Source organism: Streptococcus sp. E29BA, from assembly GCF_041807805.1.
Classification (GTDB): domain Bacteria; phylum Bacillota; class Bacilli; order Lactobacillales; family Streptococcaceae; genus Streptococcus; species Streptococcus entericus.
The window spans coordinates 1-55315 of record NZ_JBGTZA010000013.1; the positions used below are offsets into that span (position 1 = coordinate 1).

The window sequence follows — 55315 nt, forward strand, 5'->3', positions numbered from 1 at the left end:
TTTGGCTTACAGAACAGCTTTTGAAGCACTATTGAAGGAATTGTGATAAGTGTTGCACTTATTCTTGCAATTTATCTAGTTAAATATACTGACAAACTTCCCCATCTTTATAGGCGTTGTCAATCATGCCGCCGCCAAGGCATTCATCACCATCGTAAAAAACAACAGCTTGACCTGGGGTAATGGCTCGTTGTGGCTCATCAAAGATGACCTCAGCATTGTCGCCTGAAACCTTCACAGTCACTTTACTGTCAGGCTGACGGTAACGGAACTTAGCTGTGCACTCCAAGGTGAATTCTTCTGGCATTTTTTTTGTAAAGTGAACTTGACTGGCTTGTAAACTTGTTGACATTAAGCTATCATGGTAGAAGCCTTGACCAACATAGAGGATATTCTGTGACAAGTCTTTTCCAACAACAAACCAAGGTTGGTTGTCACCACCATGTTGACCCCCAATACCAAGGCCTCCACGTTGACCGATGGTATAATACATGAGACCTGCATGTTCGCCCATATCTCGCCCATCAACGGTCATCATGCGACCTGGCGTCGCTGGTAGATAGTTGCTGAGAAATTCCTTGAAATTTTTCTCCCCGATAAAGCAGATGCCTGTCGAATCTTTCTTTTTAGCGGTCGCAAGGTCTGCCCGCTCTGCGATTGCCCTTACCTCGGACTTCTGCAAATGACCTAGTGGAAACATGGTTTTTTGTAGCTGTTCTTGAGATAGTTGGCTAAGGAAGTAGGTCTGATCCTTACCATTGTCCACTCCACGGAGCATATGAACAGTCCCATCCTTATCGCGTCTCACTTGGGCATAGTGACCTGTCGCCACATAGTCCGCCCCCAAGCTCATAGCATAGTCCAAAAAGGCCTTGAACTTGATTTCCTTGTTGCACATAACATCTGGATTGGGCGTGCGACCCACACGGTACTGAGCTAAAAAATACTCAAAAACACGGTTCCAGTACTCTTTTTCAAAGTTGACTGAGTAGTAGGGAATTCCCAGCTGGTCCGCCACAGCAGCGACATCCTTGTAGTCTTCGGTTGCTGTGCAAAAGCCATTTTCATCGGTGTCGTCCCAGTTTTTCATGAAAATACCAACGACGTCATAGCCCTGTTCTTTTAACAGCAGGGCGGTCACGGAGGAGTCAACCCCCCCGCTCATGCCGACAACGACACGAATCTTGCTATTGTCTGTCATAGATTTCTCCCATCAAATATTTTTTCTTCTGCCAAATGGCAGAGCTGTCAACGGTCGATTTGAAGGTCGATGTTGAGTCTTTATTATAGCACTATTTTCAAGAAAAGAGGAGTAGAACTCCTCACTCTACTCCAATCTGTTAAGCTTTTTCCTGCAAGCGACCCGTCTCGATATAAACCAAGCGCTCACAGATATTGGTCAAGTAATCTGCCATCCGCTCCATGTGGAGCGCGATAGACAAATAATAAGTGCCGCTCAAAACCAAATCAGTCTCCCTGTCCATCCGCCGCCTAACGGTCGCTGATAGAGATTTTCTCTTCTCAACCAAGGCTTCTTCTAACTGTGTGACAACCTGTAATTCCTGCTCTTTTTGATGATTGACCAGAGAGCGAACCAGTCTACATAGATGATGCGCTTGTTGACCCAAGTCAAGCAGAGCACCCTCCAAGTCGGTCGAGCGAGCATGCCCTTGAAGGTTTAGCAAGCACTTTGCCATCAAGGCGCTGTAGTCTCCAATTTTTTCCAAGTCTGAGCTGATTTGCATCCATGACACAATCTGGCGTAAATCTTTCGCAACAGGTTGTTGTCGAGCAATCAGGTGAGCTGCAGCCACTTCGATAGCCAACTGGGTTTGGTTAATCTCAGCATCTTCTGCTAGAATCTGCTCAGCCAGCGCGATATCATCTGTGGCAAGCACTTGATGCACCTTGACAAAACTTTGCTCTGTCAGGTCAAACAACTGATTGACCTGATGTTGTAAATGGTCTAATTCCTCCTGAAATGCTTGTCTCATGAATTCCTCCTTAGCCAAATCGACCTGTCACATACTGCTCTGTTCGCTCGTCTGTTGGTTTGGTAAAAATCTGAGCAGTGTCACCAAACTCACAAACCTCACCCAAAAGGAAAAAGGCTGTTGTGTCTGCTACTCGAGCCGCCTGTTGCATGTTGTGAGTCACCATGATGATGGTATAATCCTTTTTCAAGTCTTGGAGCAAATCCTCGATTTTCAAAGTAGAAATCGGGTCAAGGGCAGACGTTGGCTCATCCATGAGCAAAACTTCTGGCTCGACTGCCAGAGCTCTCGCTATGCAAATGCGCTGCTGCTGACCACCAGATAAGGACCTGGCACTTTTTTTCAACTTGTCCTTAACCTCATCCCAGATAGCCGCCCCGCGTAGACTTTTCTCGACAATCCGATCCAGCTCTGCCTTATCCTGAATACCGTGTGTCCGCGGACCATAGGCAATGTTATCATAGATAGACATGGCAAAGGGATTTGGTTGCTGGAAAACCATACCGACTTTTTTTCGCAGTTGATTAAGATTGAGGGATTTGTCAAAAATATCCTGACCATCTAGGGAAATATGCCCTTCAATTCGGCATCCTGGTACCAAATCATTCATTCGATTGAGGGTCTTGAGAAAGGTCGTCTTGCCACAACCTGAAGGACCAATCAAAGCCGTTACTTGTTTCTCTGGCAAGTGTAAGTTAATGTTTTTCAGAGCTTGAAAATCTCCATAAAAAAGATTCATCTGCTCCACTACAATCTGTCCCATGCTAAATCCCTTTCGTTAATTTCTTGGAGAGTTGGTTAGAAATGGCCTGAATGACCAAGACTGTGACGATGAGGATAACCCCTGTCGCATAGGCTTCTTTCAAATATAGCCCTTCGCTAGAAAGCACATACATGTGAAGAGCCAAGGAACGCCCTGAGTCTAGGAGATTCGTTGGCATGTTGGTTGATGTCCCTAAAGTGTACATAAAAGCGGCAGTCTCTCCGATTATTCGCCCCACGGCCAGTAACACACCTGCTAAAATACCTGGCATGGCTTCTGGGAGAACAATCCTAAAAATCGTTCGAAGCTTTCCAGCTCCGACAGCAAAACTGGCCTGACGGACACTGTCTGGTACAGCAAGCAAGCCTTCTTCTGTCGCTCGAATAATCAAGGGCAGAACCATCAATACTGACGTCAAAATCCCCGACAAGAGTGAATACTGGAACCCACAAAAGATAACGAAGAACAGCATGCCAAAGAGACCAAAGACAATTGACGGTACACCTTGCAGGGTATCTGCAGCCAAACGAATGAAACCAACCACCTTGCTACCTCGGTTGGCGTATTCAACTAAGTAAAACCCTGCAAAAACACCTATTGGAATTGCCAAAAGAAGCGACCCAAGCACTAAGACAAGGGTGGTCACAATAGAGGACAAGAGAGACATGTTGCTTGAGCTGTAAGTCGGAGAAAAAAGTTCTAAACTCAGGTGAGGAAGACCTTTCATCAAAATAAAACCGATGACCAAAAAAAGTGACCCAAACGTTATCAAGGCTGATAGGTAAACGAGACCTCGCAGTAGCTTATTTTTCATCGTTCTGACCTCCTTTTCACCCAGACAAAGCCAGCATTTATCAGCAAAATAAAGAGAAAGAGAACTGCTGCGGTCGTGATTAAGGCTTCTCGATGCTCTCCTGAAGCGTAAGCCATTTCTAACACAATATTGGTCGTCATGGTGCGAACTCCTCGTAACAGACCAGACGGCATGACAGGCTGATTGCCCGCGACTAAGATAACCGCCATGGTCTCACCGATTGCCCGACCAACTCCCAAGATAACGGCAGAAAAAATACCTGATCGAGCCGCTGGCAACATCACCTTAAAGACCGTTCGTTCATGGGAAGCCCCTAGAGCCAGACTAGCAGCATAATCATCTTTCGAAATAGCCCGTAAGGCAGTCTCGGATAGACTGATAATCGTTGGCAAAATCATGATTCCAAGCAAAATCACAGCCGATAAGACGCTTAACCCCGTCCCGCCGTAGGAACGAATCCAAGGAACGATAAACTGCAAACCAAAGAAGCCGTAAACAATCGAAGGGATACCTGCCATAACATTTACAGAAGGTTTCAAGAGACTGTACAGGGCTTTAGGACAAAAATAGACCATAAAAACAGCTGTTAAGACCCCGACAGGGACACCCAGCACAATCGCACCTGCTGTGACCAATAAGGAACCGACAATCATCGGGAGAATGCCATAAGTTGGCGGTAGGTTAGACGGTGACCAATCCGTCCCAAAGAGGAAATCCCCTAGTCCTTGCTTCAGCAAAAATGGCAGAGCATTCCCAAAAATAAAGATTGAAATCACCACAATGGCCAGTACAGACAATAAAGCCGATAAAAAGAAAACACCCTTGAAAAGAGACTCTCGCCTTTCTTGTCCTTTAAGCGTTAAACGCATAAACCTCCTCCTTGAAAAGTTGACAAGACCTTGACAGTTTTGTCAACCTAATTGTATACATCTTATTCGCCAATCTCATTCCAAGTCAGGAGTTTTCCAGTATAAATTTCCTTAACTTCTTGAGCCGTTAGAGATTCTAGCGGGTTATCCTTATTGATTACGACTGCGATGCCATCCAGAGCAATCACATCCGCTGTCAATCCTGGCTTTTCCTTGTCTTTGAGTTCACGAGATACCATGCCGATATCTGCAACTCCTTCATGAACAGCAGTTACGCCAGCTGATGACCCATTTGAGGTGATGTCAATTTTGACATCTGGTTGAAGGACTTGATAAGCCTCTGCCAACTGTTCCATCAGGGGTGTTACCGATGTCGACCCAACGATTGAAATTGTGCCAGATTGAGGTGTAGCCTGATAAGCTTGGCTATCTGTTTTTGCTGCCACGTATTTCTTATCTGTCACGATAGCTTGTCCATCGCTTGAGTGGATAAAGGTGATAAAGTCTTGTGCTTGTTTAGACAAACTCTCCTTCCAAACAATGTTAAAGGGACGTTGAATCGGATAAGTCCCGTCCAAGACAGTTTCGTTGCTCGGTGCGACACCATCAATCTTGACAGCCTTGACAACATCTGTCAGTGACCCTAATGACACATAGCCGATGGCACTCGGATTGCCAGATACCGTTCCCACAACCCCCTCGGTATTGTTTTGAATAGTTGCTGCTTTTGTGGTCTGGTCGACTTCTATATCGCCAGACTTTTCCAGTACACCTGTGATGTCAACAAAAGCACCTCGCGTACCTGAACCGTCCTCACGAGAGACGACCATGATATCTCCGAGATTGGAAGTTCCATCACTTCCCTGATTGCCACAAGCAGCCAGACTAGCGCCTACCAGCAAGACAAAGCCTGCTTTAATAAGTTGTTTCAACATGATTGACCTCTTTCTCATAGCTGAAATTTTTTTGTTGTCAGCTATAAATCTAGTCTATCAAGGTTTTGTAAGGATGATATGCAGTTTTTTGTAAAGATTGTGTAAAGAAAATGCATGGAATCCAAGCTCATGTATTGCTTTCATTTCTTTTTGTCATCGGTAGGTAAACAGTAAATTGGCTGCCATGCCCAACTTGGCTTGCTACCTCTATCCGACCATCCATCGCCAGCAAAAGGCTTTGAACAATCGACAGACCCAGACCTGTTCCTCCTGTTTGTCGACTTCGACCCTTGTTAACGCGATAAAATCGTTCGAATATCCGGTCCAACTCCTCTTCTGGAATACCAATACCTGTATCAGCAACTTCTATCTTAACGTCAGTTTTTTCTTGTGACAAAATGACCCTTATCTGACCACCTCTATCCGTATAGCGAATAGCATTGGTTAAGAGATTGAGTAAAACCTGCGACAGTTTTCCCCTATCTCCGAGATAGGGCAATGACAGATTGTCCACACAGGTAAACTCAAGCTCTTTGGCGAACAGTTGCCCTGATAAACTGGCGGACAAGTCAGAGACCAGTTCACCTATCGTAAACTCCTCTTCTAAGATAGCCGATGGAGATTGCTCCAATCGTGACAAGTCCAGAATATCCTGAACAATCTGCTGCAAACGTTGACTTTCTTGGTAAATAATGGTCAAGAACTGATCCCGAACTGCTTCATCATCCTTGGCACCTGACAGTAAAGTCTCTGCAAAGCCTTTGATAGACGTCACCGGAGTCTTCAACTCATGAGAAACATTGCTGACAAAATCTTGACGTACCTGCTCCAAGCGCCGTAAATGCGTCACATCATAAAAAAGAAGTAACAGTTGGGTCAGTTTAGCGCCCTGCAAGACCGGCGACACAATGACATCCACCGTACGTTCTTCAGGAAAGTAAATATCAATTTCCTGATTCAGCATGACTTTCCTGTCCGAAACTTCTTGAATCAATAGATTGAGTTCAGCTGTTTTATTGATTTGGACAAAGGTCTCTCCTGTCAGTTGACTATCAGGAAAATAGAGCTGCATGGACTGGCTGGCCAAGGTCACCTGTCCTCTAGCGTCCAAGACCAATACACCCACAGATAGATGACGGAGCAAGAGGTCAAGCTGACTTTTCTGATGACTGTATTTCTGCTCAAACACGGCTAACTTTTGACCCAATAAGGTCAGATTTTTTCCCAACTCATTGTAAACAGGCACAGACTGTTGCACGTAGTCTTTGTCGTAAATATTTTGCTGCAATCGATAAAGCTGACGCTCGACTTGCTTAATCGGATGACGCAGATAGCTGACCACCAAAAAGAGGCTCAAAAGATGGCAACTATAAAATGCCCAGGCTAGAGATAGCCAGATATTCCCATCCGCAAAGGGAAGCTTGACGAAGAATAGATGGCAAATACTGATTAAGAGAAGCACGCCGCCCAACCATACCAAGAATCTGCGATAGCTTGAGGGTAAAAAATCTCTCATTCCTTATCTCCCACAAATTTATAACCAAATCCTCGAACTGTTTGGATATAGCGCGGATTTTTGGTATCTAGTTCCAATTTTTCCCGAAGCTTACCGATATGCACATCCACCATACGCGTCTCTCCTGTATAGTCATAGCCCCAGATTTTGTCTAGGAGATGCTCTCGACTGTGCGTACGGTTTGCTCGCTTCATCAAAAAACGAAGGAGCTCAAATTCCTTTGGTGTCAAGCTCAACAATTGACCCGACTGATACACCTCGTGACGTTCTTCAAATAAGGTCAAATCCTGAACCTGTAGCACTCGCTCTGTTTCTTGAGTGCTGCGATGGCTTCGCCGCAAAATAGCCTTCACTCTTGCGATGACTTCCCTTGGACTAAAGGGTTTTGTCATGTAGTCATCTGCTCCCAACTCCAGCCCGATGATTTTATCCAACTCATCATCTCTAGCGGTCAACATGAGAATAGGAGTGTCCACACCAGCCTGACGGAGTTTTTTGCAGACTTCCATACCGTGCAGCTGAGGCAGCATCAAATCCAGAATGATAAAATCAAACTGACCAGAAAGAGCTAATTCCATCCCCTTACGACCATTATCCGCACTGGTAACAGAAAATCCATCTTGCTCTAGCGTATAAACCAAAAGGGTTACAATACTGGGTTCGTCTTCCACCACCAAAATCTTTTTCATCACCATTTTCTCTTTCTAACCCGTAAACTTTACCTTTTTACTGTATCATGGCTTGCTAAAAAGGCTGTAAAGTCAGGCTGTTCTCCTATTTTTTGTGATAATGCAACAAAAAGTTCAACCTTTAATCTAGCAGTTAGTTCATGTTAGTGAACATCAAGCTTTATCAGGCCTTTCAAACGCTTATTTTTATTGTCAATTTAATTGATACTTTTGTCAACTTATTTGTCAAACATGTAAAGCTGGGGATAATGATCACACTCTGGATGTTTAGGGTGACAGATGGCTCGACCAAAGTAAATCATGGCTTGATGAGCTGGCAACCAGAGCTCTGGAGGTAAAATAGCCATGACCCGTTTTTCGATTTCTAAGGGAGTTGCTGTCGACTTGACAATCTTGTGATGTTTACAAATCCTTGACACATGAGTGTCAACAGCAAATGCTGGAATACCAAAACCAACAGACAGCACGACATTAGCTGTCTTTCGTCCGATACCAGACAGACTCTCCAACTCTTCGCGAGTTTGAGGAACTTGCCCATCAAATCGTTCTAAGAGTTGAACAGAGAGCTCGTGCATGAACTTGGCTTTGTTGCGATAAAGCCCTAGTCTGGCAATATAGGGCGCAATCTCATCAGGACTGGCAACAGCAGCCTCTTGAGGACTTGGAAAGCGCTCAAATAAAGCAGGGGTCGCCTTGTTTACCGCTGCATCGGTTGTCTGGGCAGACAGCATGACAGCAACCAGTAGCTCGTAATGGTTTCGAAAGTCCAGACTGGGCTTAGCGTCTGGGAAAAGCGCGATAATCTCCTCGATAACATGACGAGCGTTTTTCTTGGATAAGAGGGGCATATTACATGACCTTTCCATATAAATTATGTTCCTATCTATCATATCAAAAATTACTGAGAAAGTCTTCTGACCTGCCCAAATGTGGTATAATTGAAGCAGTTACAATTCAAGGAGTGCCTTATGAAAACCCTACGTTTCCAGTCAGTTTTTGACATTATCAGTCCGGTCATGATTGGACCGTCATCGAGCCACACAGCAGGTGCTGTTCGTATTGGAAAAATTGTTCATTCTATCTTCGGTGACATCCCTGAGGAGGTCACCTTTCATCTCTATAACTCCTTTGCCAAAACCTATAAAGGACACGGGACTGACTTGGCTCTAGTCGCTGGTATTTTAGGCATGGAAACAGACAATCCAGACATCAAAAATTCTCTCGAAATCGCCCACCAAAAAGGTGTTCGTATCTACTGGGACATCATCAAAGACAGCAATGCCTCTCACCCCAACACGGCAAAAATCACGGTGAAAAAGGGTGACAAGTCCATGAGCATTACAGGTATTTCCATCGGCGGTGGCAATATCGAGGTGACTGAATTGAACGGTTTTTCAGTGTCGCTCAAGATGAATATCCCAACCATTATTATCGTTCATCAGGATATTCCTGGGATGATTGCTCAGGTGGCTGAGATTTTGTCCCAGCATGACATCAACATTGCCCAGATGACGGTGACCCGTGAGGCAGCAGGAGAGAAGGCCATCATGATTATTGAGGTTGACTCCAGAAACTGTCAACAAGCTGTCAATCAGATTATCAACATACCTCACCTACATAATGTCAATTTCTTTGATTAAGTTGACAACCTTGTCAAGAAAGGATTCCTATGTTTTACACCATTAAAGAATTAGTTGAACAGGCAGATCATGATTTCAAGGGCTCTGTGGCCCAACTCATGCTAGCAACCGAGACTGAGCTGACAGGGCGGACAGCTGATGAAAGCCGAGTGATGATGACCAGAAACCTCGAAGTCCTCAAGTCTTCGGTGGTCAACGGCTTGACCGAAAGTAAGTCTCTAAGCGGTCTGACAGGCGGCGATGCCGTTCGTATGGACAAGTACATCCAAGCAGGAAAGACCCTGTCTGATAGCACGGTTTTATATGCGGTCCGAAACGCTATGGCGGTCAATGAGCTCAATGCTAAGATGGGCTTGATTTGTGCAACACCGACAGCTGGCTCAGCAGGTTGCTTGCCTGCAGTGCTCAACGTTGCCATTGACAAATTGCAGCTGACCACTGACCAGCAGTTGGATTTTCTTTTCACCGCAGGGGCTTTTGGTCTGGTCATTGCCAATAACTCCTCCATCTCTGGGGCTGAAGGAGGCTGTCAGGCTGAGGTGGGATCAGCTTCTGCCATGTCAGCGGCTGCCCTGGTCATGGCTGCTGGCGGTACAGCCTTTCAAGCCAGTCAAGCCGTTGCCTTTGTCATCAAAAACATGCTAGGACTGATCTGCGATCCTGTGGCTGGTCTTGTCGAAGTCCCTTGCGTCAAACGAAATGCCCTCGGGGCTTCCTTTGCCCTCATTGCAGCAGATATGGCATTGGCTGGTATCTGCTCACAAATTCCTGTGGATGAGGTAGTCGATGCCATGTATCAGGTTGGTAAGGCTATGCCAACCGCTTTCAAAGAAACTGCCGAGGGCGGTCTAGCCGCCACCCCGACAGGAAAATTCTACAGCAAGGAGATTTTTGGCGAATGAGACAAACCGTCTATCTGGTTCGGCATGCCGAGCCTAACTATGACAATCATGACGATGCAACCAGAGAGCTGACCGCCAAAGGCAAACAGGATTGCCAACTGCTGGTTGACTTCTTTAAGCAAAGACCGATAAATCAGATTGTTTCCAGCCCTTACAAGCGAGCTGTGAAGACCATTCAACCCGTGGCTGATCAGCTGGGACTGTCCATTGAGCTAATGGCTGATTTTCGTGAGCGTAAGATTGACGACGTCTGGATTGAGGACTTCAAAACCTTTACGGCTAACCAGTGGCAGGACTTTGCTTACAAGCACAGCGACAGCGGCGAGTCACTAGCTGAGGTTCAGCACCGAACTATTGCTGCCTTGACGGTTTTGTTGGAAAATAGCCGAGCAGAACAGCTGATTGTCTCGTCGCATGGCACAGCCATCTCAACCATGCTCAATTACTACAATCCTAAATTTGGTCTAGCTGATTTTGAACGAATTAAGACCCTGATGCCCTTTGTGGTTGAGTTAGTTTTTGACAACTTGACACCATTGTCAATCACCCTTTACAACCTCTTTACAGGAGAATCCTATGACTACACTGCTCTTTGATTTGGATGGCACCTTAGTTGACTCTAGTCTGGATATTATTGATAGCTTTCAACATAGTTTTGAGCAAATGGGGCTCGTCTGTCCTGCCCAAGATCAGCTGATGACCTTTATCGGACCTCCCTTACGATTTACCTTCTCACAGTTCTTCAACCATGATACTGAAGTTGACAAGGCAGTCAACTATTTCCGAAACTATTACGAACATCAGGAAATATATCATGATACAGTTTATGCTGGAATAACTGAGCTGTTGATTGCACTGAAAAGCATGGGCTATCAGCTTTTTGTCACTACCAGCAAGCAAGAAGAAGCTGCTAAAAATGTTTTAGGCAAGTTAGGACTATCACATTACTTTACTGGCATTTATGGTGCAACTGCAAGCCATCATCATAAATCAGATGTGATTAGAAGTTGTTTACAAGACTATCAACTTCAGCCAGAAAACTGCTATATCATAGGCGACACCAAGTACGATATGATTGGCGGACGTGAAACAGGTGTTCACCCAATTGGTGTAGCTTGGGGGTTTGGGAATAGACAGGAGCTATTAGACCACGGTGCAGAGGCGATGATGGATAAGCCTGCTGACCTGCTCAGCTATTTTCAATCATCATAAAAAGGAGCTTTTATCGCTCCTTTTCTTTATGACTTATTGCATGCCCCAAGCAGCAAGTCCTTGATTGTTATAGGCGTTGAGGGCAGAGTTGATTTGGTCATCAACAGTTGCCGTTGAACCCCAGCCAGGCATGGTCTGGAAGAGACCAGATGCACCCGAAGCATTTGCAACGTTTGGGTTGCCATTGGACTCACGTGCAATGATGTATTCCCATGTTGCTTGCGGAACACCTGTTGCTGCAGCCATACGAGCTGCTGCTTCCGTTCCCACAGCACCTGCTGTATTTCCATTTGACAAAACTGTTGGATAACTACCTGCTGTATAAGTTGACACGACAGGGGTAAATTGAACAGCCGATTCTGAAACGACTTCAACTGATTCAACGACTGGCTCCTCAGCTATCACCTCAGGTTCAGTAGGCTTTATCTTGATAGAAACCTTAGGCTCAGCTAATTTTAGCTGAGGAGGCAAGGTTGTTAAGAATACGTTTTTTTCTGACTGGCTAGAGGGTACTTTCTGAGTATCCGCCAAAGCAATAGTACGTGGTAAGTCTTGAACAAATAATTTTGTTAGCAATAGGCCAAACGCCAAAATTGAAAAAGCACTTAGAACTGATAGCAATCTTGTTTTCAGATTTTTATGGTTTAATTGAGACATATACCTTATATCCTTTTTTATTTTAGGTAACAAGACTATTCTACGGTCTATATATTACAAAATGATTAAAAAACAGTGTCTAACTATATCAATAAAGTGAAGAACAGGTAAAATGATATATTTTACCTGTTCTTTTTATCTATTATGAGACACAAGATGTAGTTCTTATCATTTATTTCTTCACAATATCTTGTGTTAAAAACTTTTTTGGTCATTTAGTACCAGCCATTAGCCTGCCAAAAGGCAAGGGCTGCCGACCATAATCCATAACGATTTTTAACATATGTGTCAGCCACACGCTCTTGATTTTCTGGAGACAGATCCCCATTCAAATAAGACAAGGTCAATTGATAGCGACCATAATACTGGCCGTTCTGAGCAGTGTAACTGCCGCCTGACTCTTTAAAGGCGATGGTTTCTTTGGTAGCAGCATCTGCTACACTGAGTTGAGACACATAAGAGGTTGATGGCTGATTTTGCACTATTTCTGAAACAGCTGTGACAGATGATGTTTCTTGTTTCTCAGCAGCACCTAATTCCAATGACTGACCAACGTAGATTACATCTGCATTGTCTAATTGGTTCAACTTGACCAAATCTGATACGGTTGTCTTATATGTTTGAGCTAGCTGAGACAGGGTATCACCTGCCTTTACGGTGTAAGTCTCTGCCGAAACATGACATCCATAGGTCATCATTGTAAAAGCAAATGCCGCAAACATGCCTTTAATCAGTTGTTTTTTCGTTATTGTTAATACTGTCATCATGTAACTCCTTTCTGATGAATACCCCTATCTTAACGAAAGTTTTTTACAACAGGATTGAGTTGCAATGACAAATATAACAAAAAGATCATATTTTCTTGCTCGATGAGTTGATGTTAAGAATTTTTAAGGTAAAAAAGAGCGACAGCAAATAACATCATCCCAAAAATAGTAAGGGTGTCTCGGTGTTGCCAAGATAATTGTCGGTATTTTGTCCGACCATCACCCCCCTGATAGCCTCTGGCTTCCATCGCAAGAGCTAAACTCTCAGCCCGCTTAAAACTTGAAGCAAATAAAGGAACCAAAATTGGAATGACTGATTTGACTTTTTGAATCAGGTTTCCTTCTCCAAAATCCACCCCCCTTGCCCTCTGGGCATTCATGATACGTACAGTATCATCCATCAAGGTTGGAACAAAGCGCAAGCTTAACGACAGCATGAGCCCAATCTCATGAGCAGGTACTTTCAGTGGTTTCAAGGGTTTTAACAGACTTTCGACCGCATCTGATAAACTCAAAGAAGTTGTCGTAAGGGTCAATAAGGTTGAAAATAGGATAATCAGCAAAAACCGCGAAAAAATCAACAACGACATCTCAAAGCCCTTATCTGTGATAGTTAAAAACCAAATATTAGCGATTGGATGACCAGCAGAGGTGAAAAAGAGCTGAAACATGGTTGTAAAGGCAATAAGCCCAAGCAGCGGCAGAATGCCTTGGATAAAGTAAGATAGGCTTATCCGAGACAGGAAAACCAAACCAAGGACAAGTGCTAGAGCTAAGACATTTGTGACAAGAGTATTTGCCCAAAAAATGATGAGAATAAACATCATCATCGCCAGCAACTTACTTCGAGGGTCAAGACGATGAAGAACAGACTGCCCTGGAACATAGCGCCCTAAAATCAGTTTGTCCATGACCGCATCACCTCCTTAAACTCATCGATGGTAATTGGTAAACGGTCCATCGCTACACCACGCTCCCTTAGGCGCTGAGCAAAGGTCGTTACTTTTGGTAGGCCAAGTTGTTTTTCAGTTAACAGGTCAACCTTTTGGAAAATCTCTTGGGGAGAACCTGACAGGACTAATCGACCTGCCTCTAGAACATAAACCTGATCCGCGTAGTTAGCGACATCATCCATCAAATGAGTGACTAAAACGATTGTCATTCCTGATGCGTGTAACTGACTAAATAAAGCCATCAAGTCCCTACGTCCTTTAGGATCAAGACCAGCAGTTGGTTCATCTAGAACGAGAACTGTTGGTTCCATTGCTAAAATCCCAGCAATCGCCACTCGACGCATCTGCCCACCAGATAACTCAAAGGGATTTTTTTCAAATAGATCATCTGAAATCCCAACCAGAGCCAACTTTTCCCGAGCAATGCTCTCAGCTTCCTCAGTAGTCTTACCAAAATTTTTCGGACCAAAGGCAACATCTTTTAAAACCGTTTCTTCAAATAATTGACTCTCTGGAAATTGAAAGACCACTCCAACCTGTTGGCGTAACTGCTTGATTGATTTTGGTTTACTCTTGGCTGAAATGGTCACCCCATTAACCTGAACGTCTCCTTTGGTCGGTATATTAAGCCCATTCAGAAGCTGCATCATCGTTGACTTACCGCTACCCGTATGTCCAATAACCGCCGTATAGGACCCATCCAGAATCCCCAAGTCAATATTAAAAAGAGCGCGCCCTTCAAAAGGCGTCCCTTCTTGATAGGTGTAATTTACTCCCCTAAGTGTAATCCCCATAGGTAGTCTTCTAACTCCTTTTCTGATAAATAGCCGAGCTGTTCATCGAGTGCTAACGCCTCAGCCAGCTGACTAGAGAACGGTTTGTCAAGACCTAAGTCAAGCAATTCATCACCTTTGGCAAATAGTTCGCGTGGTGTCGTATCCAGAACCAACTGGCCTTTTTTCATCACCAACACCCGATCACTCAGCGCTACTTCGTCCAAGTCATGGGTAATCGATAAGACCGTTAGATTTGACCGTATTCGCAACTGCTTCATCAGGGTGATTAAGTCCAGCCGACCTTTTGGGTCTAGCATACTGGTCGCTTCATCCAAGATAATAATCTCAGGTTGCAAGGCAAGTGCTCCAGCGATGGCAACACGTTGCTTTTGTCCTCCTGACAAACGCGCAGGCTCCTTGGTTCGATAAGCAGACATTCCAACCAAGTCAAGAGCCTCCGTCACACGTTTTTCCATTTCCTCATGCGATAAGCCTTGATTTTCCAGACCAAATGCCACGTCATCTTCTACTGTTGACCCAACAAATTGATTGTCAGGATTCTGAAAAACAAAGGCGATTTTTCGACGAATCGCCCATATCGTTTCCTCGGACAAAACCTGACCAGCAACTCTAATTTCTCCCGAATGAGCTTCTAATAACCCATCAATCAATCGAACAGCAGTCGATTTGCCACTGCCATTATGTCCGATAATGGATACCCATTCACCTTGTTTCACGTGAAATGAGAGGTTAGCTAGCGCATAATCCTCTCGTTGGGCATCATACTTAAAATAAACTTGTTTAAGATCTATCATCACTGAAAAGTATCCTTGAGCAGGAAACTCGCTCCCTTAAAATAATCGTAGCCAGAGTAAATCGTAAAGAACAAGGCAACATATAACGTTAACTGACCAATCATCGTCCAATGCCATAGCAGGAAAATGACTGATAGCATTTGAGTAACAGTCTTAATCTTACCAGGCATGGCTGCCGCAAGCACTTCGCCTCCAGTTTCAACCAAAAGTAACCGCAGACCCATCACCGCTAGTTCTCGACAGATGATGATAGCAGACACCCAAGCTGGGGCTAAGTCTGCTCCAACTAGCATGATAAAAGCACTCATGACCAGCATTTTATCTGCTAAAGGGTCAGCAAATTTACCAAAATTTGTGACAACTTGCCATTTTCTGGCCAGATAACCATCTAAATAATCGGTCAAGCTTGCCAGAGCAAAAATCACAGCAGCAACACGATACCAGACCAAACCATTTACTGAACCGAAGATGAGAAAGAGAGTAATCATCACGATTCTCATCACCGTTAGAAGGTTAGGTATATTTTCTTTTTTTAACATGAACTAACCCTACTGAATATTAAAGGTCACAATGCTGTAAGCAGTCGCGGTGAGAGCAGTCTTGTCAAGTTCTTGACCGTTAACTTTGATGGTTACCCCTTCAGTAATGCCCATCTCAAGAACAGCTTGAGTTGCACCTTCTGTCAAGGTTGCGGTATAGGTTGGTTGCTCACTGGATAGGGTAACACCTCCTGCAATATCAGATTTACTCAAAGCGACCCAGCTACGCTCTGCTCCTGATAATGATAACTCAACCTTAATCGGTTTTTGAGCAGTTGTCACCGCAACTGTAATTGCTTCACCGCCACCTGTGACTGCCAATTGAGTTGCTGGAGTAGGAGGAGTTGACTCACTAGGAGTTGTTGATACTTCTGAACTTGATGGTGTTGTTGATACTGATGCTACCGTCTCATTGGCCGTATTCGTTTTGGCAGTCAGAAAGTCTGCTAAATAGTTTTTATAAAGCATAAAGCCAGCAAAAATCAAGGTTGCAAGACCCAATAAGGTCAATATTGGACCGAGAAATCTGTTCCCCTTGCCTGAGCTTGATTTTTGAGAATGGCTGTTACGCCCGCTACGGCGAAGCGTTGTTGAGGTCACAGAGGATGGAACATACTCTGGGTCCTCTGATTTGACCAACTCATCAAAACTAGAGACCTTAAATGGTTCCTCAACCTGTTCAACCTGACTTGCCACCTCCGCTACAGGTTCTTCCGTTGTTTCAAACCCTAGATTTGCAAAGTCTAAATCAACAGCCTCAGCGTAGGTTCTCAAGTACTGCTCTAATTTATCTGCATCAATCAATGAAAATTGATCCAACTCGATAGCTAGTAAATTGTGGGTCGCAATTCCTGTTGAGCGCTCAATGGTTTGGAGAGCTAATCCTTTTTTAGTTCTTGCTTCGCGAAGCAAATCTCCAGTCGTTTTATTCATTTGTCGTCTTCCTTTGTTGTGATTAATTCTATTATAGCAAATTTTTCTAACTTATCCAGCCCCTAGAGAGGAAAAATCGTCACTTCTGCAATATCTGCCGAATGAAAGAAAGTCTCTCCGATTAACAAGACGTTCTCAAGAGTCAATTGGTCTAAAATATCAGGCACGTCAAGATAGAAAAGCTCCTGTGTAGAATGTTCTAAAAATGCACTTGCCAATTCATCTGGGCGATCCAGTGACATTAGAAATTCACCATAAAGTTCTTTTTTTAGACTGAATAACCGTTCTTCAGAGACATCCTTACTTGATTTCCCTTTTTTGAGCGCCTGTTTGATTTTGGCTGACATAGCAATCGGCTCGTTAGTATCAAGTAAAACCATGACAAATTGGAATCGCTCATCAACTTCTATCACCACATCAAACGAATCATTAATTTTTCCGTCATCATACCATTGTTGATAAGTCTTTGATGTCCAACCGATTAGCATATTTAGATATAATTTTAAAGCGGTCTTATAAAAGAGGCTACTGTCCTGAATAGGTTCGTGGCGAAAACCAATTCCCAATTTCGGCATATTGACATCTAATTGCAGTGACTGCTTTTTGACAACAGGTTGATAAGAAATAGCAGAGCGTGATACCCTAACCGGTGTCTGTTGTATCATCTGGCTTGTCAAGTCTGTCAATCTTTTATAAACGACATTTTCATCCACATCCCCAATAACAACAAGGGTCATCCCTTCTGGTCGATAAAAGGTCTCAAAGGCATTTGACAAATCTGTCAACGTTATCTTGGCTATGCTGTCAACTTTTCCAGCCAAATCAACCGCTAAAGGTGTCTCAGGAAAAAGACCTGCTAACAAACTGCTGTAAAGCCTGTAATCAGGATCATCCTGATACATGTCAATCTCTTGACTAATGATTGATTGTTCTTTTTTGATAGAATTTTCTGTAAACCTTGGTTGACTTACCAAATCAATCAGCAGCTCTAAATTTTCATTCAGCTGATCAACGCTTGAGAAAAAATAATTAGTGGTTGTAAAGCTTGTAAAAGCATTTGAATCAGAACCAAGTCCTGTAAACTTCTGAGAAAAATCCTGCTTCCCATTATTCTCAAATACCTGATGCTCTAAAAAATGAGCTAGTCCAGCGCCTGTGGCTATCTTTTGATCATTTACTGTAAACTCAGTGTCAATCCCACCAAACCTAACAGATAACATCCCTATGTTTTCTTTAAAACCCGACTTAGGAATAACGATTAGGCGTAGCCCAGAAGGTAGAATCCCTTGATAAATGGTCTCATTTAAGTGTGGAAAGGCTATCTGCTCTAATGCCATTATTGCTCCCCCTCCATAAAATAAACTGCTTGCAACTTTATCTTATTCGCCAAGCGAACAATATCTTGCTTGCTCACTGCCTGAACCTCTTGCTGAAATTCTGACAAAGTCTTCGCTTTCTCTCCAAAAACAGACCGATTATAGGCTAACTCAATCAGAGATTTGGCATAATCTTCGGACAAGGCTGCGCTATTGACCAGCATTTTCTTGGTTTTCTTCACTAAATCACTGGTAAAACGCCCTGATTTCAAGGCATGGAGTTGTTTGGTCACGAGCTGCATCACACGCTGACGCTGGTCTCGATCAATTCCTGTCTGAATCTTCAAAACAGACTGAAAAGGTTCTAAATGACTCGAAATTGTGTAGGCCAGCCCTGCTTTTTCCCGTAACTCTGTAAATAAAAGAGAGTGCGGAAATAGTCCCAATAAACCATTGGCGACGAGGAGCGAAGCGTAATCTTCTCCACCATAGACCGAGGGCACATGGTAAGCCAGGTCCAACACAGACTGATTGGCCTGCTTCGTTTCTAATTTTTCTCGTGTAATATTGGTTAGATCTTGTTGGTACTGGTAGTTCAAAGAGACCTGACGAGGAGAAAAAGGCAACTGATGAAGCCCTTGTAATATTTTATACTCATCAATCTTACCCACTAAAAAAATATCAATACGGTCTTCCCTCAACATGCGCTGAAATTCCTGAAAAGCAGTGTAGGAATTCTCCTTGGCAACCTGTTCAGGTGTTGAATAGCTAGATTGTTTGAGGCTATTATGCGTAAAATAAAGCTGGTCTAGTTCCAAATCGCTGTAGTAAAAAATATCTTCCTTATCTGCTTCAAGGTAGTTAATCAGATTAGCCTTTTCCATGTCAAAGATACTTGTTTGATACTGCTCGACCGTCCGTAAAGGATTGAACAAAATACTGCGTAAGAGAGCCATCAATTCATTGACCGTGTCCTCACCACCCAGAGCAAATTCACTTCCCACAGCACTGAGGTCGAGGTCCACCAGATGAACCAAGCCTTTCGTAGTCACTTTAGTGGATAAGCCTGCCCCATAGAGCTCAGCTAATTTTTGACGAAGTAATCGTGGGCTGGGGTAATCAGAAGTCGCTGTTGCTAGCATCTGTGCTACCAGAGCTCGTCTGGCCTTATTCACCTTACTCACATCTGCTGAAAATCGGCAAGTCAGATGGTTGGTCTTAAATTTTTCTGTCTGAACAACGTGTAGGTAAACACCGTCAACAATCTGCATAGCTTCCTTTTCCTTAGATGATAGTCCCTTCATTATAACATTTTATTTAAGACATGACCAAAAAAGACGTCGATTGAGACAATTATGCTATAATAGTCTGGTAACATCTGGAGGATACGATTATGGACTACAAACTTTTCACGGATTTCATCACCCTGCAAGCTCTACTGAAAGACACAGGTATCATTAAAAGTGGCGGTGCTATCAAGGCATTTTTAGCCGAAAACACCGTTCTGGTTAACGGTGAGGATGAGAAACGACGCGGCAAAAAACTCCGTATCGGTGATAAAATTGATCTTACTGATCTTGAACAGACTATTGTAATTGTCGCACCAACTGCTTTTGAAATAGCAGAGCACGAACTCGATATTGCAGAGAAAAAACGAATCGCAGAATTGGTAAAAAAAATGAATCAGGCAACTAAAAAGCAACAAGCTCGGCCGAAAAAGTCAGCTCAAAGCAAAAAACATTACCCTGAAAAAAATAAAAATACTGCTGTTAATCGTACGCAAACTTACCGCAAAGTTGACAACCCTGTCAAGCCAGCAGTGCGATTCCCTGGAGTAGACTTATGTGGCTTGAACGCATTGAGCTAACCAATTACCGCAATTACAAAGAACTATCGACTGATTTCTCTGCTAAACTTAACATCTTTATCGGTCAAAACGCTCAGGGTAAAACTAATGTGATAGAGGCTATCTATTTCTTAGCCTTGACCCGAAGCCATCGAATACGCTTTGATAAAGAACTAATTAACTTCGACGAAAAATCATTTACGATTAGCGGCCTAGTCCACCGCACCAGTGGTAAACTTCCACTTGACATTACCTTGACAGATAAAGGCAGAGTCTGTAAACTAAACCACCTCAAACAAAACAAGCTATCTGATTATATCGGCAAGATGACAGTTGTCCTCTTTGCGCCTGAAGATTTACAACTGATTAAAGGGTCGCCAAATTTAAGGCGTAAGTTTATGGATATTGACCTCGGTCAGATTAAGCCACTCTACTTGTCAGACCTATCAAACTATAATCATGTCCTTAAACAGCGAAACAGCTACCTCAAGTCAACAGATAAGGTTGACACTGTCTTTTTATCTGTTCTTGATGACCAATTAGCGGATTATGGTAGCCGTGTCATTCAACATAGACTTGACTTCGTTGACCAACTAACTATCGAAGCAGACAAAAACCACTACGCGATTTCAAATCAACTGGAACATATCAGTTTGACTTATCAGTCAAGTATCAAATTTACAGACTTGTCAACTTTAAAAGATAATTTTGTCAAGCAACTCGAAAGCAATCATCAACGAGATATCTTCAAACGTAATACCTCTATCGGTCCTCATCGGGACGACCTCACCTTTGCCATCAATGGCATCTCTGCTGACTTTTGTAGTCAAGGACAGCATCGCAGTTTGATTCTATCACTAAAAATGGCAGAAATTGAACTCTTCAAGCAACAGACAGGAGATTACCCGATTTTACTCCTTGACGATGTCATGAGTGAACTGGACAATAAGCGCCAAATGAAACTACTAGAAGGTATCAAAGAGAATGTTCAAACTTTCATCACTACAACCAGCCTTGACCATCTAAAAGGCTTGCCTGAGGATTTGAAAATTTTCCATGTGGAAAACGGCACGATAAAAACGGACTGAACATCGTCCGTTTTTTAATATTACATTGACAAATCTGTCAATCTATTAAGACTTAACAACACCTAACAAGATGGCACCGACCAAGAAACAAGCAATACCGATGTAAACCCAGCGCATTTCATTAGCGGTCTTTTTCTCACCGAGAAAGATAATACCACCGATAATCCCAATAATAGCCCCTAATTGTGAAAAGCTAAAGGAAATTGCCAAACCAGCTGTGGAAGCCGCAAAAAGCATGAAGATATTTCCCAAGCTCCATTGAAGACCAACCAAGGCATTTTTAAGCACAACAGGTTCAAAAGATAGCTTAAATCTCATAAAGGCAGCAGCTCCTAGTACCATACCGATTGACATTGGAAAAATAGCTGCCAACGGTTCAAAGTGCATGATATTATTGAACAAAACAGTATAAGCGACATAACCGGAGGTCGAATAAGCCAAGGCGATAAAGCCTTTTTTCATGTCGTAATTGACAGAAGTGTCAACTGACTTGTCAGGGTCAGTTTTACTAGAAAAATAGAACCCAACAACCAAACTAACTAGGGCTATGCTACCGAGAATAAACTGAATTGGCTTTGCCCATTCTCCAAAAACAAAGGCACCAATCAAGCTACCGACAACCAGTTGGCTACCACCTGACAAGGCGTTAGCCACTGACACTCCCATATACTGCATGGCGGAGAATTGACCGTTCTGACCCATTGCCCAGAGCAATCCACCTAAAATCCCAAAAATCCAGTAGTTAAGAGTTAGGTTCGGCTGAACAATCAGATAAGTCACTGTGGCAAATAGCAGAGCTCCCAAAGTCACACCAAAGGTCTGCTGATTAGCATTTCCCCCAATCTTGTTACTCGCTAAACCAAGACTCCCCCAAGCAATCATAGGGACTAGAGCATATAAAATTCCTTGCATGATACTCCTTTACACGATATTTACAACTCTGTCAACATTGTTGACAAGTTTGTAAACAATACAGTTAAGATAAAAAAGTAGGTCAAGAGAAGTCTTTTCCCACTCCTTTATTTATTTTACAAAAATGTTCGGTTTTTGTCAAGCCTCTTAGCAGCTGATGGAATAGTTTGGTGCTTCGTTGGTGATGTGAACATCGTGCGGATGGCTCTCAATCAGACCTGCTCCGCTCATTTCTACAAACTGTGCCTTATCATGCAGGTCTTGAATGGTCGCAGCACCCGTATAGCCCATACCAGCCTTGATACCACCAACCATCTGGAAGACGATATCCGCAGCAGCTCCTTTATAGGCGACACGTCCCTCAATCCCTTCTGGCACAAGCTTATTGGCTTCATTGACAGAACCTTGGAAATAGCGATCTCCTGAGCCTTTTTTCATGGCACCGAGGCTACCCATGCCACGGTAGGTCTTGAACTTGCGTCCTTGGAAAATCTCTGTTTCTCCTGGGGCTTCATCAGTTCCCGCCAGCATTGAACCAAGCATGACCGCATGACCACCAGCTGCTAAGGCTTTAACGATATCTCCAGAATACTTAATGCCTCCGTCAGCAATGAGGGTTTTGCCGTACTCACGCGCCACACCAGCCGCATCGTAAATGGCTGTAATCTGAGGCACACCAACACCTGCGACAACACGAGTGGTACAAATCGAACCCGGACCAATACCAACCTTAACCACATCAACCCCTGCATCATAAAGGGCACGAGCGCCTTCAGCTGTCGCAATATTACCTGCAATCAAGATTTTATCAGGGAAGGTCGCACGAATTTCAGCAATCTTGCGCAAGACACCTGCTGAATGTCCGTGTGCTGTATCAATGACAATCGCATCCGCTCCTGCCTCAAAAAGTGCAGTCGCTCGCTCAAAGGTATCAGATGTCACACCAACAGCTCCTGCAACCAAGAGACGACCGAACTGATCTTTAGCAGCATTTGGAAACTCGATAACCTTCTCGATATCTTTGATGGTGATGAGACCAGATAAACGACCGTCTCCATCCACTAGGGGGAGCTTTTCGATACGGTGTTCCTGGAGAATCTGCTCGGCTGTTTTCAAGTCAGTTCCAACAGGTGCAGTCACCAAATTCTTGCTGGTCATATGGTCTGAAATCGGCTGATTATAGTCAGAAATAAAACGCAAATCTCGATTGGTCAAAATGCCAACCAATTTACGGTTCTCCATGGTTTCAACCACAGGCACACCGCTGATGCGATAACGGCCCATTAACTCATTAGCCTCAGCAATCGTATGGTTTGGTGTCAAGAAAAACGGATCGATAATCACACCATTTTCAGAGCGTTTTACCTTGCGCACTTCCTCAGCTTGAGCCTCGATGGACATGTTTTTATGGACAACACCTAAACCACCCGCACGCGCCATCGCAATGGCCATTGCACTTTCGGTTACAGTATCCATCGCTGCGGTGATAATTGGGATATTCAAGGTCAAATTAGGCGCCAACTGGACACTCATATCTACTTCGTTAGGAAGCACATGACTCTCCGCTGGAATCAGGAGCACATCATCAAAAGTAAACCCTTTTTTCAAAAATTTTGTCTGCCAATTTGACATTAACATAACCTCTTTCTGTGTTTATTGTTACTATCATATCACGCTAAAATCATTTGTCAACCGCTAAGGCAAAGTTTTGATAAATGTTTCGGAATATGCTATCATAAGAGATGAAAAGGAGGGTTTACCATGAAAAAACAGTTGCTTTCTTTAGTAGTTATCCTCATATTAGCCATTCTAAGGCCTTATCTGCTAAAGATACCTGTCTTAGGTCCTCTCTATGGTTTTCTTGAGTTTTTAACCATCGCCCTGATTATCGGCTATATCCTCTACCACATCGGGCTGCACATTTACCTTTGGGTTAAGGTGAGAAAGAAGGACTAGCATGACTAAAAAAGATTGGATAACCTTGCAACTAAGGTTCTCCCGCTAGCCATTAGTGGAGCTATTATCAAGCACTTCGGCTGGTCAGGCTTTGCTATTTTTGTCCTATCCTACATGACTCTCCTTTGGCTGATGATTAACAAGATGAAGCCTTAATCGTTAAGTATTTTTTAGGGAAATAGCAGAGCTGGCAGGTTTCATCTGAGATGACTGGTTGATACTACAGTCCTTATCAGCTATTATCAAAAAAGAAACCATAGCCACCAGCAAGAACGGAAGGTGACTTTTTTACCAGACAAGCTCGGTTTTTACTAACTTAGAGTTCCCAAATCTGACTATAGCGGACCTTATCAGACTCTTCAACATGATGAGCAATTTCAATTATGGTCACATCCATATCAAAAAGCAATTGGCGAATACTCCTAGCAACTTCTCTATCTAAAGACGCTGAAAATTCATCAATCAAAATTAGCGAATATTTGCCTACCAAAGCTCGAGCCAATATGACTCGGGCTTTTTCCCCTCCCGATAGTAGACAACCGTCTGTTCCAACAACAGTATGGCAGTCCTTATCTCCTAAACCAACTTTATCCAACACATTGCTAACCTCGTCTTGAGGAATATCTCGTCCCAAGGTGACATTGAAGCCAATCGTGTCATCAAATAAAATCACATCCTGTGGCACATAGCCAATACTAGAATAGAGATCTGCTCTTGGAATCGTTTCAAGAAGGTGACCATTTATCATAATCTGCCCAGATAAAAGATGATGCTGACGAAACAATACTTTAAATAAAGTTGATTTACCTGAACCTGATTTACCTGTCAATAACACTTTATCGTTAGGTCTAAGGGATCTCGTCAATTCATAAAGCGGATTATCATAACCAATTGTTGCTGTCACAAAATCTAATGATTCAACAGCAAAACCAGCTCCCTTGCTACTATCTAATTCAAAGCTATCTTCAAAAAAAGTCGTCACTTTCTCCAAAATTGGTCTTGTTGATTTGATAGCACTCCACTGTCCCATTGCACGTTCAAGTGGAGCAATCACGCGATCAGAAGCTAGAAAAACAGCTAAAAGGGAACCCGCTGATAATTTTCCCTGTACAGCAAAATAACCACCTATCCCAAACGGAAGCAGAAGGCAGACACCTACCGTCAATCCCAGATAGAAGTTCATCACTACAGGTGCTAATTTTTTATCAAAATTTGCCTTCTCTGAACGTATCAACTGAGACATCAACCGATGAAAAAAATAAGACATTTGACGAGAGTGTTTTATAACACTAATTCCCTTAAACGATTCAGTAAAATCTTTGATGAACTTTTTATTTTCATTTGACCAGATATCAACTGCCCTTTGTAATTGTATTTCAAATAATTTTGGGAAAACAATGGGAAAAATAGCGAATACCATAAAAATGATAGCTAATTCCCAATTGATCATAAAAATATATACCGCTGAAACAGTTGAAAAACTAAGTGAATAAATTAGTTGATTCCAAGCTTGCAGATAATTCTCTTCCAGTAAACTCAAATCATTGAACATCATATTTTGAACAACATCATAACTTTCTTTTTCACTAAAAGACTGTTGAAATATAGCATTTTTTGCTGTCTGTAAAAAAAATTGACTAAGTTTGGCTTTATAATAGTCAAAACAGAAAGAAAATAGTTGATTGACTGAAAAAGCAACTACTCCAAAAATAATACCTGTAATCAATAAGTTTAAATCTGATTTCTGAACAGCATCAGTCACACTAGATATAATAACAGGAACAACTAAAGTTCCCATACCATTCAAAATAGCAAACATTAGGGACAATAAAAAATATCTCTTACTGATAAATTGACGCAAAACCATTAATAAATTTCCCCTTCAAATAATTTAGTTTCCTCATCAAGATTGATAAAATGACTAACTGTTAAAACGCCATCATTTTTATAATTCATGTAACGTTTCATTACTAATAAAATCCCTGATGTTCCTGATACTAAATCAGCAGACAATTTGAACAATTGTTCCCCTAAGAAAAGTCCTTGTTCATCATCAAAATATAAAGACATACTATCTATTAACTTTTCAATTTTATATAATATTTTATTTTTCAAATTACTATCTTTAATAACAAATAGACAATCCAATAAAAAATCAACTATACCAGCCATACCTCTCATATAAGTAACAAATGATGTCAATTCAAACAAAGAAGCGCTTATAATATTTATTAATTGAGTATAATAAAATTCTTTCTTTGTCGTTTGATAAAGCCTTAAACAAGTATAACCTACACCAGCAATGCCATCATATAAATATGGAGAAAAAACTTTAAAAGAAGAATTAATACCTTTGATATATTTATAGAAAATTTTATAAAAGCGATAATTCTGAACACTTATGAAAGTGCTCAGCAAATTCGAATAAAATTTCTACGCTTTTATTAAAACATTAGAATCGTATTAGCATCTGAAACTGTTATTTAATGACATCTATCAGCTGCCTCACTTATTTATTCGTTATCACTTCTAAAAAAAAAAAAAAAAAAAAAAAAAAAACAGTTTAACATCAAAAATTTTTTAATTTTTAATCAAGCACAACATCAAGCAGGAAAACAAATGATTTCCTACTTGATGTTATGTTTTCTTTAAAAATAATTAATCCCCATAGCAGCTTTGACCTCTGACAAGGTTTGAGCCGCTGCTTGACGGGCTTTTTCACTGCCCATTTCCAGCATGCGGTAAACCTCGCCCATATCCTTGGCAAATTCCAAGCGGCGTTCGCGAATGGGCGCCAGCTCACGCTCCATGATGTCAAGGAGATAGCGTTTGGTCTTGACATCGCCAAGTCCGCCACGCTGGTAGTGCTCTTTCATGGCTGCAATCTCTGCCTTATCCTCCTCATGGCCAAAGACATCAAGGTAATGGAAGACCATATTGCCCTCAATCTTTCCTGGGTCTTCGATACGGATATGGTTGGGATCGGTGTACATGGACATGACTTTTTTCTTTACCGTATCAGCATCGTCTGCCAGATAGATACCATTATTGAGGGATTTGGACATTTTAGCATTGCCATCAAGGCCTGGCAGGCGACCTGCTGCTTCATTGTCAGGGTACATGCCTTCTGGCTCGACCAGCACTTCGCAGTTGTAGGTGTGGTTAAAGCTACGGACAATCTCACGGGTTTGCTCAATCATAGGCTTTTGGTCAGTGCCAACAGGAACGAGATTGGCTTTAAAGGCTGTGATGTCTGCCGCTTGGGCAATGGGGTAGACAAAGAAGCCCGTCGGAATGCTCTCTCCAAACCCTTTTTGAGCAATCTCTGTCTTAACAGTTGGATTGCGCTCCAAACGACCAAGAGAGACGAAGTTCATGTAGTACATAGTCAGCTCGGCCAGCTCTGGAATCTGGCTCTGGATAAAAATGGTTGACTTCTCTGGGTCAAGACCGGCTGCCAAGTAATCCAGGGCAACGTTCCCAATAGATTCCACGATGGTCTGTGGTTCCTTGGCATGGTCCGTCAGCGCCTGCTGGTCGGCCAGAAAGACAAAGAGGTCGTGCTTGCCTTCATTTTGCAACAAGACACGGTTTTTCAGCGAGCCAACATAGTGCCCAATATGCAATTTTCCAGTAGGACGGTCTCCCGTCAAAATAATGGGTTTAGTCATGATGTTCTCCTTTACAGTTGATTGACAGGCTTGTCAACCTGATTAAAATAGTCTTCTTTGGTCAGTCGGTAATGAATCACGGTGACAATGCGGTCAGGGTCATTTTCGTCTCGTTTGGCATAGGGTTCCTCGTGACTAAACTGCATCCCGATTTTTGCCATAACTCGACCTGAAGCAGGGTTTTCCTGATCATGACGAGCAATCAGGCAGTTCATGCCAAGATCTTCAAAAAACAAGTTAAGAAAGGCTTGAGCCGCCTCTGTCATGTACCCCTGATTCCAAAAGGCTTTGTTCAGTGTGTAGCCAAACTCTGCTCGTCCGACAGCTTCAACCAAGTGGTGCATGTCTAAGGTTCCGATAAACTGCCCTGTCTCCTTGAGTTCAATTCCCCAGCGACCAAGTGGGCTGGCTAAATAGATTGACGCAATAATATGTTTGGTTTCATCTAAGGATTGGTTCGGCATGAAAGACCAACATTGTCAGGATCACAAGCGTAAGCAAACATCTCTTCGGCATCTGCTAGGGTCACTGGACGAAGCAAGAGACGTTCTGTTTCTAAAACCTGATGTTCAGCTAACAATTGATAGATGTTTTTCATCCTAAACTCCCTTCAAACAAAAAATCCCCACGCTAAAAAACTAGCGTGAGGGCATCTGGGTTGACACGGTACCACCTCTACTTGACAGCGTATTGACAACTCTGTCATCTCTATTGACACGATAAGGAGTGCACCCGATGCTTATGGATTTGCATTCTCTGTATGGTTTTCACCCATCAGCCCATTTCACAAGCTCTGCCATTGGCTCACAGCACCGCCAACTCTCTAGAGACAGTATTCTTATTACTCTATCTGATAGGCTTATTTTAGCTAATTTTATGGTGCTTGTCAAGGTGATAAAATCATTCGCACCCTTGACGATTAACCTCTTATCAGTCATAATAGAATTATCAACGTTTCACGTGAAACTATAGATAAGGAGAAAAACATGGTAAAAAAAATAAAAGACTATGCCCTAGTAACCATTGGTTGCTTCATTGCTGCTGTTGGTATAAATGGGTTTATGGCTGGAAATAACATCGTTTCTGGTGGTATCGGAGGACTCTCCTTGAGTTTACAAGCCATGTTTGGTTGGGAAGCTGGAACAGTTGCGCTCGCTATCAATATTCCGTTACTTGTGCTCTGCTATTTCTTTTTAGGAAAATCGACCTTTATCTCGACACTCTATGGTTCTTTTGTTTTTCCAATTTTTATCAATCTGACTGCTAAAATGCCTAGCTTGACGCAAAATCAGCTTTTAGGAGCTGTTTTCGGTGCTATTATCCTTGGAGTTGGTATGGGATTAGTCTTTATGGGCAATTCCTCAACAGGGGGGACCAGTATTCCCATCTGGATATTGCACAAATACACACCCTTATCTCTGGGTGTAGCTATGACAATTGTCGATGGTATTGTTGTTTTAACCGGTCTCATCGCTTTTAAAAATATTGACACTGTCCTCTATTCTATTATTGCCCTACTGATTATAGGCTATGTCGTCAATCTAATGATAGCAGGATTCCAGTCATCGAAAAATATCATGATTATTTCAGAAAAATCAGCCATAATCAAGGAAAAAGTGGCGGAAGCAGCCAACCGTGGTGTCACTGAAATTCCTATTTTTGGTGGCTATACAGGTCGTGAAAAACGTATGCTGATGATTACTGTTTTAACAGTCGAAGTGCCGACCATTGAACACCTTGCCCAAAAAATTGACCCTGCAGCTTTTATCATTATCATGCCTGCTACTCAAGTCATGGGACGCGGCTTCAGTCTACACAAATCTTTTGAAATTAGTGAAGAAGATGTCCTGCCACCAGTTTAGATTAACAGAAGGTTTACAGAATTTGATGCCTCTGTAAACCTGTTTTTTTACCCTAAGGGTTACCAAAACCTTTTGATCGAATATAGTGTTTGGTATAGTTAGTTCAATACTATAGAATAAAAGAGCTATTATAGTGGTGGAAGCGGAATGAGTATAACCGATGACACTGCCACTTTATCAGTAAAGTAAGTCTGAACGTTTACATCACATGTTTCTTTTTATTTAAGATTGACAACAGCTTGACAGAGTTGACGATCTTTACTGGTCTGTCAACTTTTTTTTAGTTTTTTCAAGTTCCTTCTTATAGTGCTTGTAGAGACTATGTCCAGTCAACAAGTTGATCAGGACAATCGCTATGACGATGGCATAAAATTTCCAAGGCTGGTAAAAACCGTTGAGGATGTCATTTCTAAACACAAAAATTAGACTGACCTCTGATAGTACCACGTAAAGGAAGATACCAACTAAGTTGATAAAAAATGATTTTGAATCTTTTTTTCTATCCATAACTGTTTCTGCTTTCTTTTTTGATAAATATATTGTATAATATAATTATAAAAAAATCAAATAAAAGGAGGTGGTCGTTATGAGACGATTACTCAAATCTACTGCTACTAGCTTCCTAGCACTGACACTATTCTCCACTTTTTTACCAAGCGTCGCTGTGGTCGCAGATGAACTAACTGAAGAACCTAGAATGACACAAACTAGTTCTATCAATATTGATGACATAAAAATTGTAGAAATCAATAAACAAACCGTACAAGTCCATTACCCGAATGGGACAATTGAAACAGTAGAACTTCGTTTAGATGGTGTTTATTTAAACGGTGAATTTTTTTCCACCTATACGAACACTAATGTCACTTCTTTCAGGTCATACGATGCTAATAGATGGAACCACGTTAAGACCGTTTACGGTAATAAACTTGCTAACAGCTTTTCTAATAGTATTGCTGATTTAGGTATAGGCTATTTGATTGGTAAACTAGGCGCTGCGATAGGACCCTACGGTTGGTTAGTAGGGGCAGCTTACACAGCAATTAACCTCTATGGTGCTTGGCAAGATTCACGTGCTCCATATCCTTACTATATTTCAGATATTTACCTTCACCTTGGAAACAGACAATGGAAAATTGTTACACGCTATTATAGAAATTCAAACTACACAGGATATGCTAGCACTGAGACAAATTTCTATAATTTCTAATCGTACCTTGTGTTTCATCAAAAGAACTTGACAAGATTGACAATCCTGTCAAGTTCTTTTTTGCCAAAATCCTCTTTCTGCTCTGCTATTTCCCTTGAAAAAACAGCGACTTTATCGTAAAATAAAGGGGATTATAGAAAAAATGAGGTAATACGTTTGTTAACAGTTTCTGATGTGTCGCTTCGCTTTAGCGACCGAAAACTTTTTGACGATGTCAACATTAAATTCACTGAGGGCAACACCTATGGTCTGATTGGTGCTAATGGTGCTGGTAAGTCAACGTTCTTGAAAATCCTGGCTGGCGATATTGAGCCAACAACTGGTCACGTGTCACTAGGTCCAAATGAGCGTCTCTCTGTCCTGCGTCAAAATCACTTTGACTATGAGGACGAGCGTGTCATTGACGTGGTTATCATGGGCAATGATGAGCTTTACAGCATTATGAAAGAAAAAGACGCCATCTACATGAAAGAAAATTTTTCTGAGGAAGATGGTGTCCGTGCGGCTGAGCTAGAGGGTGCTTTTGCCGAGCTTGGGGGTTGGGAAGCAGAGAGCGAAGCATCTCAATTGCTCCAAAACCTCAATATCTCTGAGGACCTCCACTACCAAAATATGAGCGAACTTGCTAACGGCGATAAGGTCAAGGTGCTCCTTGCCAAAGCCCTCTTTGGTAAGCCTGATGTACTCCTCTTAGACGAGCCAACCAACGGTCTGGACATCCAGTCCATCACTTGGTTGGAGAACTTCTTGATTGATTTTGACAATACCGTTATCGTGGTGTCTCACGACCGTCACTTCCTAAACAAGGTCTGCACCCACATGGCTGACTTGGACTTCGGTAAAATCAAGATTTTCGTTGGTAACTACGACTTCTGGAAAGAATCTTCTGAATTGGCTGCTCGCCTGCAAGCTGACCGCAATGCTAAGGCAGAAGAGAAAATCAAGCAACTCCAAGAATTTGTTGCTCGTTTCTCAGCGAACGCTTCTAAATCTAAACAAGCCACCTCTCGTAAGAAGATGTTGGATAAGATTGAGCTGGAAGAAATTGTCCCGTCCAGCCGTAAATACCCCTTTGTCAACTTCAAGTCTGAACGCGAGATTGGTAACGACCTCTTGACCGTTGAAAACCTGAAAGTAACCATCGACGGTGAGGTTATCTTGGACAATATCAGTTTTATCCTACGTCCGGGCGATAAGACTGCTCTTATCGGGCAAAATGATATTCAAACAACTGCTCTCATCCGTGCCTTGATGGGAGAAATTGATTACGAGGGAACAATCAAGTGGGGCGTGACTACCTCTCGCAGCTACCTGCCAAAAGACAACACCAAAGACTTCGCTGGCAGCGAGTCTATCCTTGACTGGCTCCGCCAATTTGCCAACAAGGAAGAGGATGATAACACCTTCTTGCGTGGTTTCTTAGGCCGCATGCTCTTCTCAGGTGATGAGCCTCTCAAGCCTGTCAACGTCTTGTCAGGGGGCGAAAAAGTGCGTGTTATGCTATCCAAACTCATGCTCCTCAAGTCTAATGTTCTCATCCTTGATGACCCAACCAACCACTTGGATTTGGAATCTATTTCGGCTCTCAACGACGGTCTCAAAGCATTCAAAGAATCCATTATCTTTGCCAGCCATGACCATGAGTTTATCCAGACACTCGCTAACCACATCTTGGTCATTTCTAAAAATGGGGTGATTGATCGTATTGACGAGACTTATGATGAATTCCTTGAAAATGCTGAAGTGCAAGCCAAGGTTAAGGCTCTTTGGGCACAATAATCTATGGAGAGTTGGGTAACCAGCTCTCTTTCTTAAAAATAATCCATGAAACAAAAATATTTCTTTTTTCTTGCTAGCTTTTTTATTCCCTTGACAATACTGTCAATTAGTTTGTCAATCCAAAATATCTGGTGGGGAAGCGATACCACTATCCTAGCCAGTGACGGTTTTCATCAGTATGCCATTTTTGCAACAACACTGAGAAATATCCTGCACGGTCAAGATAGTCTTTTCTACAGCTTTACAAGTGGTTTAGGGCTTAATTTTTATGCGTTAATGAGCTATTATTTAGGTAGTTTCTTGTCTCCTTTGGTTTACTTTTTTGAGGTCAAGTTGATGCCTGATGCGCTCTACTTATTTACACTTCTCAAAGTAGGTTTGATAGGTTTATCAACCTTTACAAGTCTGTCAACTATTTATAAAAAAGCCAATCATTGGTTACTTATCAGTCTATCAACATCATTTGCCTTGATGAGTTTTAGCATAAGCCAAATTGAAATCAACATGTGGCTGGATGTCTTTATCCTAGTTCCTTTGATTATACTTGGTTTGCATCGGTTGATTCATCAGCAAAGTTACTGGTTGTACGTCACTGCTTTAACCACACTCTTTATCCAAAATTACTACTTTGGGTACATGACAGCCATTTTTATCAGTTTATGGTTTTTGGTTCAGTTGACAGATACTGTCAAGCACCGCTTGCGCTCAATCATTGATTTTATCATTTGTTCTGTTTTATCTGGTTTAATCAGTGCCGTCATGCTCCTTCCAACCTATCTGGATTTGAGAACACATGGTGAAACCTTGACAAAGTTGTCAAACATCTTGACAGAAAAATCTTGGTATCTGGATTTATTTGCTAAAAATTTTGTCGGTAGCTATGATACCACTAAATTCGGATCTATTCCGATGATTTATGTTGGCTTGTTGCCCCTGATTCTCGCTCTGCTATTTTTCACAATAAAATCTATCAAATGGCCCGTTAAACTCGCCTATGCACTGCTTTTGATGACAATTATAGCTAGCTTTTATTTGGAGCCACTGGACTTGTTCTGGCAGGGGATGCATGCGCCAAATATGTTTCTTCATCGCTACTCATGGGTCTTTTCCATTAGCATTATTTATCTAGCTGGGAAAACTTTAGAGCATCTTGAAAAGGTCAAATGGGCACACCTTATCACCGTATTTGCTTTTCTACTGGTTGGTTTTTCAGCAACAGTCTACTTCCGCTCCCACTACCCTTTTTTACACATTGAGCAATTTGGGATAACAGCCTTGTTCCTGTTGGCTTATCTCATTATATTTGTCAGTTTTCACGCTAAACAAATCCCATATAAACTTTACATTATCTTGACAATTTTCTTTACAGTTTTTGAAATAAGTGTCAACAGTTACTATCAGTTAAACGCTTTAAGCCAAGAATGGCATTTTCCATCACGTGATAGCTATGAGAGACAGTTGTCAGATATTGACAACCTTGTCAAGTCTGCAAAGGATAAGCATGCAACTTTCTTTCGCATGGAAAGGTTGCTACCACAAACAGGTAATGATAGCATGAAGTTTGGTTATAACGGGATTTCTCAATTTTCATCTGTTCGTAACCGTCAATCTAGCCAATTATTGGATAAATTTGGTTTCCGATCTGACGGCACAAATCTCAATCTGCGTTACCAAAACAATACCTTAATTGCTGACAGTCTGTTCAACATCACTTTCAATCTGCATCATAACCCCCTTAATAAATATGGCTTTGAGTTTGGAAACCAAATTGGTGAGATGTTTCTTTATGAAAATCGTAATGCTAGCCAATTAGCTATTCTGACTAAGGAACCATTTACTGATTTTGACCTTACTGTCAATACACTTGACAACCAAACCAAGCTACTCAATCAGTTATCAGGTCTTAATCATACGTATTTTTATAAATTGTCAAGCTTTACAGATAACCTAACAGATGTTGACAAGCAACTTGTCACAACTGTCAAAAAAGACGATGGTTCATCTAGTGCTAATTTTAGCATTGAGGTCACCTCAAATAGTCAAGTTTATCTGAGTTTGCCTCATACCACCTCGTCAAATCCAGATAATAAAGAAACAAAAATTCTTATCAATGGGCAGTTGATGAGTTTTACCCGTGACAATGCTTTTTCATTATTTGATTTAGGGTATTATGCCTCTGCTCAAAACCTTGAGATTGAGCTGATTTTTCCTGAGACAACTGATGTCAGCTTCCATAAACCCAATATCTATGCTCTGGATACCTTAGCTTATCAGCAAGCGATCGATCAGGTCAATAGCCGAGCAGTGAATGTGACATCTGCCGGCAATCAAGTCTCGATTACCTATGATAGCCCGGCTGACGCCTCGCTTTTGGTCACCCTCCCCTATGATAAGGGATGGACAGCTAAACAAGATGGGCAACCACTTCCTGTCAAATCTGCTAACGGTGGTTTAATCCTCCTAGATGCCAAAAAAGGGCATGGAGAAATTGTATTGACCTTTGTCCCAAATGGGCTAAAAGCAGCAACTATACTCTCCAGCATCGGAATAATTTCTTTTGTTTTATTTTATTCTCATCGAAAACGGCAACTCATCAAGCAATCAAATGTCCAAAATTGCCACCATCAAATGTGATGAAACTTGCTATTTATTTTAGAAATGATATAATGGAAGTAGAAAAGAGCTGAGCGGGAACTCAGCTCAACGCAGAACCGTTTAAGACGGTGGCTCGTATTTCAGATATAACCCGTCCTACTCGCTCAAAAGTAGGGACGGGTTATTTCTTTTTGTCTAAAAAATAGTAACTTTTTTGATTTACTATTTCTACGTTAATATCTATAAAAATGATTTTACTAACTTCCTAACTTTTCATTTTTCAAATATAAGCATCTCATATTTGAAAAATGAAAAAAACGTTGATTTTTCAACGTTTCTATGTACTTTATACTCCGCCAACAGGGCTTGAACCTGTGACATCATGATTAACAGTCATGCGCTCTACCAACTGAGCTATGGCGGATAGAACACTCCGTACGGGATTCGAACCCGTGTTACCGCCGTGAAAAGGCGNTAGAACACTCCGTACGGGATTCGAACCCGTGTTACCGCCGTGAAAAGGCGGTGTCTTAACCCCTTGACCAACGGAGCGTGTCGTTTAATACTTTATCAGTTTAGCAGATATTTTTTGTTTTGTCTAGTCTACTGCTCAACTTTTTTGAACTTTTTAGCCGTTGACAACTAGAGAAGGTTTTTGGTAAAATGGTTCTGTTATGGTTCCATAGCTCAGCTGGATAGAGCATTCGCCTTCTAAGCGAACGGTCGCAGGTTCGAATCCTGCTGGAATCAGAGTTAAACAGCTAAGGTTTTCCTTGGCTGTTTTATTTTTCCTGACGAATAACTTTATGAATAACCAACAGAGGAGGAAACAGTAAAAATAAATCGAATTCCTCCAAAAAGGCAGACAGGTAATGGGAAAGGATAATGCCAAGAATAAAGCTGATTAACACAGCACATCTTTGCATACCTTGTTTGATTTTCACCTGATTGCCCGATAAAAAGCCTTCTGACAAAAGATAAGCACCTGCCTTAACATTTCCCGTCATCATGACATTGGCATACTGGATAGATCCGATTCGCTTAAACACTTCAACTTGAAATGATGAAAAAAGGGCTAGCATCGATATGGTGATATCACTATCGACCATTGGATCGCTAACAGCTGCGAGAAATAGCAGAGCCATCATCACGCGTATCGCTAACAAATGGTAAGGACAACCAGCTGATAACGCCCAGTCTTTCATCACATAAATCAGCAATTGCCCTATACCAAATACCAAGATAGGCAAACAATAAGACCAGGCCTCAAGCCATTTGAATTCAGCTAAACGAAGACCAAGAAAAATTAAATTTCCTGTCTGAGCACCTGCAAAACGCCCACCTTGAGTGTTGTAAGTATAAGCATTGATAAACCCGCTGATAGCAGCCATGGTAAAGGCTACCCAAAAGGCATCAAACACACGATGTTTCCTCACACTATTCTCCTATTTGTGATAAGGGCTACCTTCAGCAATCATAAAAGCACGGTAAATTTGTTCGATAAGGACTAACCTCATCAGCTGATGTGGCAGTGTCAAGTGACCAAAACTCAAGTTAACATTAGCTCGCTTTTTTATAGCATCAGAAAGCCCTAAACTCCCTCCAATGACAAAGGTCAAGGTGGAATAACCTGCCGTCATCTTTTCCTGAATAAGCTGGCTAAAATCCTCTGACGACAGCTGTTTCCCCTCAATAGCTAGAACAACGACAAAATCACGGTCACCAATCTTACCTAAAATACGTTCTGCTTCTTTCGTCATAATCTGTTGATTTTCAAGAAAGCTAGCGCGGTCAGGTGTTTTTTCGTCAGCAACTTCAATCAAATCAACCTTAGCAAAACGGCCAAGACGCTTTTTATATTCTGCAATACCATCTTTGAGATAGTGCTCTTTTAATTTTCCAACACTGATTAATTTGATGTTCATAATAGTATTATACCACAAAATATTGTTGTTATTCACAAGGTTTTCCACAGACTGTGGAAACTTTATTTTTTAACTGTTTTAAGATATAATTAAGTCAAGGGGATTATATTATCCACAACATCAAAAGGAGAATAAACTATGACATCTAAGTTTTTTAAACGATTAATTATCTTAGTGCTGATGGTTTTATCAGGAATCATCGGCGGGCTATCAACCTACGCCCTAATCGGCTATTTACCTAATCATAACATTATCTCGCAAACAACGACCACCACAAATAGTAGTGAAAGTAAGGTAACCATTAACCAGACAGAAGTCAAAACAGCCACCACTGAAGCGGTCAAAACAATCCAAGATGCTGTTGTTTCTGTGGTTAACTACCAAACACAAGTTAGCCAAGAGGATTTATACAGTCGGATTTTTGGCAATAGCAGTGCCACAACTCAATCTGGAGAATTGGCCGTTCACAGTGAAGGGTCCGGAGCTATCTACAAAAAAGATGGAAAATTTGCCTACGTGGTGACAAACAACCATGTGGTTGAAGGGGCTGAAAAACTCGAAATTATCCTCTCAAACGGCACTCGACTGGAGGGAGAATTGGTCGGAGCTGATACTTATTCCGATTTAGCCGTCATCAAAATCTCATCTGACACCATCCAAACTGTCGCACAGTTTGCGGACTCTTCCACACTTACCCTGGGAGAACCTGCTATCGCTATCGGTAGTCCACTTGGCAGTGAATATGCCAATTCTGTCACAGAAGGCATCATTTCAGGATTGAGCCGAACAGTGACCTCAACCAACAATAAAGGACAGACCGTATCAATCAATGCCATCCAAACAGATGCCGCTATTAACCAAGGTAACTCTGGTGGTCCTCTTGTGAACATCAAAGGACAGATTATCGGGATTAACTCGGTCAAAATCACCTCATCACGCACCAACGTTGCTGTCGAAGGTATGGGCTTTGCCATTCCATCAAATGACGTTGTGTCCATTATCAGCCAACTTGAAACCAACGGTCAGGTCATTCGACCAGTTATCGGGATTACTATGGCAAATCTCACCGACGTCGCTGCCAATCTCTACGGTCAGTTGAATCTTCCAAACGACGTTACAAGTGGCATTGTCGTTGCTAGCGCTCAAGAAGGCATGCCTGCAGAGGGCAAACTTGAACCTTATGATGTCATCACAGCCATCAACGATGAGCCGATTCATTCTATCAGTGACCTTCAGAGCGTTCTTTATAAAAATAAACTCGGTGATACAATTACTGTAACCTTCTATCGAAAAAATGAAAAGAAAACAGTCAACATCACCTTGACAAAAACAACTCAAGATCTCTCTTCAACGCAATAATTGACAAGATTAAAAACTCACTTTACAATAAAGTAAAGTGAGTTTTATCATAGAAAGCAGGTCATATGGCAGAGCAACTGGTCAATCTTCCTATCAATAGCATTTCAAAAAATCCCTATCAACCACGCTTGAACTTTTCAGAACAAGAATTGGAAGAACTAGCCCAATCCATCAGAGAAAATGGCTTAATTCAGCCTATTATTGTCCGAAAATCACCTCTTGTTGGCTATGAATTGATTGCTGGTGAACGTCGTTTTAGGGCCTGCCAGTTAGCTAGGTTAACGCATATTCAAGCTATTGTGAAAGAGCTAACTGATGAAGAAAGCATGAAGCAAGCTATCATTGAAAATCTTCAGCGCTATGATCTTAATCCCATAGAAGAAGCCCTGTCCTATCAGCAATTGATTGATAAACTAGGTGTTACCCATGACGAGATTGCTAACACGTTAGGAAAATCTCGTCCTTATGTCTCAAATAGCCTGAGACTGCTTAACTTAACGGAACAGGCAAAAAAAGCTCTCATCACTAAGCGTATCAGCTCTGGGCATGCTAGACTGCTACTAAGCCTCCCTAAACAAAACCAAAATAATTGGCTTGAGGCGACCATTGCAAAGGATTGGACCGTGCGCCAACTCGAAAGGCAATTAAAAACAAGACCTGTTAAAGCATCAAAAAAATCAGATCGTTTTATCAAAGAACAAGAAATGCTTTTAAAACAACAACTGGGATTAAATTGTCAGTTCACTCTCAATCAAGCAGGCAAAGGCCATCTCAAAATTGAATTTTCTTCTTTTGATGATATCGACAATTTTATCAACAGGTTGACGATTGCTGTTGATAAGTAAATCTTAAAAACAGCCTTTTTCCACAAGTCATTCATCTTAAATAACCAGCTTATCAAATGAATTCACAACTTTTCCACATCTTGTGGAAAAGTTGTTTTAACAATGTGGAAGGAAACTAATATACTTGTGGAAAACTTTATTAAAATATGCTAAAATAGAAGAACAAGCAACCAAGGAGACACTAATGACTGAACAAGAACATCTCTTTTGGAATAAGATACTAGACTTATCAAAAAAAGAATTCACTGAAAAAACCTTTGAATATTTTATACTTGATTCTAAATTGATAAAGGTTCAGGATAAGACTGCCCAAATTCTTGTCCCAAAAGTCAAACAAAATTTCTGGCAAACCAATATTGAATCAATTATTTTAACAGCTGGTTTTGAGGTTTATGATGATGAAATTAAGATTAACTACCTCACTGATGAGGACATCACAAACGATGAGTTTAGACAGGTTAGCTTAGCTCAACCAACAGTTGTTGAGGAGGTCTATCACTCACCTCAACAAGCCAATCTCAATCCAAAATACCGCTTTAATAATTTCATCCAAGGAAAAGGCAGTGCTTGGGCTTTTGCGGCTGCTCTAGCTGTTTCCAGTAACCCAGGAACAGTTTATAACCCCCTCTTTATCTGGGGCGGTCCTGGACTTGGAAAAACACACCTTCTGAATGCCATCGGCAATCAGGTATCGGAAGACAACCCGAGAGCAAAGGTGAAATACATCACCACTGAAGATTTTGTCAATGAATTTGTCAACCACATCAAATTATCCAGCATGGAAGAATTGAAAAATCAATTTCGAGAGCTGGATGTCCTTCTCATCGATGATATTCAATCCTTGGCCAAAAAAACAGGGACGCAGGAAGAATTTTTTAATACCTTCAATGCCCTTCACGCTAATAACAAGCAAATTGTGCTGACCAGTGACCGTGCGCCTGACCAGCTAAATGACTTGGAAGAACGTCTTGTGACGCGCTTCAGTTGGGGGTTAACACAGGACATTACACCTCCTGACTACGAAACACGTGTGGCTATCCTCCTTGATAAAATACAAGATTATGCCTTTGATTTCCCGACAGAAGCTATTGAATATCTCGCTAATCAATTTGATTCTAACGTGCGTGAGCTAGAAGGGGCTTTAAAAAATATTAGCCTTGTGGCTAATGCTAAAGGTGCAACAATCATTACCGTAGATTTGATTGCTGAGGCTCTTCGTGCCATTAAGCCGGACAAAATCAAAAAAACAGTCATCGCTATTGGTGATATTCAAGAACAAGTTGGGAAATTCTATGACATTGCTGTTAAAGATATAAAAGGAACTAAACGACAACAAAATATTGTCTTAGCTCGTCAAATTGCCATTTATCTGACCCGTGTCATGACAGACTACAGCTTACCAAAAATCGGAAAAGAATTCGGTGGACGAGACCATTCAACAGTCCTACATTCCTATAATAAAATCAAAGACATGATTGAACAAGATGTCAATCTGGAAATCGAAATCAATACCATCAAAAGTAAACTGACCTAGGCTGTGTAAAACTTTCTTTCTAAGTTACCCTTTTTCCACAAGTTATCCACAGTGCTTTTGCTTAGTTAATTCAATAAATAATTGTCTTTTCCCCATTATCAACAAGACCTACTACTATTACTAATTCTAATACTTATAAAATAAAGGAGATGCCATGCTACAATTTTCCATCAATAAAGCTTTTTTCCTACAAGCCTTAAATGCCACCAAGCGAGCTATTTCAAGTAAAAATGCTATCCCTATTTTGTCTACAATTAAAATTGAGGTTAAGAAAGATTATTTGACCCTGACAGGGTCAAATGGTCAAATTTCAATTGAGCATACCATTGCAAGTTCTCAAGAAGATGCAGGACTTTTAATTACGACACCAGGTGCCATCTTACTTGAAGCTAACTTTTTCATCAATGTTGTGTCAAGTCTGCCTGATGTCAGCCTCGAGGTCACTGAAATTGAACAAAAACAAGTTGTTATTCGTAGCGGTAAGTCTGAAATTATTCTAAAAGGTAAGGATGTTGACCTCTACCCTCGTCTGCAAGAAATTTCAACCAGCAACCCTCTCGTTTTTGAAACCAAAGTGTTACGTCAGTTGATTGCAGAAACAGCCTTCGCAGCTAGCACTCAAGAAAGTCGTCCGATTTTGACTGGTGTGCATCTGGTGTTATCTCATCATCAAGAGTTCAAGGCTGTCGCAACAGATTCTCACCGCTTGAGCCAACGTCAAATCAGCTTGGAAAAAGCCAGCGATAACTTTGATGTGGTTGTTCCTAGTCGTTCCTTAAGAGAATTCTCAGCAGTCTTTAATGATGAGGTTGAGACAGTTGAAGTCTTCTTCTCTAGCAGCCAGATGCTTTTTAGAACAGAAACTATTTCTTTTTACACGCGCCTGCTTGAGGGGAATTATCCCGATACCGACCGCCTCTTGACAAAGACTTTCGACACAGAAGTGGTCTTCACCACTAGCAAACTTCGTCAGGCTATGGAGCGTGCTCACCTCATGTCTAATGCGACTCAAAATGGGACAGTAAAACTTGAAATCACAGGTAAGGCTGTCGCTGCCCATGCTAATTCGCCAGAGGTTGGTCAGGTTCACGAGGAACTTGATACCGAGAGTATCTCAGGCAGTAAGTTGACCATCAGTTTCAACCCGACTTATTTGATTGATGCCCTCAAAGCCATCAAGAGTGAACAGGTCACTATTCGCTTTATCTCTCCTGTTCGTCCCTTTACCCTCACTCCTGCTGATGATAGTGAGAACTTTATCCAACTCGTGACGCCTGTGCGCACCAATTAAACAAAAGCTCCTCGTGGGCTTTTTTGGTAGATAGATGACAGTATATATTCTTTACAATCCCTCTTCTGGCAATGGCAGAGCTACTCAGCTGGTTGCTACCCTCAAGAAGACCTATCCAGAACTCTCCTATGCTTTATTTGCCACAGATAAGGCAAAACTGATGAGAAAAGACATGTCAAGACTATTCTGAGCCAATTTGAGCCGTCTAGGGACCGTTTCCTCATCATCGGTGGAGATGGGACCTTGTCCAAGTCTTTGAGTTACTGGCCAGCTGAGCTTCCCTTTGCCTACTTACCAGCAGGTTCTGGTAATGATTTTGCTCGTTCGCTAGGTGGTCTCACGATGGCACAGGTCATGAGGTCACTGCTCAACCATGCTCCCAAAGCCACCACTGTTCTAGCCAATGACCAGCAAGTGGTGGTGAACAGCCTAGACGCTACCTATGCTGCTCAGACTGTGGCTTTATCTGAGCAATCAGGACTTAAAAAGGGCTTGAACTGTTTTTCTATGGGCAAGTTAGCCTATATCTTACTAGGAATTAAAGCCCTCTTTGTCACTTGCCCTGTGTCTGTCCGTCTGACGGTTAACGGTCAACTTGTTGACCTTGATAATCTCTTTTTCTTCTCTGTGTCTAATAACACCTTTTTCGGTGGTGGGGTGACCATCTGGACGAGCAGCCATGTGACAAGAAAGGAAATGGTCTGTGTTTGGGCAAAGGATAGAGGGATTTTTGGCAATTTACTGACCTTGGTCCCCATTCTTTTGAAAGGTCACGAGAAAAGCAAACACCTCTCTCACTTAGTAGGGCAAGAGGTGGAGATAGAATTTGAAAAGCCTGAGCTTGTTCAGATTGACGGTGACTTGACAGAGTTGTCAAGTATTAATTTGATCTGTCAGACCAGGTGGATTTATAGTTAAAGGAGAATCAGATGTATCAATTAGGATCCCTTGTGGAAATGAAAAAGCCCCACGCCTGCACCGTCAAATCAACTGGTAAAAAAGCCAACAGCTGGGAGGTGGTGCGTGTAGGAGCTGACATCAAAATCAAATGCACCAACTGCGAGCACATTGTTATGATGAGCCGCCATGATTTTGAGCGGAAGATGAAGAAGGTACTACAGTTATAAAAGCTATAACTATGCGGTTTTTAGAGGATTATGCAATGGATAGTGGCGTAAGATGTTGCTAGTTTTTCAGCCGAAAATGGCTTATACTAGCCTTATCACGTTAAAAGGAGAATTACTCATGAAACACCATCCCTTATTACAATCGATAATGCTAACGGTCACTTTTTTATTAGGTTCTATAGGATTAGCATATTTTGATATTCCAAGTCCTTTAATTGATTTGCTGATGAATAGTTTTGCTGTTGTCCTTATTTACTTTTTTACCGTAATATTTGACAAAACAAGGTTATCAGTTTTAAAGATGACTTGGACCAAAAAATCAGCTAAGGGATTTTTAGTTTCTCTGATGCTAACAGCCCTTCCTGTTGTGACGAGTGCTGTGATAGCTCGACTAGTATTTCATGAAAAGCCTTTTTTAATTCGTGGAACAGTTAATGCTACTGCTATTATTTTTACCTTGATTATGTTCTTTGCTGAGGCTTTTATCAAACAAGGGTTTCCAGAAGAATTGATTTTTAGGGCTTATATATTAAATAGATTGAAAACTCGATATAGCCAATTAACTTCTATGATTTGGTCAGTCCTTCTCTTTACAGCTATTCATGCAATCCACCTGTTTAAGGAAGGTATTTGGATGGGTTTATTGGTCATGGGATATGCGTTTAGCTTTGCTTGTCTGGCTAGCTTACTAACCATTATATTTGATACGAGCTGGGCAGCAGTTGCTGTTCATGGGGGTATTCATTGGTGGACAGCTGTTATGCTGCTATTTGGTGTTTCTGAAAGTCCAGCGACAATAGCTATGCAGAGCACCTTTTTATTGATGCTATCCTTGTATCTCTTTTACCAATTTAAACCTAATATTGTTGGAGGTTGATGTGATTAAATTACCTGAACAACTCAAACAGCTAAGAGCCAGTCATCACCTGTCTCAAGATGATTTGGCAAAGGAATTATTTGTCTCTCGTCAAACGATTTCTAAATGGGAAAACGGGGAATCAACTCCTGATTTAAATAGTCTAGTAACACTGGCCAATCGGTTTGAGGTGAGTTTAGATGAGCTGATTATTGGAAAGTCATCATCATCAAAGCGTATCATTGAACGTATTATCGAAAAAGAAGCTCCTTCCCAAATCACTTTCTATCATTTCGTCAGTGATCCTAAAAATCGTTGGTTAGTGATTTCAATCTTAATTTTACTCTTTATTGCTATTATGAATTTTGGTACATAAACACTATATTTGTCTCTGTCAACTGCTGGTTGACACCTTAAAATATTTGCTTGCCAATTATTTTTGGGCTATACTAGACTTATCAAGAATACAGGAGAGTTTCTATGACCATATTTTCAGAGCAGTTAAAACAGGCAAGAAAGGCTAAGAACTTATCACAAGAGGACTTGGGAAATCAACTGTTCTTGTCACGGCAGTCTATTTCCAAATGGGAGAAGGGAGACGCAACACCTGATCTTGACAATCTTGTCAAGTTGGCGTCAATCTTAGACCTGAGTCTGGATGAGCTGGTGCTTGGTAAGGCACCTGAAGTCAAGATTGAGCGAATTGTCGAAAAATCTGCTTCTACTTGGACAGTTAAAAAGGTTATCATACTTTATTGGATTATCATTGGTAATCTCTTACTGACTCTACTGCTTTATATTCTTTTAGCGATATTTAAAATTATCCCTTCGACATACTACTAAGTTATCCCCTGAGCTCATGCAGTTCAGGTATTTTTTTATGGTCTAAAAAAGGTCTGCACCTGCTCAAACTCAGTGTTGTCAAGGGTTGCAACCAGATGGAAAACCTTTAGTTGACAGCAAAAGTGCTGGAATGTTTAGCACTACTAGGCTATACTGGGAGCAGAAAGAGCAAGGAGGGTTAGAGGATGACTGCTACTTAATTGACAAACAAATAATGTTTGAGACACAGCACATCAATTTAGGAGGTTCTTATGCAACTTGATTTACATCAGATTTCTAAGCGGTATGGTTCTAAAATCGTCCTTGACCAGATTTCTGCTCAGCTGACCCCTGGCCTCTATGGACTTCTGGGGGCTAACGGAACTGGTAAGACTACCCTGCTTAACCTGCTCTGCCATTTCACCAACCCCGACAGCGGAACCATCGAGCTGGACGGTAAGCGTGAGGCTAGCTACTTTTATGAGCAGGTAGGTTTTCTGCCCCAGCACTTTAGCTATTATGGAAACTTTACAGGTCTGGACTTTCTACTCTACATAGCAACCTTAAAAGGCATGCCTAAAAAACAGGCCAAAAAAGAGGCTGACCACTTGCTGCGACTGGTTGGGCTTTACGATGTCCGTCGCAAGCGGATTGCGACCTACTCTGGCGGCATGAAGCAGCGGCTAGGCATCGCTCAAGCTCTACTCAATGATCCGAAAATTCTGATTTTGGATGAGCCGACGGTGGGGCTCGATCCCAAGGAGCGGGTTAAGTTTCGCAACATTATCAGCGACCTGTCCGCCCACAAAATCATCATTTTATCCACCCACATCGTCTCCGATGTGGAGGCCATCGCCAAGGAGATTATCATTTTGAAAAATGGGCAATTTCTTCAGCAGGGCAGTAGCCAAGAGTTGCTTGCGACCATGATTGGTAAGGTCTGGGAGTTTCCTGTGCCTGACGGTTCACATCTGCCAAGCGGTGACCACCTTGCCGTGATCAATGAGAAAGTGACTTCATCTGGCCGAGTGTTCCGTGTGGTCAGCGATGATCGACCAAGCCAGCAAGCTCAGCTTGTTCAACCAACCTTGGAAGACCTCTACATTTACCACTTTAGAGAGGAGCAAGTCTCATGAGAACTATCTTATCCTTTGAATTGACCAAATTACTCCGTAAAAAATCAGCTCTAGGAGCAGTAACGGTTGCCCTACTAGCCTTACTTGGCTTGTTTTATATGCATTTCTTCTGGAGTCATATTAGTAATGGTTACCACGGTGCTATCGTAAAAGGTAAGGCAGCCGTTGCTATCAATCGGCAGATTGCCGAAGAGCATAGTGGCTATTTATCTGACGATTTAATCAGCTCCATCCTCAATGATTACGCCAAAAATCAACCTGACCTCAAGAAAAAAGGTGTTTACAGCGTGGTTTCTCATTACGCCATCAATACCCTAGTTCCAGAACCAACGGAGATGCTGATTGCCATCAACCAGAGTGATGAGGTGCTCCAATTTGATAACATCAAACTGAAATCTCAGGAAGAGCTAGGATCGCATTTCCCACTTGGGGACTTGAAGCTGGGAAATTTCGCCCCTTGGAACCAACTCTTTCTAGTCAGTAACAGTGCCTATATCCTTGTCTTGCTTTTGTCTGTCTACCTATCTGCCCCTCTCTTTTCTGGTGATACTGCTAAGCAGATGAATCCGCTTCTTTTGACGACCAAGTACGGTCGTAATAAATTGACAGTGGCTAAATTGACAGCTAGTTTAGTGATTAGTACCAGTTTGTTTGTTGCCTTTTATGCCATTATTTTAGCGGTCTTTGCTTGGTATTTTGGGTTCAGCGGCTGGGATACTAGTGTCCAGCTCAACCTTGACTGGATTACGCCTTTTGAAAACATCATGGCCTTTCCAGAGAAATTGACACTTCTGTCAACCTTTGTCAACCTAGTTATTTTTCAGTTTATCGGTCTTATCTTCATCACAGCTGTCAATGCCTTTATCTCCAGCAAAACCAATTCTACCTTGACAACCTTTGCGGTGTCTGCTGGTGCGATTTTTGTACCAAGTTTTCTCCTACAAGTCTTTCAAGGTGGGCTTATTCATAAATTGTTGACCATTGTCTCTGTATCAACCTCTAATACAGCAGGTTTGATGTTACAGTTGTCTCATAAAGGATCTCAAGGCTTTTTCTTGGATAGCTTTTGGTTAAATGGCTTTAGTATTTTGGTCATTAGATTGTTATTAGTGTTTGGACTAGTCCTGTGGACTTATAGAAACTTTAAAAAATCAAGTCATTAAGGACTTGCCACCTTTTGTTGCGTTCTTTCAAGCTATCTGTTTCTTGTTTGCTCAAAGAAATTTGGCTATAATGGGTGTAAAGAAAGCGAGGTTGACGGTATGAATAAATTTCCAGAGCAATTAAAAACACTCCGCACCCAAAAAAGCTGGTCTCAAGATGACCTAGCCAATCAACTCCATCTTTCTCGTCAAGCCATCTCACGATGGGAAAACGGCGAAACCTCACCTGACCTTGACACCCTTGTCAAGTTAGCGTCAATCTTTGAGGTGACCCTTGACGAGCTGGTGACGGGTGTGAAGCCAGTCAATTTTAATGACAAAGTAGAAGAAGATGATGATGAAAATCTTCAACTTTTGAAGGGGAGAGAATTTGTTCTAAATCCTGAGACAGGAAAATATGAAAAAAGAGACGGACTATCTATTTTACTGGATTTATTCTCAGAATATTGGTGGATTTTGCTAGCTGTGATTCCTTGGTTGATTTCCTTTTTCTAAGTTGATAGAAACGTAACTATTGCCACCTTTTGTTGCGGTCTTCCCTGAACTGTTTCTAGGCTGCTCGGGGATTTTTTGATAGAATAAAGGTAAAGAAAGCGAGGTAACTCTGATGAACAAATTTGCAGAGCAATTAAAAGATTTCCGTCATCAAAAAGGTCTATCGCAAGATGACTTAGCTAATCAACTCCATCTTTCGCGTCAAGCCATCTCACGATGGGAAAACGGTGAAACGGCACCTGACCTTGACACCCTTGTAAAGCTATCGTCAATCTTTGAAGTGACTCTAGATGAGCTGGCGACAGGAATCAAACCTGAGCCAGTTATTGTTGAGAAAGTGGTTGAAGTTGAAAAAGAATTTAAAATTCCAGCTGAGTTTCACCAACATCAAGGCTATGGTAAAATGAATGTCTGGGATTTCTTAGAAGATTATTGGTGGGTTATTATACCTATCCTAGGTTATATCGGATGGATATTAGGAAAATAAGCTTGCACCGAGCAAGCTTTTTTGTTGATTTTCTGCTATAATAGTCATGATTGAATTTTTAGATGGAGAAAAAAATTATGGCTTTAACAGCAGGTATCGTCGGTTTGCCAAACGTGGGCAAATCAACCCTTTTCAACGCAATTACCAAAGCTGGTGCGGAGGCGGCTAACTACCCCTTTGCGACCATTGATCCAAACGTCGGCATGGTGGAGGTGCCAGATGAGCGTCTGCAAAAGTTGACCGACCTGATCACACCGAAAAAGACAGTACCGACGACCTTCGAGTTCACCGACATTGCAGGTATCGTGAAAGGCGCTTCTCGTGGGGAGGGGCTGGGCAATAAATTCCTGGCCAACATCCGTGAAGTGGACGCTATTGTCCATGTGGTGCGTGCTTTTGATGATGAAAATGTCATGCGCGAGCAAGGCCGTGAAGACGCCTTTGTCGATCCGATTGCGGATATTGAAACCATCAATTTGGAGCTTATTTTAGCTGACCTTGAAAGTGTCAATAAACGCTATGCGCGTGTAGAGAAGATGGCGCGTACCCAAAAAGACAAGGATTCCGTTGCGGAGTTCACTATCTTGCAAAAAATCAAGCCTGTCCTTGAAGACGGGAAGTCAGCTCGGACGGTTGATTTCACTGATGACGAGCAAAAGATTGTCAAGCAGCTCTTCCTCTTGACCACCAAGCCTATCCTCTATGTGGCCAATGTCGATGAGGACAAGGTCGCAGCCCCTGACAATATCGGCTATGTCCAGCAAATTCGTGACTTTGCAGCGACGGAAAATGCGGAAGTGGTAGTGATTTCAGCCCGTGCCGAAGAAGAAATTTCTGAACTGGAAGATGAAGATAAGACAGAGTTCTTAGAAGCCATCGGCTTGACTGAGTCAGGTGTAGATAAGTTGACCCGTGCTGCCTATCACTTATTAGGGCTTGGCACCTACTTTACTGCTGGTGAAAAAGAGGTGCGTGCTTGGACTTTCAAGCGGGGGATTAAGGCGCCACAAGCAGCTGGTATCATTCACTCCGACTTTGAAAAAGGCTTTATCCGTGCGGTGACCATGAGTTACGACGATCTCATGCACTATGGTAGCGAGAAGGCAGTCAAAGAAGCTGGTCGCCTGCGTGAAGAAGGCAAGGAATACATTGTCCAAGATGGTGACATCATGGAGTTTAGATTTAACGTCTAGCATTTTTCTTAGAGCTATTAGGTGTTAAGTTGTTTTGATAAACCACGCGTTTAATGACTAAGGCTTGCCTACTTATCTTTCAAGAAAAAGATAGACATTTGATGCTTAAATCGGCTGGAACCTTTTTCCAGCCCTTTTGGTGTTTAGATATTGAGGTAAAAAAGATGACAGTTATTCTTATGAGGCACGGACAAGATGAGCAAGGCTATCGTGGTGGCTGGAGTTCGCAAGGATTGACAGCACTAGGAAGAGAGCAGGTTGCTAAAACTGCTGAATCTCTCACTCAGTTGATGATTGACCAGATGATTTCTAGTGATTTGCTACGTGCCCTAGAGACTGCTGACATCATTGCAAAAAAGTGCCAACTATCATTTTCAGTTGATAGTGACTTGAGAGAAATCAATAATGGTGACCTATCAGGATTAGACAATCAGCTGGCAGAAAAATGGTACCCAGGTCTCTATTACAATACCCTTTCCTATCAAGAAGCCTATCCAAATGGGGAAAGCCCAGCAGATTTTTTCAAGAGAGTTTCTCGTTTTTACGATAAACTAAAAACAATGGATCAAACAGTTCTAATTATTACTCATGGTGGGGTTATCAATGCCCTTTACTGCTTCAATAAACAAATTCCACACACCAATAAGTACCAAGAGATTAGCTTGGAACATGGTGAATACTTAATTATAGAAATAGGAGACTAGCATGGTAAAACTCATCGTTGGGTTGGGTAATGTCGGCAGCAAGTATGACCAGACCCGCCACAATGTCGGCTTCATGGCCATTGACAGACTTGTCAAGGACCTTGACGCCACCTTTACAGAAGATAAAACCTTCAAAGCCTATATCGCTAAAAGTGTTATCAATGGTCAAAAGGTCTACTTTGTCAAGCCGACCACTTATATGAACAACAGTGGCCTTGCCGTTCGAGCCATTCTGGCCTTCTACAACATTGACCTCAAGGATTTGATTGTCATCTATGACGACCTTGACATGGAAGTGGGCAAGATTCGCTTCCGCCAAAAAGGATCAGCTGGCGGTCACAATGGTATCAAGTCAATCATTGCTCATATCGGTAGTCAAGAATTTGACCGTATCAAAATTGGTATCGGCCGTCCAAAACCGAATGTCGCAGTGGTCAATCATGTTTTGACAAGATTTGACCAAGACGATTACATCACCATTCTAAATACCTTGGATAAGGTTGACAGTGCTGTCAAATTCTATTTGCAAACCAAGGACTTTGAAAAGACAATGCAGCAGTACAATGGATAAGATGACTTTAATTGACCTGATTGGTCAAAGTAAACCCTTAAAAGAGTGGGCATCCAGCCTTTCTAGCAGAAATCGTCAGCTTGTCATGGGCTTATCAGGGTCAAGTAAGAGCTTGGCTATTGCCTTTGCCTATGAACAGACAAGAGGTAAATTGGTTCTGGTGACCTCTAGTCAGAATGACGCTGAAAAAATAGCAGACGAGTTAGCCAGCCTTATTGGTGAGGAGCATGTCTTCACCTTTTTTGCAGATGATATGCCAGCAGCTGAGTTTATCTTTGCCTCAAAAGACCGGACCCAGTCTCGCTTGACGAGTTTGAACTTTTTGTTAAATCCGTCAGCGACAGGTATTTTAGTGACAACTCTGATTGGCACCAGACTTCATCTGCCAAGCCCTCAACAGTATGAGTCAGCTCAGTTGTCGCTAACGCTTGGTCAGGAGGTAGACCTTGACACGTTTGTCAAGAAATTGTCAACTATGGGTTATACCAAGGTGTCACAAGTCTCCAACCAAGGAGAGTTTGCTAAACGTGGAGATATTTTAGACATTTATGGGTTGACAGATGATCAGGCCTATCGTCTAGAGTTCTTTGGCGATGAGCTGGATGGGATTAGATACTTGGATATTGACAGTCAGAAATCTCTAGATAATCTCGAGCAAGTTGTTATCACTCCAGCAGATACTCTACTTTTTGATGAGCAGGATCGCTTGCGATTGGTGGAGGTTTTGCAGTCAGCTGTCCAGAAGGCTTCTGATGAAGCGCTACCCTACCTCAGTGACCTCTTGTCAACGACAGAGGCTGGTTATCGGCATCGTGATCTTGGAAAATGGCTGTCGCTGCTCTACGAACATCCCCATACCTTGATGGATTACTTGCCGACTGGAACACCCGTTTTCTTTGATGATTTTCAAAAAATCGTTGACCGACATGCTCGCTTTGAATTAGAAGCCGCCAATCTCTTGACAGATGATTTACAACATGGTAAATCTCTGTCAACCTTATCTTACTTTGCCGATAGCTACGCACAGTTGAGAAAATACGAACCTGCTACCTTCTTTTCAACCTTCCATAAGGGCTTGGGCAATATCAAATTCGATCAGTTGTACAATTTTACCCAATACCCCATGCAGGAGTTTTTCAATCAGTTTCCTCTCTTGATTGATGAAATTGCGCGTTATCAAAAACAAGGGTCAACGGTTGTCTTGCAAGCAACAACAGAATCTAGCCTAGAAAAGTTAATAAAAAGTTTACAAGATTATCAATTTGATTTACAATACTGTCAATCTGACAAGCTTTTAAAAGGTCAGGTGCAAGCCACTATTGGTCAACTAACTAGCGGCTTCTATTTTGCAGATGAGCGTTTAGTGGTCATCACTGAACGAGAAATTTTTCATAAAAAAATCAAGCGTCGTCCGCGTCGTCAGAACATCTCTAACGCTGAACGAATCAAAGATTACAGTGAGTTGTCAACAGGTGATTATGTGGTTCACCAGGTTCATGGTGTTGGTCGTTTTTTAGGGATTGAGACCATCAAGGTATCGGGAATTCATCGGGATTATTTAACCATTGAGTATCAACATGCTGACCGGATTTCCATTCCCATTGATCAGATTGACAGCTTGTCCAAGTACGTCGCTAGTGACGGCAAAGTTCCTAAAATCAATAAACTCAATGATGGTCGTTTCCAAAAGGCTAAGCAAAAAGTGTCCAAGCAGGTGGAAGACATTGCTGATGACTTGCTGAAACTTTATGCCGAACGTAGCCAGCTCAAGGGCTTTGCCTTTGCTCCAGATGATGACCAGCAGCGGGAGTTTGATGATGATTTTGCTCATGCTGAAACAGATGATCAGTTACGCTCCATCAAGGAAATCAAGGCTGATATGGAAAAAGATAAGCCCATGGATCGGCTTTTGGTCGGTGATGTCGGCTTTGGTAAGACTGAAGTTGCCATGCGAGCAGCCTTTAAGGCTGTTAACAGTGGCAAGCAGGTAGCTGTTCTCGTGCCGACAACTGTCCTTGCCCAACAGCACTATGACAACTTCCGTGAGCGGTTCGACAATTTTGCTGTTAATGTGGATGTTCTGAGTCGGTTCAGAAGTAAGACTGAACAAATTGACACTCTTGACAAGTTACGTAAAGGTCAAGTTGACATTATTATCGGCACCCATCGTTTCCTATCAAAAGACGTTGACTTCCTAGACTTGGGTCTTTTGGTCATTGATGAAGAGCAGCGCTTTGGTGTCAAGCATAAGGAACGGTTAAAAGAGTTGAAAAGTAAGGTGGATGTGTTGACCTTGACAGCGACACCGATTCCTAGAACCCTTCACATGTCCATGCTTGGTATCCGTGATTTATCGGTGATTGAGACACCACCAACCAATCGCTACCCTGTTCAAACCTATGTGATGGAGACTAATCCTGGCATGATCCGCGAAGCGATTCTTCGGGAAATGGACAGGGGTGGACAGGTCTTCTACGTTTACAATAGAGTTGACACGATTGACAAGAAAGTGTCAGACCTCAAAGACCTGGTGCCAGAGGCAAGCATTAGCTTTGTCCATGGTCAGATGACAGAGATACAACTAGAAAATACCCTGTTGGACTTTATCGCTGGGACTTATGATGTTTTAGTGGCTACGACTATCATTGAAATTGGGGTTGATATTTCTAACGTTAATACCCTCTTTATCGAGGATGCTGACAAGATGGGTCTGTCAACCTTGTATCAACTTCGAGGTCGGGTTGGCCGTAGCAATCGCATCGCCTACGCCTACCTTATGTACCGACCTGACAAGGTCTTGACAGAGGTTTCCGAGAAGCGTTTGGAGGCGATTAAGGGCTTCACAGAACTAGGATCTGGTTTTAAGATTGCCATGAGGGATTTGTCCATTCGTGGGGCGGGTAATATCCTTGGGGCATCACAGTCTGGCTTTATTGACTCAGTTGGCTTTGAGCTTTACAGTCAATTGCTTGAGGAAGCTATTGCCAAAAAGCAAGGCAAGTCAACTGCCAGAGAGAAAGGCAATGCTGAGCTCAACCTCCAAATGGATGCCTACTTGCCATCTGATTACATCACTGATGAGCGACAGAAAATTGCTATTTATAAGCGGATTCGTGAAATCAATAGCCGAGCAGATTATCAGGACTTGCAAGATGAGCTGATTGACCGCTTTGGAGAGTACCCAGACCAGGTAGCCTATCTGATTGAGATTGGTCTGGTCAAGGCTTGTCTGGATGCTGCCTTTGTTGAAAGGGTTGATCGACAGGGGGACCAGCTCAAGGTTGTCTTTGAAAAAGCTTCACTCAAATACTTCCTCACTCAAGATTATTTTGAAGCCCTGTCAGTCACAACACTTAAGGCAACCATTGGTGAGCATGATGGCAAAATCGAGATTGTCTTTAACATCAGACAACTCAAGGATCACCAAATCCTCGGCGAATTAGTCGCTTTTGGTGACCAGCTAGTATTGATTCGGGCAAGGAAAGCTGAGAAAACGAACTGATGATAAATCCCTATACCCCATCATTTACTTCATTTGAACTGAATAACACCCAACTAGCACTTCATCGGACATTTTTAGGGCTCTATGCTGATTCCCAGTAAAAACTAACCGTATCTACTATTTGTCAAGCAACTCCCTTGTCACGGTCTAGTTTCTATAACTATTGTGACCATGTTGAGCAGCTGAAGGTTGAAGTTGAAGATAGGATAGTGCTTGAGTTGATGCAGGGAACGGGTCCCTTGATTAAGCTAGATGATTTGGCATTTGTTGCAGTGACGATTGATTTTGTGACCAAACACCGTGAGTTTTTTGAAGCTTCCTTGATCAAAAGACCCAACCCAGCCTTTATTGACAAGTGGAAACAAGCTATCAAATACCATTTTTATCCGAAATTAGCCATCAGCCACCCCAAAACAGTTGACATCACCTTGGAAATACTAGCATCTGCTGTTGTGTCAACCTTGACTTATCTCCTAAAAAAGCCGACCACGCCTCTCAGTATTGAGGAACTTGGTCAGCTAATTTTTAAAGTGATTGATTAAATTGTTTTGATGGGTTTACCTGTTTGCTGATAGAGCCATTTAAAGATAAAAGCAGGCAGAATAAAGCTGGCGTATTCACCCATCACTCTCCATAATCCCCAACCAAATTTGAGTGAAGAGCCAGGATAGAGCACTAAATCAGCATTATGGAAAGGAAAATCCAGTAGCCAGTGAGAAAAAGCTACTAAAGTAGTTGACAGGCCAATAGTATTATCTTTTCGATAGAAAAAATAGGCTAAGCTACCTGCGACTAAGGAACAAACGATTCCCATTAAGAGCGAGTGATCCCAGTCAATTTGGGTTAAATCAAAGTATAGGTAAGGTTTTGTTTCCAAAATAGGATCTACCCTTGAGATACCTAACATGATGCTAATCCCATTAACAATATCAATGGCTCCTGTTGCCAAAAAAAATCGGCATAACAGGCAATTCAGGTTTTTTAGCCTTAACAGTAGTTGCTAGAGCATAGTGTCCCAAATACATCGTGTATCCTCATTTCGTTTTGATGGACTTAGTTTAATCTTTTTAGAGGAGATTGTGTAGGACACTTTTTTAAAAAGTGTCCGGACATCAATATCGAAGTAAACTTGACAAACCTGGGAGTTTTTATAGCAAACTTGGATGACTCAAAAAAGAAATGGGGTTACTACAGCAAGAGTTGGCATAGAAAATCGATCATCACTCACCTTCAAGTTGTTTGATTAATTTTTTCACTTTTGTAATGATATTCTTTTTCCCTTTAAAAGCATTTCCG

The 55315-nt window shown here is 42.0% G+C and carries 58 protein-coding genes, 3 tRNA genes and 1 pseudogene; 32 read left to right on the plus strand and 30 right to left on the minus strand.

Annotated features, from left to right (window positions below):
* Window positions 1-79: 79 nt before the first annotated feature.
* The 9 genes from mnmA to nth form a co-directional block, all read right to left on the minus strand.
* Complete coding sequence (gene mnmA / locus ACERC8_RS04345; RefSeq protein WP_373658671.1) at window positions 80-1201, minus strand: tRNA 2-thiouridine(34) synthase MnmA; 1122 nt, start codon at window positions 1199-1201, stop codon at window positions 80-82.
* Window positions 1202-1340: 139 nt separating this feature from the next.
* On the minus strand, window positions 1341-1994 hold the full coding sequence (gene phoU / locus ACERC8_RS04350) for a phosphate signaling complex protein PhoU (RefSeq protein WP_373658672.1): 654 nt from the start codon (window positions 1992-1994) through the stop codon (window positions 1341-1343).
* A 10-nt stretch (window positions 1995-2004) separates the two neighbouring features.
* A complete protein-coding gene (gene pstB, locus ACERC8_RS04355; protein ID WP_373658674.1) occupies window positions 2005-2757 on the minus strand; it encodes a phosphate ABC transporter ATP-binding protein PstB in 753 nt (250 codons plus the stop codon).
* Window position 2758: 1 nt separating this feature from the next.
* A complete protein-coding gene (gene pstA, locus ACERC8_RS04360) occupies window positions 2759-3571 on the minus strand; it encodes a phosphate ABC transporter permease PstA (RefSeq protein WP_373658675.1) in 813 nt (270 codons plus the stop codon).
* Window positions 3568-4440: a phosphate ABC transporter permease subunit PstC gene (pstC, locus tag ACERC8_RS04365; RefSeq protein WP_373658676.1), complete on the minus strand. Its 873-nt coding sequence runs from the start codon at window positions 4438-4440 to the stop codon at window positions 3568-3570. The genes pstA and pstC overlap by 4 nt, the downstream gene beginning before the upstream one ends.
* A gap of 62 nt (window positions 4441-4502) precedes the next feature.
* Entirely contained in the window at window positions 4503-5378 is an 876-nt protein-coding gene (locus tag ACERC8_RS04370; protein ID WP_373658727.1) for a substrate-binding domain-containing protein, read from the minus strand.
* Window positions 5379-5502: 124 nt separating this feature from the next.
* On the minus strand, window positions 5503-6891 hold the full coding sequence (gene pnpS, locus ACERC8_RS04375; RefSeq protein WP_373658677.1) for a two-component system histidine kinase PnpS: 1389 nt from the start codon (window positions 6889-6891) through the stop codon (window positions 5503-5505).
* Entirely contained in the window at window positions 6888-7580 is a 693-nt protein-coding gene (locus tag ACERC8_RS04380) for a response regulator transcription factor (RefSeq protein ID WP_373658678.1), read from the minus strand. Before ACERC8_RS04380 ends, pnpS begins: the two co-directional genes overlap by 4 nt.
* 218 nt (window positions 7581-7798) lie before the next feature.
* Window positions 7799-8428, minus strand: coding sequence for an endonuclease III (gene nth, locus ACERC8_RS04385; protein ID WP_373658728.1), 630 nt, complete (start codon window positions 8426-8428; stop codon window positions 7799-7801).
* A 120-nt stretch (window positions 8429-8548) separates the two neighbouring features.
* Here nth and sdaAB point away from each other — a divergent pair, with 120 nt between their 5' ends.
* The 4 genes from sdaAB to ACERC8_RS04405 are packed head-to-tail and all read left to right on the plus strand — an operon-like array spanning window position 8549 to window position 11334.
* A complete protein-coding gene (gene sdaAB / locus ACERC8_RS04390) occupies window positions 8549-9220 on the plus strand; it encodes an L-serine ammonia-lyase, iron-sulfur-dependent subunit beta (protein ID WP_373658679.1) in 672 nt (223 codons plus the stop codon).
* A gap of 29 nt (window positions 9221-9249) precedes the next feature.
* Window positions 9250-10122: an L-serine ammonia-lyase, iron-sulfur-dependent, subunit alpha gene (sdaAA, locus tag ACERC8_RS04395; protein WP_373658680.1), complete on the plus strand. Its 873-nt coding sequence runs from the start codon at window positions 9250-9252 to the stop codon at window positions 10120-10122.
* The gene (locus ACERC8_RS04400) at window positions 10119-10718 is read left to right on the plus strand and encodes a histidine phosphatase family protein (protein WP_373658681.1); all 600 of its coding nucleotides are present in this window, start codon (window positions 10119-10121) and stop codon (window positions 10716-10718) included. The genes sdaAA and ACERC8_RS04400 overlap by 4 nt, the downstream gene beginning before the upstream one ends.
* Window positions 10699-11334: an HAD-IA family hydrolase gene (locus ACERC8_RS04405; protein WP_373658682.1), complete on the plus strand. Its 636-nt coding sequence runs from the start codon at window positions 10699-10701 to the stop codon at window positions 11332-11334. Before ACERC8_RS04400 ends, ACERC8_RS04405 begins: the two co-directional genes overlap by 20 nt.
* 33 nt (window positions 11335-11367) lie before the next feature.
* Here the strand turns inward: ACERC8_RS04405 and ACERC8_RS04410 are convergent, their stop codons facing one another.
* From ACERC8_RS04410 to yfmF, 9 genes are all read right to left on the minus strand, one after another.
* The gene (locus tag ACERC8_RS04410; RefSeq protein ID WP_373658684.1) at window positions 11368-11910 is read right to left on the minus strand and encodes a transglycosylase SLT domain-containing protein; all 543 of its coding nucleotides are present in this window, start codon (window positions 11908-11910) and stop codon (window positions 11368-11370) included.
* A gap of 296 nt (window positions 11911-12206) precedes the next feature.
* Window positions 12207-12755: a LysM peptidoglycan-binding domain-containing protein gene (locus ACERC8_RS04415; protein WP_373658685.1), complete on the minus strand. Its 549-nt coding sequence runs from the start codon at window positions 12753-12755 to the stop codon at window positions 12207-12209.
* 116 nt (window positions 12756-12871) lie between these two features.
* On the minus strand, window positions 12872-13669 hold the full coding sequence (locus tag ACERC8_RS04420; RefSeq protein WP_373658686.1) for an energy-coupling factor transporter transmembrane protein EcfT: 798 nt from the start codon (window positions 13667-13669) through the stop codon (window positions 12872-12874).
* Window positions 13657-14505 carry an energy-coupling factor transporter ATPase gene (locus ACERC8_RS04425; RefSeq protein WP_373658688.1) on the minus strand — a complete coding sequence of 283 codons (849 nt, stop codon included), beginning with the start codon at window positions 14503-14505 and terminating at the stop codon, window positions 13657-13659. The genes ACERC8_RS04420 and ACERC8_RS04425 overlap by 13 nt, the downstream gene beginning before the upstream one ends.
* Window positions 14481-15302 carry an energy-coupling factor transporter ATPase gene (locus tag ACERC8_RS04430; RefSeq protein ID WP_373658689.1) on the minus strand — a complete coding sequence of 274 codons (822 nt, stop codon included), beginning with the start codon at window positions 15300-15302 and terminating at the stop codon, window positions 14481-14483. The genes ACERC8_RS04425 and ACERC8_RS04430 overlap by 25 nt, the downstream gene beginning before the upstream one ends.
* On the minus strand, window positions 15302-15841 hold the full coding sequence (gene pgsA, locus ACERC8_RS04435; protein ID WP_373658690.1) for a CDP-diacylglycerol--glycerol-3-phosphate 3-phosphatidyltransferase: 540 nt from the start codon (window positions 15839-15841) through the stop codon (window positions 15302-15304). The genes ACERC8_RS04430 and pgsA overlap by 1 nt, the downstream gene beginning before the upstream one ends.
* Before the next feature lie 9 nt (window positions 15842-15850).
* The gene (locus ACERC8_RS04440) at window positions 15851-16774 is read right to left on the minus strand and encodes a helix-turn-helix domain-containing protein (RefSeq protein ID WP_373658691.1); all 924 of its coding nucleotides are present in this window, start codon (window positions 16772-16774) and stop codon (window positions 15851-15853) included.
* A gap of 62 nt (window positions 16775-16836) precedes the next feature.
* Window positions 16837-18111, minus strand: coding sequence for an EF-P 5-aminopentanol modification-associated protein YfmH (gene yfmH / locus ACERC8_RS04445; RefSeq protein WP_373658692.1), 1275 nt, complete (start codon window positions 18109-18111; stop codon window positions 16837-16839).
* The gene (yfmF, locus tag ACERC8_RS04450; RefSeq protein ID WP_373658730.1) at window positions 18111-19361 is read right to left on the minus strand and encodes an EF-P 5-aminopentanol modification-associated protein YfmF; all 1251 of its coding nucleotides are present in this window, start codon (window positions 19359-19361) and stop codon (window positions 18111-18113) included. The genes yfmH and yfmF overlap by 1 nt, the downstream gene beginning before the upstream one ends.
* Before the next feature lie 122 nt (window positions 19362-19483).
* Between yfmF and yaaA the strand changes: the two genes are divergently transcribed.
* Window positions 19484-19957: a S4 domain-containing protein YaaA gene (gene yaaA, locus ACERC8_RS04455; RefSeq protein WP_373658693.1), complete on the plus strand. Its 474-nt coding sequence runs from the start codon at window positions 19484-19486 to the stop codon at window positions 19955-19957.
* Complete coding sequence (gene recF / locus ACERC8_RS04460; RefSeq protein ID WP_373658694.1) at window positions 19933-21024, plus strand: DNA replication/repair protein RecF; 1092 nt, start codon at window positions 19933-19935, stop codon at window positions 21022-21024. The genes yaaA and recF overlap by 25 nt, the downstream gene beginning before the upstream one ends.
* A gap of 45 nt (window positions 21025-21069) precedes the next feature.
* Here recF and ACERC8_RS04465 read toward each other — a convergent pair whose 3' ends face one another.
* Complete coding sequence (locus tag ACERC8_RS04465) at window positions 21070-21936, minus strand: GRP family sugar transporter (RefSeq protein WP_373658695.1); 867 nt, start codon at window positions 21934-21936, stop codon at window positions 21070-21072.
* Window positions 21937-22083: 147 nt separating this feature from the next.
* Window positions 22084-23568 carry an IMP dehydrogenase gene (guaB, locus tag ACERC8_RS04470; RefSeq protein ID WP_373658696.1) on the minus strand — a complete coding sequence of 495 codons (1485 nt, stop codon included), beginning with the start codon at window positions 23566-23568 and terminating at the stop codon, window positions 22084-22086.
* A 129-nt stretch (window positions 23569-23697) separates the two neighbouring features.
* Here guaB and ACERC8_RS04475 point away from each other — a divergent pair, with 129 nt between their 5' ends.
* Together ACERC8_RS04475 and ACERC8_RS04480 are read left to right on the plus strand one after the other, a co-directional pair.
* Entirely contained in the window at window positions 23698-23892 is a 195-nt protein-coding gene (locus ACERC8_RS04475; RefSeq protein WP_373658697.1) for a hypothetical protein, read from the plus strand.
* Between the two features lie 15 nt (window positions 23893-23907).
* On the plus strand, window positions 23908-24048 hold the full coding sequence (locus tag ACERC8_RS04480) for a hypothetical protein (protein ID WP_373658698.1): 141 nt from the start codon (window positions 23908-23910) through the stop codon (window positions 24046-24048).
* 160 nt (window positions 24049-24208) lie between these two features.
* Here the strand turns inward: ACERC8_RS04480 and ACERC8_RS04485 are convergent, their stop codons facing one another.
* From ACERC8_RS04485 to ACERC8_RS04500, 4 genes and pseudogenes are all read right to left on the minus strand, one after another.
* Window positions 24209-25759 carry an ATP-binding cassette domain-containing protein gene (locus ACERC8_RS04485; RefSeq protein WP_373658699.1) on the minus strand — a complete coding sequence of 517 codons (1551 nt, stop codon included), beginning with the start codon at window positions 25757-25759 and terminating at the stop codon, window positions 24209-24211.
* Window positions 25759-26310 (minus strand): lanthionine synthetase LanC family protein, encoded by a 552-nt coding sequence (locus ACERC8_RS04490; RefSeq protein WP_373658700.1) that lies wholly within the window; start codon window positions 26308-26310, stop codon window positions 25759-25761. The genes ACERC8_RS04485 and ACERC8_RS04490 overlap by 1 nt, the downstream gene beginning before the upstream one ends.
* Window positions 26311-26540: 230 nt before the next feature.
* The gene (gene trpS, locus ACERC8_RS04495) at window positions 26541-27563 is read right to left on the minus strand and encodes a tryptophan--tRNA ligase (RefSeq protein ID WP_373658701.1); all 1023 of its coding nucleotides are present in this window, start codon (window positions 27561-27563) and stop codon (window positions 26541-26543) included.
* An 11-nt stretch (window positions 27564-27574) separates the two neighbouring features.
* Window positions 27575-28161: pseudogene (locus ACERC8_RS04500) on the minus strand (GNAT family N-acetyltransferase).
* Window positions 28162-28549: 388 nt separating this feature from the next.
* Here ACERC8_RS04500 and ACERC8_RS04505 point away from each other — a divergent pair.
* The gene (locus ACERC8_RS04505) at window positions 28550-29425 is read left to right on the plus strand and encodes a YitT family protein (protein WP_373658702.1); all 876 of its coding nucleotides are present in this window, start codon (window positions 28550-28552) and stop codon (window positions 29423-29425) included.
* A 258-nt stretch (window positions 29426-29683) separates the two neighbouring features.
* Here ACERC8_RS04505 and ACERC8_RS04510 read toward each other — a convergent pair whose 3' ends face one another.
* Complete coding sequence (locus tag ACERC8_RS04510; protein ID WP_373658703.1) at window positions 29684-29932, minus strand: hypothetical protein; 249 nt, start codon at window positions 29930-29932, stop codon at window positions 29684-29686.
* Window positions 29933-30011: 79 nt separating this feature from the next.
* Here ACERC8_RS04510 and ACERC8_RS04515 point away from each other — a divergent pair, with 79 nt between their 5' ends.
* From ACERC8_RS04515 to ACERC8_RS04525, 3 genes are all read left to right on the plus strand, one after another.
* Window positions 30012-30635: a hypothetical protein gene (locus ACERC8_RS04515; RefSeq protein ID WP_373658704.1), complete on the plus strand. Its 624-nt coding sequence runs from the start codon at window positions 30012-30014 to the stop codon at window positions 30633-30635.
* A 156-nt stretch (window positions 30636-30791) separates the two neighbouring features.
* Window positions 30792-32414 carry an ABC-F family ATP-binding cassette domain-containing protein gene (locus ACERC8_RS04520; protein WP_373658705.1) on the plus strand — a complete coding sequence of 541 codons (1623 nt, stop codon included), beginning with the start codon at window positions 30792-30794 and terminating at the stop codon, window positions 32412-32414.
* Between the two features lie 45 nt (window positions 32415-32459).
* On the plus strand, window positions 32460-35048 hold the full coding sequence (locus tag ACERC8_RS04525) for a YfhO family protein (RefSeq protein WP_373658706.1): 2589 nt from the start codon (window positions 32460-32462) through the stop codon (window positions 35046-35048).
* Window positions 35049-35360: 312 nt separating this feature from the next.
* Here ACERC8_RS04525 and ACERC8_RS04530 read toward each other — a convergent pair.
* Both ACERC8_RS04530 and ACERC8_RS04535 read right to left on the minus strand, forming a co-directional pair.
* Window positions 35361-35433 (minus strand) — tRNA-Asn (locus tag ACERC8_RS04530).
* A 56-nt stretch (window positions 35434-35489) separates the two neighbouring features.
* Window positions 35490-35561: transfer RNA gene (locus ACERC8_RS04535), tRNA-Glu, on the minus strand.
* 124 nt (window positions 35562-35685) lie between these two features.
* On the opposite strand from ACERC8_RS04535, the gene ACERC8_RS04540 reads away from it, so the two are divergent.
* Window positions 35686-35759: transfer RNA gene (locus ACERC8_RS04540), tRNA-Arg, on the plus strand.
* Window positions 35760-35791: 32 nt separating this feature from the next.
* Here ACERC8_RS04540 and ACERC8_RS04545 read toward each other — a convergent pair.
* On the minus strand, window positions 35792-36445 hold the full coding sequence (locus ACERC8_RS04545) for a YoaK family protein (RefSeq protein WP_373658707.1): 654 nt from the start codon (window positions 36443-36445) through the stop codon (window positions 35792-35794).
* Between the two features lie 9 nt (window positions 36446-36454).
* The gene (gene rlmH, locus ACERC8_RS04550) at window positions 36455-36934 is read right to left on the minus strand and encodes a 23S rRNA (pseudouridine(1915)-N(3))-methyltransferase RlmH (RefSeq protein WP_026216570.1); all 480 of its coding nucleotides are present in this window, start codon (window positions 36932-36934) and stop codon (window positions 36455-36457) included.
* Window positions 36935-37072: 138 nt separating this feature from the next.
* On the opposite strand from rlmH, the gene ACERC8_RS04555 reads away from it, so the two are divergent.
* The 19 genes from ACERC8_RS04555 (at window position 37073) to ACERC8_RS04645 (ending at window position 54561) form a co-directional block, all read left to right on the plus strand.
* Complete coding sequence (locus ACERC8_RS04555; RefSeq protein ID WP_373658708.1) at window positions 37073-38293, plus strand: S1C family serine protease; 1221 nt, start codon at window positions 37073-37075, stop codon at window positions 38291-38293.
* A gap of 65 nt (window positions 38294-38358) precedes the next feature.
* On the plus strand, window positions 38359-39138 hold the full coding sequence (locus tag ACERC8_RS04560) for a ParB/RepB/Spo0J family partition protein (protein WP_373658709.1): 780 nt from the start codon (window positions 38359-38361) through the stop codon (window positions 39136-39138).
* A 184-nt stretch (window positions 39139-39322) separates the two neighbouring features.
* Window positions 39323-40672 carry a chromosomal replication initiator protein DnaA gene (dnaA, locus tag ACERC8_RS04565; protein WP_373658710.1) on the plus strand — a complete coding sequence of 450 codons (1350 nt, stop codon included), beginning with the start codon at window positions 39323-39325 and terminating at the stop codon, window positions 40670-40672.
* A gap of 154 nt (window positions 40673-40826) precedes the next feature.
* Window positions 40827-41963, plus strand: a complete 1137-nt coding sequence (dnaN, locus tag ACERC8_RS04570) for a DNA polymerase III subunit beta (protein WP_373658711.1) — start codon at window positions 40827-40829, stop codon at window positions 41961-41963.
* Window positions 41964-41997: 34 nt separating this feature from the next.
* Entirely contained in the window at window positions 41998-42153 is a 156-nt protein-coding gene (locus tag ACERC8_RS04575) for a hypothetical protein (RefSeq protein WP_373658712.1), read from the plus strand.
* Window positions 42150-42881 carry a diacylglycerol kinase family protein gene (locus tag ACERC8_RS04580; RefSeq protein ID WP_373658731.1) on the plus strand — a complete coding sequence of 244 codons (732 nt, stop codon included), beginning with the start codon at window positions 42150-42152 and terminating at the stop codon, window positions 42879-42881. Before ACERC8_RS04575 ends, ACERC8_RS04580 begins: the two co-directional genes overlap by 4 nt.
* Before the next feature lie 11 nt (window positions 42882-42892).
* Window positions 42893-43090, plus strand: coding sequence for a DUF951 domain-containing protein (locus tag ACERC8_RS04585; RefSeq protein WP_373658713.1), 198 nt, complete (start codon window positions 42893-42895; stop codon window positions 43088-43090).
* Window positions 43091-43208: 118 nt separating this feature from the next.
* A complete protein-coding gene (locus tag ACERC8_RS04590) occupies window positions 43209-43967 on the plus strand; it encodes a type II CAAX prenyl endopeptidase Rce1 family protein (protein WP_373658714.1) in 759 nt (252 codons plus the stop codon).
* A gap of 1 nt (window position 43968) precedes the next feature.
* The gene (locus tag ACERC8_RS04595) at window positions 43969-44322 is read left to right on the plus strand and encodes a helix-turn-helix domain-containing protein (protein WP_373658715.1); all 354 of its coding nucleotides are present in this window, start codon (window positions 43969-43971) and stop codon (window positions 44320-44322) included.
* Between the two features lie 104 nt (window positions 44323-44426).
* Window positions 44427-44789 carry a helix-turn-helix domain-containing protein gene (locus ACERC8_RS04600; RefSeq protein ID WP_373658716.1) on the plus strand — a complete coding sequence of 121 codons (363 nt, stop codon included), beginning with the start codon at window positions 44427-44429 and terminating at the stop codon, window positions 44787-44789.
* A 251-nt stretch (window positions 44790-45040) separates the two neighbouring features.
* Window positions 45041-45904 (plus strand): ABC transporter ATP-binding protein, encoded by an 864-nt coding sequence (locus ACERC8_RS04605; protein ID WP_373658717.1) that lies wholly within the window; start codon window positions 45041-45043, stop codon window positions 45902-45904.
* On the plus strand, window positions 45901-47067 hold the full coding sequence (locus ACERC8_RS04610; protein ID WP_373658718.1) for a hypothetical protein: 1167 nt from the start codon (window positions 45901-45903) through the stop codon (window positions 47065-47067). The genes ACERC8_RS04605 and ACERC8_RS04610 overlap by 4 nt, the downstream gene beginning before the upstream one ends.
* Before the next feature lie 99 nt (window positions 47068-47166).
* Window positions 47167-47562, plus strand: a complete 396-nt coding sequence (locus tag ACERC8_RS04615; protein ID WP_373658719.1) for a helix-turn-helix domain-containing protein — start codon at window positions 47167-47169, stop codon at window positions 47560-47562.
* A gap of 112 nt (window positions 47563-47674) precedes the next feature.
* Window positions 47675-48049 carry a helix-turn-helix domain-containing protein gene (locus ACERC8_RS04620; protein WP_373658720.1) on the plus strand — a complete coding sequence of 125 codons (375 nt, stop codon included), beginning with the start codon at window positions 47675-47677 and terminating at the stop codon, window positions 48047-48049.
* Between the two features lie 77 nt (window positions 48050-48126).
* Window positions 48127-49242 carry a redox-regulated ATPase YchF gene (ychF, locus tag ACERC8_RS04625; RefSeq protein WP_373658721.1) on the plus strand — a complete coding sequence of 372 codons (1116 nt, stop codon included), beginning with the start codon at window positions 48127-48129 and terminating at the stop codon, window positions 49240-49242.
* A 164-nt stretch (window positions 49243-49406) separates the two neighbouring features.
* Window positions 49407-49946 carry a histidine phosphatase family protein gene (locus ACERC8_RS04630; protein ID WP_373658722.1) on the plus strand — a complete coding sequence of 180 codons (540 nt, stop codon included), beginning with the start codon at window positions 49407-49409 and terminating at the stop codon, window positions 49944-49946.
* A 1-nt stretch (window position 49947) separates the two neighbouring features.
* Window positions 49948-50517, plus strand: coding sequence for an aminoacyl-tRNA hydrolase (gene pth, locus ACERC8_RS04635; protein ID WP_373658723.1), 570 nt, complete (start codon window positions 49948-49950; stop codon window positions 50515-50517).
* Window positions 50510-54019, plus strand: coding sequence for a transcription-repair coupling factor (gene mfd, locus ACERC8_RS04640; RefSeq protein ID WP_373658724.1), 3510 nt, complete (start codon window positions 50510-50512; stop codon window positions 54017-54019). Before pth ends, mfd begins: the two co-directional genes overlap by 8 nt.
* 137 nt (window positions 54020-54156) lie before the next feature.
* Complete coding sequence (locus ACERC8_RS04645) at window positions 54157-54561, plus strand: hypothetical protein (protein ID WP_373658725.1); 405 nt, start codon at window positions 54157-54159, stop codon at window positions 54559-54561.
* On the opposite strand, the gene ACERC8_RS04650 is transcribed toward ACERC8_RS04645, so the two are convergent.
* Entirely contained in the window at window positions 54558-54968 is a 411-nt protein-coding gene (locus ACERC8_RS04650) for a hypothetical protein (RefSeq protein ID WP_373658726.1), read from the minus strand. The two genes, ACERC8_RS04645 and ACERC8_RS04650, sit on opposite strands and share 4 nt — an antisense overlap.
* Window positions 54969-55315 lie beyond the last annotated feature (347 nt).

What these genes read in the sequence shown, in the direction of transcription:
- pgsA (WP_373658690.1), bottom strand. Translation starts at nt 15,841, where the DNA reads ATGTTAAAAAAAGAAAATATACCTAACCTTCTAACGGTGATGAGAATC.
- ACERC8_RS04465 (WP_373658695.1), bottom strand. Translation starts at nt 21,936, where the DNA reads ATGCAAGGAATTTTATATGCTCTAGTCCCTATGATTGCTTGGGGGAGT.
- ACERC8_RS04600 (WP_373658716.1), top strand. Translation starts at nt 44,427, where the DNA reads ATGACCATATTTTCAGAGCAGTTAAAACAGGCAAGAAAGGCTAAGAAC.
- pth (WP_373658723.1), top strand. Translation starts at nt 49,948, where the DNA reads ATGGTAAAACTCATCGTTGGGTTGGGTAATGTCGGCAGCAAGTATGAC.
- yfmF (WP_373658730.1), bottom strand. Translation starts at nt 19,361, where the DNA reads ATGCAGATTGTTGACGGTGTTTACCTACACGTTGTTCAGACAGAAAAA.
- recF (WP_373658694.1), top strand. Translation starts at nt 19,933, where the DNA reads ATGTGGCTTGAACGCATTGAGCTAACCAATTACCGCAATTACAAAGAA.
- mfd (WP_373658724.1), top strand. Translation starts at nt 50,510, where the DNA reads ATGGATAAGATGACTTTAATTGACCTGATTGGTCAAAGTAAACCCTTA.
- pstA (WP_373658675.1), bottom strand. Translation starts at nt 3,571, where the DNA reads ATGAAAAATAAGCTACTGCGAGGTCTCGTTTACCTATCAGCCTTGATA.
- ACERC8_RS04485 (WP_373658699.1), bottom strand. Translation starts at nt 25,759, where the DNA reads ATGGTTTTGCGTCAATTTATCAGTAAGAGATATTTTTTATTGTCCCTA.
- ACERC8_RS04525 (WP_373658706.1), top strand. Translation starts at nt 32,460, where the DNA reads ATGAAACAAAAATATTTCTTTTTTCTTGCTAGCTTTTTTATTCCCTTG.
- ACERC8_RS04475 (WP_373658697.1), top strand. Translation starts at nt 23,698, where the DNA reads ATGAAAAAACAGTTGCTTTCTTTAGTAGTTATCCTCATATTAGCCATT.
- yaaA (WP_373658693.1), top strand. Translation starts at nt 19,484, where the DNA reads ATGGACTACAAACTTTTCACGGATTTCATCACCCTGCAAGCTCTACTG.
- ACERC8_RS04585 (WP_373658713.1), top strand. Translation starts at nt 42,893, where the DNA reads ATGTATCAATTAGGATCCCTTGTGGAAATGAAAAAGCCCCACGCCTGC.
- ACERC8_RS04430 (WP_373658689.1), bottom strand. Translation starts at nt 15,302, where the DNA reads ATGATAGATCTTAAACAAGTTTATTTTAAGTATGATGCCCAACGAGAG.
- ACERC8_RS04610 (WP_373658718.1), top strand. Translation starts at nt 45,901, where the DNA reads ATGAGAACTATCTTATCCTTTGAATTGACCAAATTACTCCGTAAAAAA.
- nth (WP_373658728.1), bottom strand. Translation starts at nt 8,428, where the DNA reads ATGCCCCTCTTATCCAAGAAAAACGCTCGTCATGTTATCGAGGAGATT.
- ACERC8_RS04405 (WP_373658682.1), top strand. Translation starts at nt 10,699, where the DNA reads ATGACTACACTGCTCTTTGATTTGGATGGCACCTTAGTTGACTCTAGT.
- pnpS (WP_373658677.1), bottom strand. Translation starts at nt 6,891, where the DNA reads ATGAGAGATTTTTTACCCTCAAGCTATCGCAGATTCTTGGTATGGTTG.
- ACERC8_RS04555 (WP_373658708.1), top strand. Translation starts at nt 37,073, where the DNA reads ATGACATCTAAGTTTTTTAAACGATTAATTATCTTAGTGCTGATGGTT.
- sdaAB (WP_373658679.1), top strand. Translation starts at nt 8,549, where the DNA reads ATGAAAACCCTACGTTTCCAGTCAGTTTTTGACATTATCAGTCCGGTC.
- ACERC8_RS04515 (WP_373658704.1), top strand. Translation starts at nt 30,012, where the DNA reads ATGAGACGATTACTCAAATCTACTGCTACTAGCTTCCTAGCACTGACA.
- guaB (WP_373658696.1), bottom strand. Translation starts at nt 23,568, where the DNA reads ATGTCAAATTGGCAGACAAAATTTTTGAAAAAAGGGTTTACTTTTGAT.
- ACERC8_RS04415 (WP_373658685.1), bottom strand. Translation starts at nt 12,755, where the DNA reads ATGACAGTATTAACAATAACGAAAAAACAACTGATTAAAGGCATGTTT.
- ACERC8_RS04505 (WP_373658702.1), top strand. Translation starts at nt 28,550, where the DNA reads ATGGTAAAAAAAATAAAAGACTATGCCCTAGTAACCATTGGTTGCTTC.
- sdaAA (WP_373658680.1), top strand. Translation starts at nt 9,250, where the DNA reads ATGTTTTACACCATTAAAGAATTAGTTGAACAGGCAGATCATGATTTC.
- yfmH (WP_373658692.1), bottom strand. Translation starts at nt 18,111, where the DNA reads ATGGCATTAGAGCAGATAGCCTTTCCACACTTAAATGAGACCATTTAT.
- ACERC8_RS04380 (WP_373658678.1), bottom strand. Translation starts at nt 7,580, where the DNA reads ATGAAAAAGATTTTGGTGGTGGAAGACGAACCCAGTATTGTAACCCTT.
- ychF (WP_373658721.1), top strand. Translation starts at nt 48,127, where the DNA reads ATGGCTTTAACAGCAGGTATCGTCGGTTTGCCAAACGTGGGCAAATCA.
- dnaN (WP_373658711.1), top strand. Translation starts at nt 40,827, where the DNA reads ATGCTACAATTTTCCATCAATAAAGCTTTTTTCCTACAAGCCTTAAAT.
- ACERC8_RS04590 (WP_373658714.1), top strand. Translation starts at nt 43,209, where the DNA reads ATGAAACACCATCCCTTATTACAATCGATAATGCTAACGGTCACTTTT.
- trpS (WP_373658701.1), bottom strand. Translation starts at nt 27,563, where the DNA reads ATGACTAAACCCATTATTTTGACGGGAGACCGTCCTACTGGAAAATTG.
- ACERC8_RS04605 (WP_373658717.1), top strand. Translation starts at nt 45,041, where the DNA reads ATGCAACTTGATTTACATCAGATTTCTAAGCGGTATGGTTCTAAAATC.
- ACERC8_RS04440 (WP_373658691.1), bottom strand. Translation starts at nt 16,774, where the DNA reads ATGAATAAAACGACTGGAGATTTGCTTCGCGAAGCAAGAACTAAAAAA.
- ACERC8_RS04560 (WP_373658709.1), top strand. Translation starts at nt 38,359, where the DNA reads ATGGCAGAGCAACTGGTCAATCTTCCTATCAATAGCATTTCAAAAAAT.
- mnmA (WP_373658671.1), bottom strand. Translation starts at nt 1,201, where the DNA reads ATGACAGACAATAGCAAGATTCGTGTCGTTGTCGGCATGAGCGGGGGG.
- ACERC8_RS04420 (WP_373658686.1), bottom strand. Translation starts at nt 13,669, where the DNA reads ATGGACAAACTGATTTTAGGGCGCTATGTTCCAGGGCAGTCTGTTCTT.
- ACERC8_RS04630 (WP_373658722.1), top strand. Translation starts at nt 49,407, where the DNA reads ATGACAGTTATTCTTATGAGGCACGGACAAGATGAGCAAGGCTATCGT.
- phoU (WP_373658672.1), bottom strand. Translation starts at nt 1,994, where the DNA reads ATGAGACAAGCATTTCAGGAGGAATTAGACCATTTACAACATCAGGTC.
- ACERC8_RS04400 (WP_373658681.1), top strand. Translation starts at nt 10,119, where the DNA reads ATGAGACAAACCGTCTATCTGGTTCGGCATGCCGAGCCTAACTATGAC.
- ACERC8_RS04615 (WP_373658719.1), top strand. Translation starts at nt 47,167, where the DNA reads ATGAATAAATTTCCAGAGCAATTAAAAACACTCCGCACCCAAAAAAGC.
- rlmH (WP_026216570.1), bottom strand. Translation starts at nt 36,934, where the DNA reads ATGAACATCAAATTAATCAGTGTTGGAAAATTAAAAGAGCACTATCTC.
- pstC (WP_373658676.1), bottom strand. Translation starts at nt 4,440, where the DNA reads ATGCGTTTAACGCTTAAAGGACAAGAAAGGCGAGAGTCTCTTTTCAAG.
- dnaA (WP_373658710.1), top strand. Translation starts at nt 39,323, where the DNA reads ATGACTGAACAAGAACATCTCTTTTGGAATAAGATACTAGACTTATCA.
- pstB (WP_373658674.1), bottom strand. Translation starts at nt 2,757, where the DNA reads ATGGGACAGATTGTAGTGGAGCAGATGAATCTTTTTTATGGAGATTTT.
- ACERC8_RS04425 (WP_373658688.1), bottom strand. Translation starts at nt 14,505, where the DNA reads ATGGGGATTACACTTAGGGGAGTAAATTACACCTATCAAGAAGGGACG.
- ACERC8_RS04620 (WP_373658720.1), top strand. Translation starts at nt 47,675, where the DNA reads ATGAACAAATTTGCAGAGCAATTAAAAGATTTCCGTCATCAAAAAGGT.
- ACERC8_RS04575 (WP_373658712.1), top strand. Translation starts at nt 41,998, where the DNA reads ATGACAGTATATATTCTTTACAATCCCTCTTCTGGCAATGGCAGAGCT.
- ACERC8_RS04510 (WP_373658703.1), bottom strand. Translation starts at nt 29,932, where the DNA reads ATGGATAGAAAAAAAGATTCAAAATCATTTTTTATCAACTTAGTTGGT.